60 protein-coding genes (1 of these 60 only partly in view) are annotated in these 54369 nt (G+C 58.9%); 33 read left to right on the forward strand and 27 right to left on the reverse strand.

All coding sequences use genetic code 11. The features are described 5' to 3' along the window. Positions 1–83: 83 nt before the first annotated feature. The 3 genes from ACR0CA_RS00005 to ACR0CA_RS00015 are packed head-to-tail and all read left to right on the forward strand — an operon-like array spanning position 84 to position 3437. Positions 84–1466: an aldehyde dehydrogenase family protein gene (locus tag ACR0CA_RS00005; RefSeq protein ID WP_170770283.1), complete on the forward strand. Its 1383-nt coding sequence runs from the start codon at positions 84–86 to the stop codon at positions 1464–1466. Next, entirely contained in the window at positions 1463–2608 is a 1146-nt protein-coding gene (locus ACR0CA_RS00010) for an iron-containing alcohol dehydrogenase (RefSeq protein WP_480897102.1), read from the forward strand. Before ACR0CA_RS00005 ends, ACR0CA_RS00010 begins: the two co-directional genes overlap by 4 nt. A gap of 58 nt (positions 2609–2666) precedes the next feature. Further along, entirely contained in the window at positions 2667–3437 is a 771-nt protein-coding gene (locus ACR0CA_RS00015) for an alpha/beta hydrolase (RefSeq protein ID WP_480897103.1), read from the forward strand. Between the two features lie 18 nt (positions 3438–3455). Here the strand turns inward: ACR0CA_RS00015 and ACR0CA_RS00020 are convergent, their stop codons facing one another. After that, positions 3456–3737, reverse strand: coding sequence for a DUF1496 domain-containing protein (locus ACR0CA_RS00020; protein WP_170770289.1), 282 nt, complete (start codon positions 3735–3737; stop codon positions 3456–3458). 251 nt (positions 3738–3988) lie between these two features. Between ACR0CA_RS00020 and ACR0CA_RS00025 the strand changes: the two genes are divergently transcribed. Beyond that, positions 3989–4951 (forward strand): BRCT domain-containing protein, encoded by a 963-nt coding sequence (locus ACR0CA_RS00025; RefSeq protein WP_480897105.1) that lies wholly within the window; start codon positions 3989–3991, stop codon positions 4949–4951. Between the two features lie 7 nt (positions 4952–4958). Here ACR0CA_RS00025 and parE read toward each other — a convergent pair whose 3' ends face one another. Further along, the gene (gene parE / locus ACR0CA_RS00030; RefSeq protein ID WP_480502643.1) at positions 4959–6917 is read right to left on the reverse strand and encodes a DNA topoisomerase IV subunit B; all 1959 of its coding nucleotides are present in this window, start codon (positions 6915–6917) and stop codon (positions 4959–4961) included. Between the two features lie 109 nt (positions 6918–7026). Further along, positions 7027–7581, reverse strand: coding sequence for an NYN domain-containing protein (locus ACR0CA_RS00035; RefSeq protein WP_480897106.1), 555 nt, complete (start codon positions 7579–7581; stop codon positions 7027–7029). 154 nt (positions 7582–7735) lie between these two features. Here ACR0CA_RS00035 and ACR0CA_RS00040 point away from each other — a divergent pair, with 154 nt between their 5' ends. Next, positions 7736–8344: a carboxymuconolactone decarboxylase family protein gene (locus ACR0CA_RS00040; protein ID WP_480857560.1), complete on the forward strand. Its 609-nt coding sequence runs from the start codon at positions 7736–7738 to the stop codon at positions 8342–8344. Here the strand turns inward: ACR0CA_RS00040 and ACR0CA_RS00045 are convergent. Beyond that, positions 8324–9217 carry an alpha/beta fold hydrolase gene (locus tag ACR0CA_RS00045; RefSeq protein WP_480897107.1) on the reverse strand — a complete coding sequence of 298 codons (894 nt, stop codon included), beginning with the start codon at positions 9215–9217 and terminating at the stop codon, positions 8324–8326. The genes ACR0CA_RS00040 and ACR0CA_RS00045 overlap by 21 nt on opposite strands. A 181-nt stretch (positions 9218–9398) precedes the next feature. Between ACR0CA_RS00045 and ppk2 the strand changes: the two genes are divergently transcribed. Continuing rightward, entirely contained in the window at positions 9399–10268 is an 870-nt protein-coding gene (gene ppk2 / locus ACR0CA_RS00050) for a polyphosphate kinase 2 (protein WP_480897361.1), read from the forward strand. A gap of 102 nt (positions 10269–10370) precedes the next feature. Beyond that, entirely contained in the window at positions 10371–11732 is a 1362-nt protein-coding gene (locus ACR0CA_RS00055; protein ID WP_480897108.1) for an MATE family efflux transporter, read from the forward strand. On the opposite strand, the gene ACR0CA_RS00060 is transcribed toward ACR0CA_RS00055, so the two are convergent. Continuing rightward, positions 11729–12124, reverse strand: a complete 396-nt coding sequence (locus tag ACR0CA_RS00060) for a hypothetical protein (RefSeq protein ID WP_170788901.1) — start codon at positions 12122–12124, stop codon at positions 11729–11731. The genes ACR0CA_RS00055 and ACR0CA_RS00060 overlap by 4 nt on opposite strands. Before the next feature lie 16 nt (positions 12125–12140). Further along, positions 12141–13343 carry a pyridoxal phosphate-dependent aminotransferase gene (locus ACR0CA_RS00065; RefSeq protein WP_480897109.1) on the reverse strand — a complete coding sequence of 401 codons (1203 nt, stop codon included), beginning with the start codon at positions 13341–13343 and terminating at the stop codon, positions 12141–12143. 91 nt (positions 13344–13434) lie between these two features. On the opposite strand from ACR0CA_RS00065, the gene ACR0CA_RS00070 reads away from it, so the two are divergent. The 3 genes from ACR0CA_RS00070 (at position 13435) to ACR0CA_RS00080 (ending at position 14657) form a co-directional block, all read left to right on the forward strand. Beyond that, on the forward strand, positions 13435–13827 hold the full coding sequence (locus ACR0CA_RS00070) for a helix-turn-helix domain-containing protein (protein WP_170770305.1): 393 nt from the start codon (positions 13435–13437) through the stop codon (positions 13825–13827). Further along, positions 13824–14081, forward strand: a complete 258-nt coding sequence (locus ACR0CA_RS00075; protein ID WP_331252364.1) for a succinate dehydrogenase assembly factor 2 — start codon at positions 13824–13826, stop codon at positions 14079–14081. Before ACR0CA_RS00070 ends, ACR0CA_RS00075 begins: the two co-directional genes overlap by 4 nt. Before the next feature lie 78 nt (positions 14082–14159). Continuing rightward, positions 14160–14657: a MarR family winged helix-turn-helix transcriptional regulator gene (locus ACR0CA_RS00080; RefSeq protein ID WP_170782692.1), complete on the forward strand. Its 498-nt coding sequence runs from the start codon at positions 14160–14162 to the stop codon at positions 14655–14657. Here ACR0CA_RS00080 and ACR0CA_RS00085 read toward each other — a convergent pair whose 3' ends face one another. From ACR0CA_RS00085 to ACR0CA_RS00095, 3 genes are read right to left on the reverse strand one after another with little or no spacing between them, the layout of a single operon-like run. After that, positions 14658–15380, reverse strand: a complete 723-nt coding sequence (locus ACR0CA_RS00085) for a DUF1194 domain-containing protein (protein ID WP_480897110.1) — start codon at positions 15378–15380, stop codon at positions 14658–14660. Continuing rightward, a complete protein-coding gene (locus tag ACR0CA_RS00090; protein WP_480897111.1) occupies positions 15377–16081 on the reverse strand; it encodes a DUF1194 domain-containing protein in 705 nt (234 codons plus the stop codon). The genes ACR0CA_RS00085 and ACR0CA_RS00090 overlap by 4 nt, the downstream gene beginning before the upstream one ends. Further along, complete coding sequence (locus ACR0CA_RS00095) at positions 16078–16506, reverse strand: VOC family protein (RefSeq protein WP_480897112.1); 429 nt, start codon at positions 16504–16506, stop codon at positions 16078–16080. Before ACR0CA_RS00095 ends, ACR0CA_RS00090 begins: the two co-directional genes overlap by 4 nt. 178 nt (positions 16507–16684) lie before the next feature. Between ACR0CA_RS00095 and thyX the strand changes: the two genes are divergently transcribed. After that, entirely contained in the window at positions 16685–17596 is a 912-nt protein-coding gene (gene thyX / locus ACR0CA_RS00100) for an FAD-dependent thymidylate synthase (RefSeq protein WP_480857548.1), read from the forward strand. An 87-nt stretch (positions 17597–17683) separates the two neighbouring features. Continuing rightward, positions 17684–17956, forward strand: a complete 273-nt coding sequence (locus ACR0CA_RS00105; RefSeq protein WP_170770319.1) for a hypothetical protein — start codon at positions 17684–17686, stop codon at positions 17954–17956. A 76-nt stretch (positions 17957–18032) separates the two neighbouring features. Here ACR0CA_RS00105 and ACR0CA_RS00110 read toward each other — a convergent pair whose 3' ends face one another. Beyond that, positions 18033–18239: a cold-shock protein gene (locus ACR0CA_RS00110; RefSeq protein ID WP_008758035.1), complete on the reverse strand. Its 207-nt coding sequence runs from the start codon at positions 18237–18239 to the stop codon at positions 18033–18035. 50 nt (positions 18240–18289) lie between these two features. On the opposite strand from ACR0CA_RS00110, the gene ACR0CA_RS00115 reads away from it, so the two are divergent. Genes ACR0CA_RS00115 through ACR0CA_RS00125 form a run of 3 tightly spaced genes read left to right on the forward strand, consistent with a single transcriptional unit; the run spans position 18290 to position 19182 of the window. Next, positions 18290–18424: a hypothetical protein gene (locus tag ACR0CA_RS00115; RefSeq protein ID WP_269149773.1), complete on the forward strand. Its 135-nt coding sequence runs from the start codon at positions 18290–18292 to the stop codon at positions 18422–18424. A gap of 30 nt (positions 18425–18454) precedes the next feature. Further along, complete coding sequence (locus tag ACR0CA_RS00120) at positions 18455–18772, forward strand: ArsC/Spx/MgsR family protein (RefSeq protein ID WP_170770321.1); 318 nt, start codon at positions 18455–18457, stop codon at positions 18770–18772. A gap of 41 nt (positions 18773–18813) precedes the next feature. Then, a complete protein-coding gene (locus ACR0CA_RS00125) occupies positions 18814–19182 on the forward strand; it encodes a hypothetical protein (protein WP_170770323.1) in 369 nt (122 codons plus the stop codon). A gap of 1 nt (position 19183) precedes the next feature. Here ACR0CA_RS00125 and ACR0CA_RS00130 read toward each other — a convergent pair whose 3' ends face one another. From ACR0CA_RS00130 to thrS, 5 genes are all read right to left on the reverse strand, one after another. Continuing rightward, entirely contained in the window at positions 19184–19702 is a 519-nt protein-coding gene (locus ACR0CA_RS00130; RefSeq protein WP_170770325.1) for a DoxX family membrane protein, read from the reverse strand. Then, positions 19702–20460, reverse strand: a complete 759-nt coding sequence (locus ACR0CA_RS00135) for an HvfC/BufC family peptide modification chaperone (protein ID WP_480897113.1) — start codon at positions 20458–20460, stop codon at positions 19702–19704. The genes ACR0CA_RS00130 and ACR0CA_RS00135 overlap by 1 nt, the downstream gene beginning before the upstream one ends. Beyond that, entirely contained in the window at positions 20457–21314 is an 858-nt protein-coding gene (bufB, locus tag ACR0CA_RS00140; protein ID WP_480897114.1) for an MNIO family bufferin maturase, read from the reverse strand. The genes ACR0CA_RS00135 and bufB overlap by 4 nt, the downstream gene beginning before the upstream one ends. 72 nt (positions 21315–21386) lie before the next feature. Further along, a complete protein-coding gene (locus ACR0CA_RS00145; RefSeq protein ID WP_170770331.1) occupies positions 21387–21689 on the reverse strand; it encodes a BufA1 family periplasmic bufferin-type metallophore in 303 nt (100 codons plus the stop codon). 220 nt (positions 21690–21909) lie between these two features. Then, on the reverse strand, positions 21910–23868 hold the full coding sequence (gene thrS / locus ACR0CA_RS00150) for a threonine--tRNA ligase (protein WP_480897115.1): 1959 nt from the start codon (positions 23866–23868) through the stop codon (positions 21910–21912). 217 nt (positions 23869–24085) lie between these two features. Here thrS and ACR0CA_RS00155 point away from each other — a divergent pair, with 217 nt between their 5' ends. The 4 genes from ACR0CA_RS00155 (at position 24086) to ACR0CA_RS00170 (ending at position 27236) form a co-directional block, all read left to right on the forward strand. Further along, complete coding sequence (locus tag ACR0CA_RS00155; protein ID WP_480502626.1) at positions 24086–24835, forward strand: alpha/beta fold hydrolase; 750 nt, start codon at positions 24086–24088, stop codon at positions 24833–24835. After that, positions 24832–25815: an alpha/beta hydrolase gene (locus ACR0CA_RS00160; RefSeq protein ID WP_480897116.1), complete on the forward strand. Its 984-nt coding sequence runs from the start codon at positions 24832–24834 to the stop codon at positions 25813–25815. Before ACR0CA_RS00155 ends, ACR0CA_RS00160 begins: the two co-directional genes overlap by 4 nt. Positions 25816–25835: 20 nt before the next feature. Beyond that, entirely contained in the window at positions 25836–26450 is a 615-nt protein-coding gene (locus ACR0CA_RS00165) for a hypothetical protein (RefSeq protein WP_480897362.1), read from the forward strand. A 69-nt stretch (positions 26451–26519) separates the two neighbouring features. Next, a complete protein-coding gene (locus ACR0CA_RS00170; protein ID WP_170770339.1) occupies positions 26520–27236 on the forward strand; it encodes an alpha/beta fold hydrolase in 717 nt (238 codons plus the stop codon). Here the strand turns inward: ACR0CA_RS00170 and ACR0CA_RS00175 are convergent. Beyond that, positions 27227–27811: a DUF6151 family protein gene (locus tag ACR0CA_RS00175; RefSeq protein ID WP_170782682.1), complete on the reverse strand. Its 585-nt coding sequence runs from the start codon at positions 27809–27811 to the stop codon at positions 27227–27229. The genes ACR0CA_RS00170 and ACR0CA_RS00175 overlap by 10 nt on opposite strands. A 5-nt stretch (positions 27812–27816) precedes the next feature. Beyond that, on the reverse strand, positions 27817–29088 hold the full coding sequence (gene phaZ / locus ACR0CA_RS00180; protein ID WP_170770343.1) for a polyhydroxyalkanoate depolymerase: 1272 nt from the start codon (positions 29086–29088) through the stop codon (positions 27817–27819). A 111-nt stretch (positions 29089–29199) separates the two neighbouring features. Here phaZ and ACR0CA_RS00185 point away from each other — a divergent pair, with 111 nt between their 5' ends. The 4 genes from ACR0CA_RS00185 (at position 29200) to ACR0CA_RS00200 (ending at position 33032) form a co-directional block, all read left to right on the forward strand. Next, positions 29200–31002, forward strand: a complete 1803-nt coding sequence (locus ACR0CA_RS00185; protein ID WP_170770345.1) for a PHA/PHB synthase family protein — start codon at positions 29200–29202, stop codon at positions 31000–31002. Positions 31003–31133: 131 nt separating this feature from the next. Continuing rightward, positions 31134–31580 (forward strand): phasin family protein, encoded by a 447-nt coding sequence (locus tag ACR0CA_RS00190; protein ID WP_170770646.1) that lies wholly within the window; start codon positions 31134–31136, stop codon positions 31578–31580. Positions 31581–31714: 134 nt separating this feature from the next. Beyond that, entirely contained in the window at positions 31715–32269 is a 555-nt protein-coding gene (gene phaR, locus ACR0CA_RS00195) for a polyhydroxyalkanoate synthesis repressor PhaR (RefSeq protein ID WP_170770347.1), read from the forward strand. A 7-nt stretch (positions 32270–32276) separates the two neighbouring features. After that, a complete protein-coding gene (locus ACR0CA_RS00200) occupies positions 32277–33032 on the forward strand; it encodes a trypsin-like serine peptidase (protein ID WP_480897117.1) in 756 nt (251 codons plus the stop codon). A 3-nt stretch (positions 33033–33035) separates the two neighbouring features. Here ACR0CA_RS00200 and ACR0CA_RS00205 read toward each other — a convergent pair whose 3' ends face one another. Continuing rightward, positions 33036–34250, reverse strand: coding sequence for a DegT/DnrJ/EryC1/StrS family aminotransferase (locus ACR0CA_RS00205; protein WP_480897118.1), 1215 nt, complete (start codon positions 34248–34250; stop codon positions 33036–33038). Between the two features lie 214 nt (positions 34251–34464). Here ACR0CA_RS00205 and ACR0CA_RS00210 point away from each other — a divergent pair, with 214 nt between their 5' ends. Beyond that, positions 34465–35433 (forward strand): formylglycine-generating enzyme family protein, encoded by a 969-nt coding sequence (locus ACR0CA_RS00210; protein WP_480897120.1) that lies wholly within the window; start codon positions 34465–34467, stop codon positions 35431–35433. A gap of 11 nt (positions 35434–35444) precedes the next feature. Here ACR0CA_RS00210 and ACR0CA_RS00215 read toward each other — a convergent pair whose 3' ends face one another. The 6 genes from ACR0CA_RS00215 to ACR0CA_RS00240 form a co-directional block, all read right to left on the reverse strand. Then, a complete protein-coding gene (locus ACR0CA_RS00215) occupies positions 35445–36749 on the reverse strand; it encodes an NAD(P)/FAD-dependent oxidoreductase (protein WP_480897121.1) in 1305 nt (434 codons plus the stop codon). Between the two features lie 6 nt (positions 36750–36755). Beyond that, positions 36756–38114, reverse strand: coding sequence for a glutamine synthetase family protein (locus ACR0CA_RS00220; RefSeq protein ID WP_480897122.1), 1359 nt, complete (start codon positions 38112–38114; stop codon positions 36756–36758). Then, entirely contained in the window at positions 38114–38794 is a 681-nt protein-coding gene (locus tag ACR0CA_RS00225) for a type 1 glutamine amidotransferase (RefSeq protein WP_480897123.1), read from the reverse strand. The genes ACR0CA_RS00220 and ACR0CA_RS00225 overlap by 1 nt, the downstream gene beginning before the upstream one ends. A gap of 59 nt (positions 38795–38853) precedes the next feature. After that, positions 38854–40173, reverse strand: coding sequence for a glutamine synthetase family protein (locus ACR0CA_RS00230; RefSeq protein ID WP_480502889.1), 1320 nt, complete (start codon positions 40171–40173; stop codon positions 38854–38856). Positions 40174–40284: 111 nt separating this feature from the next. Then, on the reverse strand, positions 40285–42471 hold the full coding sequence (locus ACR0CA_RS00235) for a xanthine dehydrogenase family protein molybdopterin-binding subunit (RefSeq protein WP_480897124.1): 2187 nt from the start codon (positions 42469–42471) through the stop codon (positions 40285–40287). Positions 42472–42474: 3 nt separating this feature from the next. Then, positions 42475–42939 (reverse strand): (2Fe-2S)-binding protein, encoded by a 465-nt coding sequence (locus ACR0CA_RS00240; protein ID WP_480502616.1) that lies wholly within the window; start codon positions 42937–42939, stop codon positions 42475–42477. Between the two features lie 141 nt (positions 42940–43080). On the opposite strand from ACR0CA_RS00240, the gene ACR0CA_RS00245 reads away from it, so the two are divergent. The 6 genes from ACR0CA_RS00245 (at position 43081) to ACR0CA_RS00270 (ending at position 49497) form a co-directional block, all read left to right on the forward strand. Then, entirely contained in the window at positions 43081–43683 is a 603-nt protein-coding gene (locus ACR0CA_RS00245; RefSeq protein ID WP_170788878.1) for a TetR/AcrR family transcriptional regulator, read from the forward strand. A gap of 188 nt (positions 43684–43871) precedes the next feature. Beyond that, entirely contained in the window at positions 43872–45929 is a 2058-nt protein-coding gene (locus tag ACR0CA_RS00250; protein ID WP_170782672.1) for an adenylate/guanylate cyclase domain-containing protein, read from the forward strand. 164 nt (positions 45930–46093) lie between these two features. Further along, complete coding sequence (gene dusA / locus ACR0CA_RS00255; protein ID WP_480548470.1) at positions 46094–47089, forward strand: tRNA dihydrouridine(20/20a) synthase DusA; 996 nt, start codon at positions 46094–46096, stop codon at positions 47087–47089. Positions 47090–47128: 39 nt separating this feature from the next. Next, positions 47129–47953 (forward strand): sulfite exporter TauE/SafE family protein, encoded by an 825-nt coding sequence (locus ACR0CA_RS00260; protein WP_480897125.1) that lies wholly within the window; start codon positions 47129–47131, stop codon positions 47951–47953. Next, complete coding sequence (locus ACR0CA_RS00265; protein WP_480897126.1) at positions 47953–48732, forward strand: hypothetical protein; 780 nt, start codon at positions 47953–47955, stop codon at positions 48730–48732. Before ACR0CA_RS00260 ends, ACR0CA_RS00265 begins: the two co-directional genes overlap by 1 nt. Positions 48733–48768: 36 nt before the next feature. Continuing rightward, positions 48769–49497, forward strand: coding sequence for a SpoIIAA family protein (locus ACR0CA_RS00270; protein WP_480897127.1), 729 nt, complete (start codon positions 48769–48771; stop codon positions 49495–49497). Between the two features lie 249 nt (positions 49498–49746). Here the strand turns inward: ACR0CA_RS00270 and ACR0CA_RS00275 are convergent, their stop codons facing one another. From ACR0CA_RS00275 to ccmI, 3 genes are read right to left on the reverse strand one after another with little or no spacing between them, the layout of a single operon-like run. Further along, positions 49747–49980 (reverse strand): DUF1289 domain-containing protein, encoded by a 234-nt coding sequence (locus tag ACR0CA_RS00275; protein WP_170770376.1) that lies wholly within the window; start codon positions 49978–49980, stop codon positions 49747–49749. 15 nt (positions 49981–49995) lie between these two features. After that, positions 49996–50460: a Holliday junction resolvase RuvX gene (gene ruvX, locus ACR0CA_RS00280; RefSeq protein WP_170788873.1), complete on the reverse strand. Its 465-nt coding sequence runs from the start codon at positions 50458–50460 to the stop codon at positions 49996–49998. After that, positions 50457–51677: a c-type cytochrome biogenesis protein CcmI gene (gene ccmI / locus ACR0CA_RS00285; protein ID WP_480897128.1), complete on the reverse strand. Its 1221-nt coding sequence runs from the start codon at positions 51675–51677 to the stop codon at positions 50457–50459. The genes ruvX and ccmI overlap by 4 nt, the downstream gene beginning before the upstream one ends. Before the next feature lie 196 nt (positions 51678–51873). Here ccmI and ACR0CA_RS00290 point away from each other — a divergent pair, with 196 nt between their 5' ends. The 3 genes from ACR0CA_RS00290 to ACR0CA_RS00300 all read left to right on the forward strand — a co-directional run. After that, a complete protein-coding gene (locus ACR0CA_RS00290; RefSeq protein WP_170788871.1) occupies positions 51874–53118 on the forward strand; it encodes a sarcosine oxidase subunit beta family protein in 1245 nt (414 codons plus the stop codon). A gap of 87 nt (positions 53119–53205) precedes the next feature. Continuing rightward, a complete protein-coding gene (locus ACR0CA_RS00295; RefSeq protein ID WP_170770384.1) occupies positions 53206–53535 on the forward strand; it encodes a sarcosine oxidase subunit delta in 330 nt (109 codons plus the stop codon). Between the two features lie 43 nt (positions 53536–53578). After that, positions 53579–54369 carry the start of a sarcosine oxidase subunit alpha family protein gene (locus tag ACR0CA_RS00300; RefSeq protein WP_480897129.1) on the forward strand. 2239 nt of this gene lie beyond the right edge of the window, so 791 of the gene's 3030 nt are visible here — the first part of the coding sequence; the start codon lies at positions 53579–53581; the stop codon falls past the right edge of the window.

Below are 54369 nucleotides of genomic sequence, written 5' to 3' on the forward strand. Positions count from 1 at the left end.
CGAGGAGCCAGCCCCTCGCGCTCCCCGGGATATTTTGGGCCAGATGAAGCAGGGATCCTGTTTCTTTCGAAAATGGAGTGAAAATGGGGCAGATGTTGCAATGTGTCTCGCCGATTGACGGATCGGTTTTTGCGGAGCGTGAAGTGTTGTCGGCTGAGGCGGCTTTAAAGTCCGCCGCGCGGGCCCGTGCGGCGCAGGTGGAGTGGGCGGCGCGGCCGTTGCAGGAGCGGATTGATCTTGTAATGGCAGGTGTGGCCGCTGTGGGGGCGATGAATGACGAGATCGTGCCAGAGCTTGCGCATATGATGGGCCGGCCGGTGCGCTATGGCGGTGAGTTTGGCGGGTTCAATGAACGTGCAAGTCATATGGCCGAAATTGCCTCAGACGCTCTGGCCGATATCGCTGTGGGTGAGGATGAGACCTTCAAACGCTATATCAAGCGTATTCCGCATGGGGTCGTTTTTGTGGTGGCGCCTTGGAATTACCCCTATATGACGGCGATCAACACGGTGGCACCTGCGCTGATTGCGGGCAATGCGGTGGTGCTGAAACACGCCACACAAACCTTGCTGGTGGGTGAGCGTATGGCGCAGGCGTTCCATGCGTCGGGAGTGCCCGCGGATGTGTTCCAGAACGTGTTCCTCAGCCATGACGTGACCAATGATCTGATCGCTGGCAAGGCGTTTGATTTCGTAAACTTTACCGGCTCGGTCGGCGGCGGACAGGCGATGGAACGCGCTGCGGCGGGCACCTTTACCGGCGTTGGTACCGAGTTGGGTGGCAAGGATCCGGGCTACGTCATGGAGGATGCCGATCTGGATGCGGCGGTCGATACGCTGATCGACGGGGCCATGTTCAACTCGGGCCAGTGCTGCTGCGGGATCGAACGGATTTATGTGCATGAAAGCCTCTATGACGCCTTCGTTGCCAAAGCGGTTGAGGTGGTGAAAGGCTATAAGCTGGGCAATCCGCTTGACGCTGAGACGACGATTGGCCCGATGGCCAACGTCCGCTTTGCTGATGAGGTGCGCGCGCAGATTGCCGAGGCTGTCGCGGATGGTGCCGTTCCCCATATCGAGACCTTCGCTGAGGATGATGGGGGAGCCTATCTGACCCCACAGATCCTGACCAATGTCACCCATGACATGCGCGTGATGCGGGATGAGAGCTTCGGCCCGGTTGTGGGCATCATGAAAGTGTCCTCGGACGAAGAAGCCATCGGGCATATGAATGATAGCGAGTTTGGCCTGACTGCCAGCCTCTGGACCCGTGACGTGGATCGCGCGGCGCGGGTGGGCGACCGGATCGAAACCGGCACCGTGTTCATGAACCGGGCGGATTATCTGGACCCGGGTCTGTGCTGGACCGGCTGCAAGAATACCGGACGCGGAGGCGGATTGTCGGTCATCGGCTATCACAACCTCACACGTCCAAAATCCTACCATCTGAAAAAGGTGACATCATGAGCCTTGTTGGAAACTGGTCCTACCCGACCGCGATCAAGTTCGGCGCTGGCCGGATCAAGGAATTGCCCGAGGCCTGCGCGGCGGCTGGGATGAAACGCCCCTTATTGGTGACGGACAAGGGGTTGGCCGATCTGCCAATCACCACGGCCACTCTGGATATCCTCGAGGTCGCAGGGCTGGGACGAGGGCTGTTCAGCGAAGTGGACCCGAACCCCAATGAAAAGAACCTCGAAGCAGGGGTTGCCGCCTATAATGCGGGCGGTCATGACGGGGTGATTGCCTTTGGCGGTGGCTCGGGGCTTGATCTTGGCAAGATGGTTGCCTTCATGTGTGGCCAGACGCGCCCCGTCTGGGATTTTGAGGATATCGGCGATTGGTGGACGCGTGCCGATGCCGATGCCATAGCGCCGATCATCGCTGTGCCGACCACTGCCGGAACCGGGTCCGAGGTGGGGCGGGCCAGCGTCATTACCAACTCGGAAACGCACGCGAAGAAGATTATCTTCCACCCCAAAGTTCTGCCAACTGTCGTGATCTGTGACCCCGAACTGACCGTCGGGATGCCCCAATTCATCACCGCGGGCACCGGCCTGGATGCGTTTGCCCATTGTGTCGAGGCGTTCTCGAGCCCGCATTATCACCCCATGAGCCAAGGCATCGCGCTGGAAGGGATGCGGCTGGTCAAGGACTACCTGCCCAGGGCTTATGCGGACGGCACCGATATCGAGGCTCGTGCTCAGATGATGAGCGCGGCGGCAATGGGCGCGACGGCGTTCCAAAAGGGCCTCGGCGCGATCCACGCGATGAGCCATCCGATTGGCGCGGTGTTCAACACCCATCACGGCACCACCAACGCGGTCTGTATGCCCGCCGTGCTGGATTTCAACGCGCCCGTTATCGCGGACCGGTTCCAGCATGCCGCCGACTATCTGGGAATCAAAGATGGCTTTGACGGCTTCCGCGCCTTTGTCCAATCCTTCAACGACATGCTGGGCATCCCCCGTACCTTGTCTGAACTGGGCGTGACCGAGGCGTCGATCCCTGAACTGGTCAAAGGCGCGATCATCGACCCGTCTTGTGGTGGCAACCCCATCGAACTGACCGAAGACAACCTGACCGCGCTGTTCAAAGCCGCGCTGTAGCAGGGTTGCGGACCTGCTCCCTCACCCCGCATACTGCGCGCAGGTGAGGGAGATTTTCATGACCAAAGAGATTGTTCTGATCCACGGGGCCTTTGCCGGGCCGTGGTGTATGGAGGATTACGCGGGCTTCTTCCGCGCGCGCGGCTGGACGGTTCACACCCCTGCGCTGCGCTACCATGACGGCGACCCCAAGGCCGAGCCCGATCCCGGCCTGACCGACACCAGCGTCATGGACTACGCCGATGACGTTGCCGCATTCGTGCAGGGGCTGGATAGCAAGCCGGTGCTGCTCGGTCATGCCATCGCCGGGGTGGTGGCACAGCAGGTGGCGTCTCGGGGCCTGGCCAGCGCCATCGTTCTGATCAACCCGAATGCGGCCTGGGGGACGCTGCCCGAAACCGACGACGAACGCGCGGTACCGCGCGCGCTGATGGAGGGCGGGGCGTTCTGGAAACAGCCCATGCGCGTCGATTTCGACCTGATGGCCCCTTTTGCGCTGAACAAACTGCCCGAGGCACAGCAGCATGAGGTATTCGACCAGCTTGGCCCGGAAAGCGGGCGGGTGATGTTCGAGATGTTCTTTTGGATGTTCGACGACCACCACGCGATGAAGGTGGATATCGACAAGGTCGACTGCCCGGTGCTGATCGTATCCGGAACCGAGGACCGGGCCGTGAACCCCAACACCTGCCGCGCGCTGGCGGAACTTTATGGCGTGCGAGCCACCTTCCTGCCAGCTGAAGACCACGCCCATTTCCTGTTCATCGAGCCCGGCTGGGAGGGGCCAGCAGGTCAGATCGCGGATTGGCTGGAGCAAATGGTGGGCTAGAACGCCCACCCAACGCGTTCAGTTGTTGGTCGAGAATGTGCTCTGCGGTTTCCACTTCAGCGAGCCATCCTCTTCACGATGACAGCGCAGCAGGCGTTCCTGAACGGTACTGACGGTGCTGGTTACAGTGTTGTCGCCGACCATCAGAACAAATGCGTCTTCGGAATAGGCCATGCCTTCATAATAGCAAAACCGCTTCTCGGCACCTTCCGGAATAGGCGATGCGGTGCTGAGCATTTGCTGCGCTGGGGCTTGTGTGGCCAGCAGGGCTAAGGCCAGTCCGAGGGGTAGTGTCTTCATGTCGTCCTCCCGTTGAGAAATCAGTGGGTCAAATGGGTCTTGGACGCTCGGGAGCCTCAAATATCGTTCTTGAATGACGGCTTGAGGGTAAGTGTGAACGAGATCAACGGGTTAGGCAAGGGGGGTGTCCATTGTTCAAGGAGGTTGTTGGTCCACCTTGAATCGCTGATGTAATTTTCAAATTAGCGAATGCGCTCTAGCGTGAAGGCAGACGGCTATCAGACGCTGAGAAAGGACTGACCACCTGACAGTTGAGTATTGCTATTTTGGCGTTGTTTGTCATAAGGAGGACTGCAAACATAGGTGGAGAAGATTTTTTCAAGATATACCAAAGGTTGACAATGAGTAACTATTCACATGGCGGCCCAGAGTTGGGCCGAATTCACAAACGTAACAACGACAAAAAGTTTTTCTGCCACTTTACTGGTTTTCTTGAGGGCGTGGCGGCAAGTGGATACCTAGAGGTTGGCGAAATTGAGCCATTGATTGCAGAATGCGAAGAGTTCGTTCGGCACGTAACGGATGGCGATGCAAATGATATTATCGAAGATTTTGGAGTCGATCTTTTGGATCATTCGTCCATCGACTCGGTTGTCGAAATACGTATGAAGGAAATCGAAGAATCCTGCGAAAAGAGCCAACTCAACCGTTTTCTAGGATTTTGCCGAGGCATTGTGTGCGATGGGAAAATCACTTTGGCCGAAGCGGAAGCAATAGTATCGTTTATTGATCGAAACCCATCATTACTAGATACGGTTGGGGTTAAGCAGATCCTTGTTTCATCCGTAGATGCAATTGCCGACGGCATTGTTTCAGAAGAAGAATCTGACGAACTTAGCGAAGTCATCGGGCATGTAGTGGGTGATTGCTACGGCGATACGGGAATCGCACAAACTACCGGAGTTGCGAATTATCAGGAAACGCGCCTTGAAAGCATCGAAGCAGATTTGGACGGGGCAGTTCTCGTTTTGACGGGAAATTTCAAGGCGAATCCCAGATCAATCTTCGAGAAGCAACTTGAGGCTTACGGCGCCCGAATGGCTCGAAGTGTTTCGGGTAAAGTTGATTTCTTGATAATCGGAGGTGAGGCTTCAAGAGATTGGATAGAGCTAAACCGAGGCACCAAGATTCGTAAAGCACAAGAATTGCGTCTAAAATCGGAGCGCCCGTTGTTTATTTCTGAAAGCCAGTTGCTGCGGTTAATGGCACAATAACCCTATCTCAAACATCCAACTCCTCCACAAACCGCGCGTTCTCCTGAATGTATTGGAACCGCAGTTCGGGCTTCTTGCCCATCAGGCGCTCGACCAGGTCGCCGGTTTCTCCGGGTTCGTCCTCGTCAATCGTGACGCGGATCAGCTTGCGCGAGGCTGGGTCCATCGTGGTCTCTTTCAGGTCCTTGGCGTCCATTTCGCCCAGACCCTTAAAGCGGGATACGTCGATCTTGCCCTTGCCACCCAGACCTTTCTCAAGCCATTCGTCGCGCTCGGCCTCGTCCAAACAATAGACGCGCTTGGCGCCTTGGGTCAGGCGGTACAGAGGCGGGCAGGCCAGATACAGGTGGCCCGCGTCGATCATGGGCCGCATCTGGGTGAAGAAGAACGTCATCAGCAAGGACGCAATATGCGCGCCGTCCACATCTGCGTCGGTCATGATGATGACCTTGTCATAACGCAGGTCGTCCACGTTGAACTTGGTGCCAAGGCCCACACCCAGCGCTTGGGTCAGATCGTTGATCTCGGCATTGGTGCCCAGCTTGGAGCTGGCCGCGCCCAGCACGTTCAGGATTTTGCCACGTAGGGGCAGCAGGGCCTGTGTCTTGCGGTCCCGCCCCATTTTGGCCGAGCCACCCGCCGAGTCGCCCTCGACGATGAATAACTCAGTCCCGTCGCGTGTTGAACTAGAGCAGTCCACCAGCTTGCCGGGGAGACGAAGTTTTTTAGTGGCGGACTTGCGTTGTGTCTCTTTCTCGGCCCGTCGGCGCAGACGTTCCTCGGCTCGGAGTATCACAAAGTCGAGTATAGCGCCGGCGGATTTCGTGTCCGCGGCCAGCCAGTTATCGAAATGGTCGCGGACCGAATTCTCGACCAGACGCTGCGCCTCGACCGTGGCCAGACGGTCTTTGGTCTGGCCGACAAATTCCGGCTCGCGGATGAAACAGCTTACCAGCGCGCAGCCGCCGGTGATCAGGTCTTCGCGGGTGATCTGCGCGGCTTTCTTGTTGTTGATCAGCTCACCATACGCCTTGATCCCCTTGAGGATCGCGGCCCAGAACCCCGCTACATGGGTTCCACCTTCGGGAGTGGGGACGGTGTTACAGTAGGATTGGATGAACCCATCGCGCGAGGGCGTCCAGTTGATCGCCCATTCGACCTTGCCAGGTGTCCCGAACTTCTCGGTGAAGTCCACGGTGCCTGCGAAGGGCTGCTCGGCATAGGTGGACGAGCCGTTCATCGTCTCTTTGAGGTAATCAGACAGGCCGCCGGGGAAATGGAACGTGGCCTCTGTCGGAGTTTCGCCATCGTCGATGGCGGACTTCCAGCGGATTTCCACGCCTGAGAACAGATAGGCCTTGGAGCGAATGGATTTGAACAACCGCGCCGGTTTGAACTTGTGGTGGCCAAAGATTTCGGCATCGGCGTGGAATGTCACGGTGGTGCCGCGCCGGTTGGGGGCCGCGCCGACTTTTTCGACCGGACCCAGCGGGATTCCGCGGGAGAACCGTTGTTCGAACAGCGTCTTGTCCCGCGCCACCTGTACGACCATCGAATCCGACAGAGCGTTCACCACCGAGGCACCAACCCCGTGCAGACCGCCCGAGGTCTGATAGGCCTTGCCCGAGAACTTACCGCCCGCATGCAGAGTACACAGAATGACTTCCAGCGCGGACTTGTCCGGGAATTTGGGGTGCGGATCAATCGGGATGCCGCGCCCGTTGTCGCGCACGGTCAGGGCGTAATCTGCGTGCAGTTCCACCTCGATCCGATTGGCATGACCTGCGACCGCCTCGTCCATCGAGTTGTCGAGGATCTCGGCCACCATGTGATGCAGCGCGCGCTCATCCGTGCCGCCGATATACATGCCGGGGCGTTTGCGAACGGGTTCCAGTCCTTCAAGCACCTCAATCGAAGAGGCGTCGTATGTGGAGGTGGCGCTGGGCGTCAACAGATCGTCTGGCATCGGTGCTGCTCTTGTTTTTGGGTTTTACCCATTATGGCAGGTGATGTGGTCCGGGGGAAGAGGGGCGCGAAGTGTTGTGGGCGGATTGCGGCGTGCAACCAAGGTCGGATCAAAGCGAAAGCCAGAGTTTTTCGTTCTTAAAACCGCCCAGTATGGTGTGTTCAGGTTGCAGAATTTGGCTGAAATCCTCAGCCCAGTCGCGGAATCTGTCATTGGATACGACGAATCCCCGATAGTCGGTAGCCGCCTGTAGAACCAGCGGGTCTGCCGGTGTGCCGCTGGGGGCAACCAGAACGCGGTCTTTGGGCAGGCTCAGACGTCGGGCGAGGGCGCGGTGATCCAGATAACGGTCAGATATTTTGTAGCCCACATTGGCATCAAAGACGACGCCGGGCGTATATCCGGCCTGCGACAGTTTCTCGACAACATCGCGCACCGTTTCGAGGCTGGGTTCGCCATCTTTCCAGTGCATGACGTTTGATCCGTCAATAACCGCCCATTTTCGCGGGGTGTGGAGGCGTTGCAGACCGCCCCAAAGGATCAATATCGCGCTGCCGAAAGCGCACGGGGCGGCCAGCAATACCCAATCCGACGCGGCTGGGTCCAGCGCTGCATAGAGGGCCGCGATGGTGGAAAGCAGAAAACAAGTAATAAGCAGGCGCATGTTAGATATCTGAGTGGCGTTCTTGCAAGACGAGAATATGGGTTTTGGAATTCAATCTATCCAAGTCTCTTATCAATACCGGTTGATTGTTGATAGGGAAATCAGCAACTCTGGCCGCAGCCCGGTGGCTGTCAGGAAAAAGGACATCGTTTCAATGAGCTGGATCAAGACCATACCGTTCGAGGACGCCTCGGGAAAGCTGAAGAAACTGTATGAGCGGGTGACGGGGCCGGGCAATAATGTGGACAACATCATGATGGTGCATTCCTTGCGCCCGCATTCGATGGAAGGCCACATGGCGATGTACAAGAATGTCTTGCACCATTCGGCCAACACCATCCCGAAATGGTTTCTTGAGGTCCTGGGCGTGTGGGTCAGCGCGCTCAACCGCTGCGACTATTGTGTCGAGCATCATTTCAGTGGCCTGCAGCGGCTTTTGGCTGACCCTGACCGAGGCAATGCAATCCGTGCCGCGATTGAAGCCCGGACACCGCAGACAGCCCCTCTAGATCCGGCGCAGATCGCGGCGATGGGCTATGCGCGCAAACTGACCGAGGCGCCTGCGGAGCTGACAGAAAGTGATATTGAGGCTCTGCACGCTGCAGGGTGGGAGGATGGAGAAATCCTCGAGATCAATCAGGTCTGCGCCTATTTTTCTTACGCCAATCGCACGGTTCTGGGGCTGGGCTGTTCCACCGATGGGGATATTCTGGGGCTGTCCCCCAACAACTCGGACGATCCGTCAGACTGGGGACACCGTTAAGGCTCGGGTCCAGTTCAGAATGGCCTGCGCCAGCGCCTTGGGGCGTTGATGATGCAGCCAGTGGTCCGTGCCGGGAATGTCAATGCGGGTCAGGTCGGGGGCGAACTCTTCCAGCCCCTCAGTGGCCTCGGGTAGCAGGGCCTTGTCCTCAGATCCCCACAGCAAAAGATGCGGGCAGCGGACCAAAAGGCGCTCGACCGGCAGCTCGGGCAGATTCGTCAGCGGTTCGCCGGGTTTCGCTACCACCAGCGGAGAGGCGCGGTACCAGTTCAGCATTGCGTCCAACCGGCCGGGCCGGGCCCATTCGGTGCGATAGGCCTGCATTTGTGCATCCGACAGCCAATCCAGCCCCATCCCGTACCGAAAGAACCTCTCGAGCCGCGCGAAATTGTCAGCAGAAAATCTTTGGGCGGCGTCTTCGGCCCTCAGATCGTTGATATATTGCGAGGCCGCTGATTGCGCTCCGCCCGACGCCATCGCGCGCTGAAACGGCACCGGGTGGACGCCATTGGCGATAATCAGTCGGCCCACCAGCTCGGGCTGGAACATGGCCAGCCCATAGGCGACTGAGGCCCCCCAATCATGGCCCAGAACCGTGACAGGTGCGCCCAGCATATCGATCAACGCCGCCATGTCCCCGACCAGTTTTGACAGGGTATAGTGCCCGACCCCCTCGGGCGCCCAGCTTTGGCCATAACCACGCTGATCCGGGGCAATACAATAGAAGTGTTCAGCTAGATGCGGGGCCAGATCAGCCCATGTGCCGCCATATTCAGGAAAGCCATGCAGCATCAGCAAGGGCGGCAGGCTGGGATCGCCCCAACTGCGTAGAAAGAACGGCTGTCCGTCTAGTTCGACAAATCTGCTGTCCACGCGTTAACCCTCTGCTGCCATAGCCAAAAACAGAACCACAAGGTTACAGCAATTTGATACCAATCAAAGCGCGAAATGGCGGTCTCTGCTAGTCACTGGGTCCGACAGCTTTTCAAGGAGAGATTGCATGGAAACAGCGGCGCGGATCGAAAAGACACAAGCCTCCGCCAACGGCGTTCCGATGCCCACGACCGGCCCGGCTGAGCCCAGCCCCGAGAAAATTCGCCACGCGTTTGAAAGCGGCAAGTACCCCTATGGCCGCAAGATGGCGCGCAAGATCTATGAGGCGCAAAAGGCCGAGTTGCAGGCTGAGCTGCTGAAGGTTCAGATATGGGCGCAAGAAACCGGCCAGCGGTTCGTGTTGCTGTTCGAAGGCCGTGACGCTGCGGGTAAGGGCGGCACAATCAAGCGGTTCATGGAGCACCTGAACCCACGCCAGGCCCGAGTGGTTGCGTTGAACAAACCCACCTGGGAAGAGAAGGGTCAGTGGTATTATCAGCGCTATGTTCAGGAATTGCCCACCGTTGGTGAAATGGTGTTCTACGACCGGTCCTGGTACAACCGCGCAGGCGTGGAACGGGTGATGGGCTTCTGCTCGCCCAACGAATATCTGGAATTCATGCGCCAGACTCCGGATCTTGAGCGGATGCTGGTCCGCTCGGGCATTCAGCTTTACAAATACTGGTTCTCGGTCACGCAGCCCGAACAGCAACGCAGGTTCAAAAGCCGCGAGACGGACCCGTTGAAACAGTGGAAACTGTCGCCGATCGACAAGGCCAGCCTTGACAAATGGGACGACTACACCGAGGCGAAAGAGGCGATGTTCTTCTATACTGACACCGCCGACGCGCCATGGACCATCATCAAGTCGAACGACAAGAAGCGTGCGCGCCTGAACACAATGCGGCATTTCCTGTCGACGCTGGACTACCCCGGCAAGAACCATGATGTGGTCCGCGAGCCTGATCCCTTGATCGTTGGACAGGCGCATCACGTCATCCATCGGTCCGAGCACATCCTTGGCAGCGCACTGCACCCTGATGCGCGTTAGGGTCATCCGGGGCTGTTGATTAGCCCCGGACCGAGAGTCTCATCCTGAAATTTCGCTGATCTGGTCTTGTCCCGGCCTCGGGCCGGGCATAAGGCTGGGGCGATGAACAAGGTGATGACATATCGCGGCCATTTCCGGGCCATTACCGTGCTGGGCCTACCGTTGGTGGGCGGGCATCTGGCGCAGTTTGCTATCGGTCTGACCGATACCATCATGCTGGGCTGGTACGGGGTCGAAGCTCTGGCGGCTGTAACCCTGGCCAGTAGTTACTACTTCGTGCTGTTTCTGTTTGGGGCCGGTTTCGGCTGGGCGGTGATGCCCATAGTCGCCACCGCCGCCGCCGAGGAGGATGAGACCAGCATCCGCCGCTCGACCCGCATGGGGCTGTGGTTGTCGCTGATCTATGCCGCGTTGATGATGCCACTGCTGTGGTGGTCCTACCCGATCCTGATTGCGTTGGATCAGGACCCCGAGGTCGCCCGGACCGCCGCGCAATATCTGCGGGTCGCGGGCTGGGGCCTGTTCCCGGCGCTGATCGTGATGGTCCTGAAATCCTATTTGGCGGCCTTGGAACGCACGCAGATCGTGCTGTGGATCACTGTGACGGCGGCTGTGGTCAACGGTTTCACCAACTATGCGCTGATCTTCGGCAATTGGGGCGCGCCCGAGTTGGGCGTGATCGGTGCGGCCATCGCTTCGGTCGTGACACAGGTTGTCTCGCTGGTTTTCGTGGTCATCTACGCCGTGCGTGTCTTGCCCGAACACAGCCTGTTTCAGCGCTTTTGGCGCCCGGATTGGGAGTTCTTCTTCAGCGTCCTGCGTCTCGGTGTGCCCATCGGTCTGACCACATTGGCCGAGGTCAGCCTGTTTGCCATGTCGGCAATCATGATGGGCTGGCTGGGACAAGTGCCGCTGGCGGCGCATGGTATCGCGCTGAATCTGGCCTCGGCTACGTTCATGGTGCATCTGGGTCTGTCCAACGCGGCCACGATCCGCGCAGGTAATGCGCTGGGCCGCAAAGACCGGGCACATCTGGAAAAAGGCGCGATTGCTGTGACGGCGATGTCGCTGGTGATGTCGGTGCTGACCGTGATCCTGTTCCTGACCTGCGCCGAGCCGCTGATTTCCCTGTTTATGGAGGCGGATGACCCGCAGCGGTCGCAAATCCTGCTGATCGGAACCGGGTTGCTGGCCATGGCGGCGCTGTTCCAACTGGTCGATGGCGCGCAGGTGATTGCGCTGGGCTTGTTGCGTGGATTGCAGGACGCCAAAGTGCCAATGGTGATGGCAGGACTCAGCTATTGGGTCGTGGGGATTCCGGCCTCGTATTACTTCGGCTTTGTCCAGGGGATGGACGGGATCGGCGTGTGGCTGGGCCTTGTGCTTGGGTTAGCCTTCGCAGCGGTGTTACTGATGGCGCGGTTCTGGATGCAGTCGGTCCGCTCGGTCCCGGTGGCAGGTTAGTCTTTGGTCAGACGATCCGCCTTTTTACGCACCAGAACACTGCGCAGATCGTGCATCGCCAGTAATAGCCGGTCGGTGACATCCTCAAGCTGCGCGTCTGTCGCTTTGGACTGCGCCCACTGAGTCGTCAGGTTTAGGTAGTCCACGGCCCGGTGAATGTCATCCATATCACGCTGTGCCAAAAGGGCTGTGCGGTCCTCGATCCAACGCGTGATAGCGGCCTGGTCGGTCTCGGTCAGGGTGCGCTGCCCCTGCGGCTTGACCTCACCGTTGCGGATGTTGATGACCGCGATCTGGTCCATCTCGATCCGGCGTTGGCGGTTTTCGGTGTCGATCCGAAAAACCGCCGCCCCATTCTCGCGCACGCGAAAGTAATATTCGGGCAAATCCACGGCTCAAAGCCTCCGATCAGGTCAGTGCGGCGCAGAACCGCTGAATGCGGGTGCAGGCCTCGGTCAGCGCAGCGTCCGAGGTTGCGTAGCTGACGCGGAAGTTTGGGGACAGACCGAAGGCGGCCCCGAAAACGACGGCCACGTCGGCTTCTTGCAACAATGCCGTGGCAAAGGCTTCATCAGATGAGATCACCGTGCCTGCCGGAGTAGTCTTGCCGATCAGCCCTGCGATCGAGGGGTAGACATAGAACGCGCCTTCGGGAGTGGGGCAGGATACACCGTCAATCTCGTTCAGCATCCGCACTACCAAGTCGCGGCGGCGTTTGAATGTCTCGGCATTGGGGGCCAGAAAGTCTTGCGTGCCCTCCAGCGCCTCGACTGCCGCCCATTGACTGACGGAGCAGGGGTTCGAGGTCGACTGAGATTGAATCTTGCGCATCGCGGCAATCAACTCGACCGGACCCGCCGCATAGCCGATCCGCCAACCGGTCATGGCATAGGCCTTGGACACGCCGTTGCAAGTCAGAGTGCGCTCAAAGAGGCCGGGTTCAACCTCGGCCGGGGTGCAGAACTCGAACCCGTCATAAGCCAGGTGCTCATACATATCATCAGACATGATCCAAACATGTGGATGGCGCATCAGCACATCGGTCAATGCCTTCAGTTCGGCCCGGCTATAGCCCGCGCCCGTTGGGTTGGACGGAGAGTTGAAGATGAACCACTTGGTGTTTGGCGTAATCGCGGCCTCAAGCTGGTCGGCGGTCAATTTAAAGCTGTTCTCGAGCGTCGTTTCCACAACAACCGGCGTGCCTCCGGCCAGTAGCACCATGTCGGGGTAGCTGACCCAATAGGGCGCAGGGATGATCACTTCGTCGCCGTCGTTCATCGTCGCCATCAGCGCGTTATAGAGCGTTTGCTTGCCGCCCGTGCCCACCGAGATCTGCGCAGGCGTATAGTCCAGCCCGTGGTCGCGCTTCATCTTCGCGCAGGCGGCCTGTTTCAGCTCGGGGATGCCATCGGGTGCGGTGTATTTGGTTTTGCCCGCCGCAATCGCGGCAACGGCGGCATCCTTGATGTTCTGCGGCGTGTCGAAATCGGGTTCTCCGGCGCTCAGGCCGATAACGTCGCGTCCCGCGGCCTTCAATTCGGCCGCTTTGGCCGTCATGGCGATTGTAGGCGACGGTTTTACGCGTGACAGTGTCGCAGACAGGAAACTCATGGGGGCCCTCGGTTTGAATGATCAACCTGTCTGTCATAGGGTGCGCCCGAACGACGATCAAGCGATATGAATTGTGGAATTGGAGACCCCGATGAACGACGAAAACGACTGGTACGGCCCGGATTCAGCGACATTCGGCGACCGTCTGGCAGGTGCGCGTGAAGCTGCGGGGATGACACAGTCACAACTGGCCCGCAGGTTGGGCGTGAAAAAAGCAACCCTCGCGGATTGGGAAAACGACCTGTCCGAGCCGCGCGCCAACCGCCTGTCGATGCTGGCCGGGATGGTCAATGTCTCGATCATGTGGCTGCTGACCGGGGAAGGCGAGGGCATGGATGCGCCCTCGGAAGCTGAAGAACCCATGCCCGAACTTGTGGATATCGTGGCCGAGCTACGCTCGATCCGGGGCGAGATGCGAGCCAGCGCGGAACGAGCCGCGAAACTGGAAAAGCGTCTGCGACAGATGGCTGAGCAAGTCCAGTGACCGAGCAGCGGGACACGCGGATCAAGCGGTTGAAAATGCGTTCGATGCGCCGGGGCATCAAAGAGATGGACCTGATCCTGTCGGCCTATGCCGATCGCAATCTTGGCAGCATGGAAGAGGCGTTGCTGGACCTGTACGACGCCCTGCTGCACGAGAATGATCAGGACCTGTATCAATGGGTGACAGGACAGGTTTCCACGCCCGATCCCTACGCAGATCTGATTTCGGATATTGCGCAAACCTTTCAAAAGTAAGGGCGAAATCTGCTTAACTGAATATTCGGTTTTTCGATTCATGCTGCCTGAAACGGCGCGATTGAATCGGAGGATCGGATGAGTATGGAAATGCAGGTCTCCGCGCACGGGGCCAAGGGCTTCATGACCAGCTATCTTGAGGCGCTTGCGCTGGTGGAACGGCTGCACCGCCTGCTGCTGGACGTCATCAAGGACGAGTTCGAGCGTGTCGGCGTGCTTGAGATCAACGCCGTGCAAGCCTTGTTGCTGTTCAATATCGGCGATCATGAGGTCACGGCGGGCGAATTGAAAAGCAGGGGCTACTATCAGGGCAGTAATGTCAGCTACAACCTGAAAAAGCTGGTTGAGATGGGCTATATGCACCACCAACGCTGCGAGATTGACCGCCGCTCGGTGCGCGTGCGTCTGACGCCGCGGGGGCGTGAGATCCGCGATATCGTATCCGAACTGTTCGCGCGCCACGCAGGTGGGTTGCAATCACGTGGCGTATTGGAGCTGGAAGGGATTGAGGACATCACCACTTCCCTCCGCCGGGTTGAACGCTACTGGACGGACCAGATCCGCTATATTTACTGATCAGGGCCGGGTGTAGGGCCCGGCATCGGACAGGACCAGGCCTTCAAGCTCGCGGATCAGCTTGCGGGCCATCGCGTCCTCATAGGCTTCGAACCCCACGGCGACCTCGACAAAGGCATCGGGGCCCAGAGTGACCCATGCATTGTAGTAGGCAGACAACTCGCTGATCTGCACGTCGCGCTTGTCCCCAACATTGGCATCATCAGGGCCGATCACCAGACCGTTGATGGTGATCCCGCTGGCTTGCAGCGCCTGTTTGGCCTCGCGGGGATGGGGTCCAATGTTGTGTTTGCCGTCGCCAGACAGGTCCAGCGTGTGCTTCCAGCACTCAGGTTGTTGCGACAGCAGACCGGCGCCAAACTGCATCGCCGATCCGACCGCCGTTCCCTGCGGCGCCGAGCTGCGCGTCACGGAGTTCAACAGGTCTGAAATACCATCCAATTGTTCCTCGGATCGGATTTCTGTCCAGTCTAGCAACATGCGCTGATGACTGGGCTCACTCCATTCGAATACCGCCAACCGCACCGCAGGGCCAAGGCCCGAAAGAAGGAGTTGCTTGACTTCGGGTCGTTGCAGGGCAGCGGCCAGACCACCAAGCTGCAACCGGTATTCGGTACTATCGACCGAACCAGAGACATCCAGCCCAAGGGCCAGCGCTTGCCTGCACTCAGACATCGCAGGCGTTGCCAAAAGGGTTGCGGCAGCGGCAAGGTAGCGGATCATTTCAACGCATCACCAGATAGCGCGCCGATTTGCAGGCCTTGCAATTCCCGCTCAAGTTTGCGGCGCATGGCGCGCTCGAAATCCTCAAACCCTTGCGCAACTTCCAAAAAAGCGCCGGGGCCATGCAGCACATTGTTCTCAAAAAACGGGATCAGGAACAGCTCACCCTCGAAATCGGCGGCGTTGATGACCAGCCCGTTCACCACGATGTCCTGAAATGGAAAGTGGCGATAGGCCGAGTCTGGTCCGTACCCGTCATTGTTCGACCCATCCCCAGACAGATCGATGGTCTGAAACAGGCAGGGCGGGGCTTGCTGCATCAATGTCGCGCCAAAGGCCAGCGCATATCCCATCGCGGTGGCTGACCCGCTGTCGGACCGCACCGACTGTTGCACCGTCGTCGCCGCTGCCAGCAAGTCTGCCCGCGTGCGGATCATCGACCAATTTAGAATAACGCGTTGCGTGCTGCGCCCGCTCCATTCATAAACGGCCAGCGCCACGGGCATGGGGGTCGAGAAAAACGCCTCGGTCACCTCGGGTGCGACGAGTGCTGCGGCCAGGCCCTGCCGTTGCAGCGTGTCTTCGGTTGCGTCTACCGAGGTCGATATGTCCATCGCCAAGGCAAGCGCCAGCCTGCAGGTCTCGGCCCGCAGGGGGCTGGCCAGAGCAGCCAGTCCCAGGATTGTCAGCCAGCGGATCACCAGTGGCCGGTGCTTTCCATACTGGCCCAGGGTTCGGCCGGATCAAGCGCGTCACCGTTTTGCAGCAGCTCGACCGAGATATTGTCGGGCGAGCGCACAAACGCCATGCGCCCGTCACGCGGCGGCCGGTTTATCACGACGCCATTGTCCTGAAGAAGTTGGCATATTTCGTAGATATTATCGACTCCGTAGGCCAAGTGACCGAAATGCCGGCTATCGCTAGGCAATCCGTCGTCGCCATCCCAGTTGTATGTCAGTTCGATCGGGCGATCTTCTTGCCCCAGAGGCGCCATGAAGATCAGCGAAAACCGTCCTTGCTCACTGTCATACCGGCGAGTTTCCTTGAGGCCCAGCAATTCATAAAACGCCATGGATTTCTCAAGATCTTTCACGCGGACCATGGTGTGGAGGTATGTCAGCCCCATTGCGGTTTCCTTTTTTTGTTCAGGTGATGACAAGCACCTTAGCGCGCTAACATAGTCTGTCGAGAGGCGCGGCGGACACAATTTGGAAAATGCACAAACAAGCGTATATATCGCGGTTCCGGTCGCTGCATTGCCGAGATATAGTGGTCGCCGACTCATCCGATGGAAAGGAAATTTCATGCCGCTGTCCTCTGACCAACTGGCCGAGATCGAAGCGCAAAGGGCGCAATCGCATCAAACGCGTCGTGTTGTGGCTCCGGGGATGGAAGATCATTTGTACACCGCTCATCAAGTCCTGGACCACGGCTTTGTGCGCGTAATCGACTATATGGGCGATGATAACGCGATCTGTCAGGCGGCGCGGGTGTCTTACGGCAAAGGCACTAAGTCGGTGCAGAATGACGAAGGCCTGATCCGCTATCTGATGCGTCACTGGCATTCGACCCCGTTCGAGATGTGCGAAATCAAGTTGCATGTGAAGCTGCCTGTCTTTGTGGCCCGTCAATGGATCCGGCACCGGACGGCGAATGTGAATGAATACTCCGCGCGCTACTCAATCCTGGATCGGGAGTTCTATATTCCCGCGCCCGACCATGTGGCGGCGCAGTCCGAGGTGAATAACCAGGGTCGGGGCGAAGCATTACAAGGTGAAGAGGCCGCGCGGGTTCTGGAGATACTAAAGGCTGACAGCGCCCGGTGCTATGACAATTACGAGGCGATGATCAGTCAGGACGGTCAGCAGGGTCTGGCGCGTGAACTGGCGCGAATGAACCTGCCGGCGAATATCTACACCCAGTGGTATTGGAAGGTGGACCTGCACAACCTGTTCCACTTCCTGCGTTTACGGGCCGACCCGCATGCGCAGTACGAAATCCGGGTATATGCCGATATGATGTGCAAGATCGTCGCCGATTGGGTGCCATTCGCTTACAAAGCCTTTGAAGATTATCGTCTGGGCGCGGTGAATCTGTCGGCACAGATGGTCGACAGCCTGCGGCGGATGCTCGCCGGAGAGGCCGTGACGCAGGAAACCTCGGGCATGACCGCCCGCGAATGGCGCGAGTTCGAAGCGGTCATTCGCGAAAACTAAATGCATATCGTTTGTCTATACGTACTGTCATGAAGCTGTTACACTGGCTTCATGGCTTTTCTTTCCTGTATCCGATACGCGTGCTTGATGTCGTTGCTTGGCGCTCCGGCTTTGGCCAAATCCCCTATTGCTGAGGTGCTGTGTGAGCCGACGTCCCGGTTGCATGACAAGCTGGAACGTCAGTTCGGCTCGCAACGCGCAGCCTCTGGGGTGCGCAGCCCTGAGCAGATCATGGAAGTCTGGACTAGCGAGAAAGGTGATTGGACGATGGTTGTCACTTATTCGACCGGCACGTCCTGCATCGTTGCGATGGGTCAAGACTGGTTCACGCACGTCGACGCAGATCCGGCGCGCGGTTAACATTGGTCGAACCATTATTGGTCAACGGCCGGAAATTGGCCGTTGCCCTGCTTTGTCTTCCCGTCGGGAGGGGGCCTTACAACGGTTTCAAATCGGCGGCCATCTGGCGACCGTCGCGTCCGTCCTGCAATTCGTATGAGACTTTCTGATTGTCTGCGAGCCCGGTCAGACCTGACCGTTCAACAGCCGAGATATGTACAAATACGTCCTTGCCACCTTCATCAGGGGCAATAAACCCATAGCCTTTAGTGGTATTAAACCATTTCACGGTGCCAGTTGGCATTTCCCGTGTCTCCTTCTACTTACACGTTGTCCCACAAATTGGTGGGGGAAGTGATTGACGCCACCGCCTTTCATCACCGCCGCGCCCACACGCTTCGGCCCGAATTGCGTATTTCGTCTTTTTCAACATTGCACGGTGAAGTAAAAAATCAAGAATTACCGGAACACGTTGGCGAAATTGCCTAAAATTCGCACAAGCACAGGAAGCCCCCGAAAATGCGTCTATATGGACTTAAGAACTGTGACACCTGCCGTAAGGCATTGAAGTCATTGCAGGATGTTGAATTCATCGACGTCCGCGCTGATGGCGTGCCTGAAACAGTGCTCTCAAAGGCTCTTACACATTTCGGCGAGGCTTTGCTCAACACCCGGTCCACGACTTGGCGGGGCCTAAGCGAAGACGAACGCGCGCGTGCACCGTTGGAGCTGTTGCGCGATCATCCGACCTTAATGAAACGCCCGCTGATCGAGCGTGACGGGGAGCTTTTTCTCGGCTGGACGGCGGCGACGAAGGCGGCTCTTGGCGTCGGCTGAGCGGATGCTTATCTGCAAGGGCGCAAGCAAGAGGGCGAAGGATGCGTAACGCAGCGATGATTTTGGGTGTGATTGCCGGGCTAATCGGCATGTTGGTCGGCTTTGTCGGCTATGGCTATGTCGAACTGATCGACCGGTTCGGTGAGATCGACGGGTTGGCCGAGCAGGTCGACAACGCGCAACTGATCCAGACGGCCTCGATCCTTGCGCCTCTGCTGGCGATTGCCGGTGGTGCCATGGCCAAGGCGCGGGCACTGGTTGGGGGGCTATTGTTGCTTGTCTCAGCAGGCGGCATGTATTACGCGTTTGGTTTCAATGCCTTTACCATGTTCCCCGTCGCATTCGCTGGGGTGGCAGGGGTCCTCGGGCTGGCCGCAGGTAAACCGGACGAGCCCAAGGCGCATTTCTAGATCATTTTAAGCGCAGGACGCGGTCGATGGAAATCGGGCCTGCGCCGTTGATCACGATGACCAGGAACAGGAAGGTCCACATCACACGCTGATCCATCAAAGTGATGGCGTTGTCGAACAATCCACCCAGTTTCACGCCGTGACCGGCGACATCAACGATGGTCTGGACCCAGACGAACCCGATCATGGCCAGGGCAGCAACGCGTGTCAGAAGACCAACCAGCAGAAGCGCAGGCAGGACGAATTCGGCCACGGTGCCGAAGAAGATCACGATGCGCTGGAAAAAGGTCATCTGGGTGACGTCGTACAAAACGGCTTCAGCCGCTTTGGGGAAGATCTGGCCAAAGGCACCGGCTGACGCCGAGAATATCGACCCGTCAATCTTCAGGGTGGCCGAGTTCCAGTAATACACAAGCAATACAGCAACAAAAACAAGCCGCGCCAGGGTCGGGGTCAGCCAATTGGCCGAACTGTCGAGCCGTCCCAGGACGTTATTGTGAAGAGAGATCAGGGCAGTCATTATGCCAGCCTTTCGATAGTCACAGAAGTAAGAGCGCCGCCTTGAAGCAGCAGCGCCAGAGTAGCCCCAAGGTCAAACTCGGGGGTGGTTGCAGAGGTGTTTTCAAACGCCTGACCGATTGTTTGGCCGGCCATCATACCTGCAATCCAATCCGCACCACCGGCAGGCAGCAGATGCGGAGCGGGATCATATTCCGGTCGGGTTACCAACACATCTTCGGCCCCAGCCTGTGGCTTGGGTGCGCCTTCCAGCGTGTTGAAACGCCAGATCGAATAAATCGGCCATTCCGAACGGATCACCAGCATCGACGGCGCAAATTCAAGCGTGGCCTGCATCACCTCATCAGGGGCAACTGCCAGCGCATCCACTGGGGCTGGGGTGATGTCGGCGGCGTGGTAAGACTGACGCAGCGCCAGTTCTAGTCGAGCGATGTCGGGCAGGTAGCCCAGATGCGAAAGCTGCTGCATCCCGGTCAGAAACTCGGGGAATGCCTCGCCATAGAACATCATCATGGGCGAGGTCGGAGGATGCTGACGTAGGAAAATACCTGACAGACCATCCATATTCTGCGTGCCCAGCAGTTTGGTAATCACCGGAAAGGCCTGATGCATTGCCTCGGTCAGCGACACGGCGACGTTGTTGCGGTAGACGCTGAAACGACGTCCTGCCGGTTGTTCAGACGCGTCCACAAGGCCGTCGGGAACCGTCAGTGACGGGTCCAAAAGCGCCGTGTGGAAGGTTGTCTGAGAAACGCTCATGCCGGAACGCGGTCCAAAGCCGCCTGAGCCCTATCGGCCTCGGCGCGCAGTACAGGCCAGTCGGGAACGTCGGTATCCCACTCGATCAGGACGGGCTTGGGGCCGGATTGGTCCAGAACGTAATCCAACAGCGTCCATACCGGGTCTACAACCTCGCGCCCGTGGCTATCAATCAGCAGGGGGTGGCCGTGGTCGTCTTCATCCTCGTCGTGACCGCCCAGATGAATCTCACCCACTTTGTCCAGCGGATAGGCGTCGATATAGCCTTGCGGTGAGAAATCCAGATTGGTGGCCGACACGAAAACATTATTCACGTCCAGCAACAGGCCACAGCCCGTGCGACGCGCGATTTCACGTAGGAAATCAGGCTCGGACCAGGTGCTCTCCTCGAACGCCAAATAGCTGGAGGGGTTTTCCAGCAGCATCTGCCGCCCGACAACCTCTTGCACCTGATCAATATGCTCACAAACCCGGTCCAAAGTTGCGTCGGTGTAGGGCAGGGGTAGCAGGTCGTTCAGGAAATGGCTGTCATGGGTCGACCAGGCCAGATGTTCCGAAAAGCTGGCAGGGTTCAGCCAGCCAACCAAATGTTTCAACCGGGCCAGGTGATCGGGGTCCAGCGGGGTTTCGCCGCCAATGGACAGGCCGACACCGTGGACAGAGATGGGGAATTGCTCGGACAAATGGCGCAGTTGCGCCAGCGGGCGTCCGCCATCGCCCATGTAATTCTCGGCATGGATTTCCAGCCATGCCACCGGGTGCGCGTGATCCAGAATTTGCTGAAAATGCTGGGGCTTATATCCGACACCCGGCGCGGCGGGCAGTCTGTTTGAACGAATAGCATTGTCCAGCATCGTTATAGTCTCCGGTTCACGACAAAGAGGCGGGCGACAAGGCCCGCCCCTTCGGTTTTCCTAAGCGCGGGCTTATGCCGGCAGATCGCGGTCCAGCGGCTCCAGCGAGCCTTTGCGGTCCGAACCGTCTGCGGTTTTAGGCAGCTCGATATCGGCGCAAGTGCCTGCGTCGACCAGAGTCCAGGCATTGCCCTGATAATCAACGGTCGAGGTACCGGCGCAGGTGGTGCCGGGGCCTGCGGCGCAATCGTTTTCGCCTGCCAGCGAAACGCCATAGCATTTCTCTTTGGCTTGTGCGGTTGCGGTGGTGGCCATGCCCGATACGGCGGCTGCAACGGCGCTTGCGATAACGAGGGACTTAGCTGTGTTCGACATCTCGGTAATCCTTTTGGTGACTGCGTATGTCTGTGTTGACAATGACAAAGGTAGTCGTTCAGAGGCGACAGTTAAATTCACGAGCCCGTGTCTCACAACCCCGTCAGGCACTGTCATGCCCTCTTGCAGGTTAACATATTGTTTTTGAAATCGAAAATGGAAAATATTTCAATCCGGCCCCTGTTTTAGGGCCGGATCGCAGGCGAATTGACGCCGAATGTTACAGCAGATCGGGGGGAGTCGCCGCCTTGGATAGCTCAATTGTTACAGCCTCAAGTGATTGAACCTGTGTTTGTTTTTCGCCAAGACGGCGCACGCTGACGGTGCGGTCTTCGACTTCGCGGTGACCGACGGCCAAAATCACGGGCACTTTACCGACAGAATGCTCGCGGACCTTGTAGTTGATCTTTTCGTTGCGGATATCCGCTTCGGCCCGAACCCCGGCGGCTTTGAGCGTTTCCACCACTTCGGCCACATAATCATCCGCCTCGGAAGTGATCGAGGCCACAACAACCTGACGCGGGGCCAGCCAGAACGGCAGCTTGCCGGCGTGCTCTTCGATCAAGATACCGATGAAACGTTCAAACGAGCCCAGCGTTGCCCTGTGCAGCATGAACGGACGGTGCTTGGCACCGTCTGCGCCGATGAAGCTGGCATCCAGACGTTCGGGCAGATTGGGGTCAACCTGCAGCGTGCCGCATTGCCAGGTCCGGCCGATGGCGTCGGTCAGGGTGAATTCCAGCTTAGGTCCATAGAACGCGCCTTCGCCTTCGAGGATCTCATAGTCGTACCCGGCCGCCTTGCAGGCATCACCAAGGGCCTTTTCCACCAGATCCCAGCTTTCATCCGACCCGATGCGCTTTTCCGGGCGGGTGGACAGTTTAATCGTCCAGTCGTGGAAGCCCAGATCGGCATAGACCTTTGACAAGAAGGCAATGAATTTTGCGGTCTCGGATTCGATCTGATCCTCGGCACAGAAGATATGGCCGTCATCTTGCGTAAAGCCGCGCACCCGCATGATCCCGTGCAGCGCGCCCGAGGGTTCATAACGTGCGCAAGACCCGAACTCGGCCATGCGTAGGGGCAGGTCGCGATAGGATTTTAGACCCTGATTGAACACCTGCACGTGGCAGGGGCAGTTCATCGGCTTCAGCGCGTTGATCGCCTTTTCGCGGGCATGCTCTTCGTCCACTTCGACGATGAACATGTTTTCCTGATATTTGTCCCAGTGACCCGAGGCCTCCCACAGTTTGCGGTCGACAACTTGCGGGGTGTTGACTTCGACATAGCCGTCGCGTTCCTGCATCCGGCGCATATAGTCCTGCAGGGTGGTGTAGATTTTCCACCCGTTGGGATGCCAGAAGATCTGGCCGGGGGCCTCTTCCTGCATGTGGAACAGGTTCATTTCGCGGCCCAGCTTGCGGTGGTCGCGTTTGGCAGCCTCTTCCAGCATATGCAGGTGGGCTTTCAGCTTTTCCTTGCCGGTGAAGGCCACACCGTAGATGCGTTGCAGCATCTGGCGCGAGCTGTCGCCGCGCCAGTAGGCACCCGCGATGGACATCAGTTTGAACGCGTCGCCGGGCAGTTGGCCGGTGTGCTGCAGGTGCGGGCCACGGCAGAGGTCCTGCCAATGGCCGTGCCAGTACATGCGCAGCGGCTCATCGCCCGGAATGGATTCGATCAGCTCGACCTTATAGGGCTCGTTATTGGCTTTGTAGAACTCAATCGCGCGGTCGCGATCCCACACCTCGGTGGTGACGGGGTCGCGCTTGTTGATGATCTCTTTCATCTTTTTCTCGATGAGGCCGAGATCTTCGGGGGTGAAGGGTTCCTCGCGGTCAAAGTCATAGTACCAGCCATTGTCGATCACGGGGCCGATGGTGACTTTGGTCGCGGGCCAGATTTCCTGCACCGCGCGGGCCATGACATGCGCCAGATCGTGGCGGATCAGCTCATTGGCCTGATCTTCATCCTTCATGGTGTGGATGGCGATTTGGGCGTCGGACTCAATAGGCCATTGCAAATCCCAGTGCTTGCCGTCGACCGTGGCCGAGATTGCTTTTTTGGCCAGCGAGGTCGAGATATCGGCAGCGACCTGCGCGGGTGTTACGCCTGCGTCATAGGAACGTGCATTGCCATCGGGGAAGGTGAGAGAGACGGATTTCGAATCCAGGGCCATGTTGGCTCTCCTCGTCGGTTTGGCGCCCACTGAACGCCCGGTTGCGGGTTATTTGCGTCTGGCTGCTTTGGCAGGTGGTGGGGATTGTGTCAAGTGCGGGAGCGAGGGACGCTGCCCCTCGCGCACCCCGGGATATTTTTAGCCAGATGAAGGTCGGATCGGGGAATTGCGGTTGGGGTTGGGAAGTGCATGATGTTGACAAAGCAAAGAGGGTTTTATGGCAGAGGCTGAATTTCTGGAGACCGCGCAGGGGCGGCGATTGGCGTATCACAAAAGTGAGGGGTCGGGGCCCACGGTCGTTTTTCTTGGCGGGCTGAAGTCGGATATGGAAGGCACCAAGGCGGTGCATCTTGAAGCATGGGCAAAGGCACGTGGGCAGGCGTTTTTGCGGTTCGACTATTCGGGGCATGGGGAGAGTTCCGGTACGTTTGAGGAAGGCTGCATTGGCGATTGGCATGAGGATACCGTTGCCGCGGTCAAGGCGCTGACCGAAGGGTCCTTGATTGTGGTCGGGTCGTCCATGGGTGGCTGGCAGGCGTTGTTGTTGGCAAAGGCAATGCCGGAACGAATTGTCGGGATGGTTGCAATCGCTGCCGCGCCGGACTTTACCGAAGATGGCTATTGGGCCTCGTTCAGCGATTCACAGAAGGCGGCTCTGGAGACGGTGGGGCATGTGGAATTGCCCTCGGATTACATGGAGCCTTACATCATTACCAAGCGCATGATCGAAGATGGGCGCACGCGATTGGTTCTGCGCGATCCGTTGGCTTTGCCATTTCCCGTGCGATTTTTGCAGGGCACGGCGGATACAGCGGTGTCAATCGAGACGGCTGTGCGGTTGCTGGACCATGCCAGTGGACCGGATATGCGGTTGCTGTTGGTCAAGGATGCGGATCACAGATTCTCGGACGGGCCTTGCCTGGAGATTATTGAACGCGCCGTGCTTGATGTGCTTGCCCCCGAATGACCCGGTTGGTTCTGCGTTTCATTGTCGTGCTGGCAGCTCTGGGCGGCCTGATCTTCTGGTTGGGGCCGCGCGAAGAGGTTGACCTTCATCCCACGTTTGAGCCGCGCAAATTTGGCGAGGGGGTGCAGGTCTATTTCGAGAGTGTCGAATCCGCCTTCGAAGACATCGTTCCCGGTGTCGAAAAGCGGGTGATCTGGCAAGAGGGATTCAAGGAACAGCGAACACCGGTGTCGATCCTTTATGTTCACGGATTCTCGGCCTCATCCGAGGAAATCCGCCCGGTGCCGGATCTGTTGGCAGAGGCGTTGGGTGCCAATCTGGTCTACACGCGTCTGCAAGGCCATGGTCGCAGCGGTACGGCCATGGCTGAGGCGACGGCCTCGGGTTGGATGTTGGACATGGTCGAAGGTCTGGCTGCGGCACGCGCGGTTGGCGACCGGGTGGTTGTGATCTCGACCTCGACTGGGGGGACGCTGGCTGCGGCTGCCGCGCTGGATGCTGAGATGGTGCAGGGTGTCGGCGCGATGATCTTTGTTTCGCCGAATTTCGGGGTCAATACGCCGGGGGCTTGGATACCCGGCCTGCCCTGGGCACAGCAGTGGTTGCCGCTGTTGATGGGGGAAACCCGCGATGTGTTTGATACCGACCCGGAGCGGAACAAATACTGGTCGCTGAGCTATCCGTGGGAGGCCGTTGTTCCCATGACCCGGCTGGTCGATGTGGTGAACGCGCAGGATTTTGCGCAAGCACAGGTTCCGGCGCTGTTCTGGTTCTCGGATGACGATCAGGTGGTACGACCGGATCGGACTCATGAAGTGGCGCAGGCGTGGGGCGGGCCTGCGACGGTTCATCTGGTTACGATGGGAGCAGATGACGATCCTGCGTCGCATGTTGTGGCCGGGCGGCTGATGTCGCCGGGGCAGACCGAAGTCACCGTGGATGGCATGCTCGCGTGGCTACGCTCGGTGGGGATCGAATAGCGATGCGTAAACCGGCCAGTATGTGGAGCCTTGAGACGCTGGGCCGGGTGCGCTTGTCGCGGCATTTCTTCATGCGGGACTTCCTGAATTCCGAAATCGGGAATTTTCATGGGATACAGAACATCCCCGAAAACCCTGATCTGGCCATCGAAACGGGGCGCGCTTTTTGCCAAACCCTGCTGGACCCTTTGGAAGAGACCTTTGGGCGCGTCGCCGTGCGCTCGGGTTATCGCGCGCCGTCGCTGAACCGGTTCGGTAACGAAAACAAACTGAACTGTGCCCGCAATGATAACCCGATGGAGTGCCATATCTGGGATCGGGGTACGGGCGAGAACCGAATAGCGGGGGCGTCGATCGTGATTCCGTGGTTCGCGGATCAATATGGAACCGGGCGCGATTGGCGCGATATTGCGTGGTGGATGCATGATCATCTGGACTATTCCGAGATCTGGTTCTTTCCCAAGCTCTGCGCGTTCAATCTGGTCTGGAGACCCAATCCGCATCGCCGGATCGATAGCTATATCGCGCCACGCGGATGCCTGTTGCGGGCTGGGGCGGAACCTGATGAACCCCGGGACAAGCGGCAGGCGCGCTATGCGGATTTCCCACCCTTTCGGGGCATCGACTATCCCTGAACTTTCCCTTGCCCGGGTGCTGGAAAACGCTCATCCTGCAGGAAAAGTTGATTGTTGTGGAGGCTCTGTGTGATTGAGCCGTTGGTTTTACTGCCCGGTTTCATGTGCGATGCGCGCCTGTTCGGGGCTCAGATTTTGTACCTGTCTCATTACCGCGCGGTGACGGTTGCGCCCCTGTCGGTCGGCGAACGGATAGAAGAGATCGCCTCAGGCTTGCTGGACCAGTTGCCGCATCGGTTTGCATTGGGCGGCTTCAGCATGGGCGGGGTTGTGGCGCTTGAGATCGCGCGCCGCGCGCCGGACCGGGTCTCTCGGTTGTGCCTGATGGCGACCGATGCGCAGGCCGATACCCCTCAGATCGCGGCGGGACGTGAAGAGTTGATCGTTGGGGCAAAATCCGGGCGGCTTGAGGATGTGATGACTCGCATGATCGGTTCGGACACGTTGGCGCCGGGGCCGGAGCGGGTGCCCGTCCTGAACGAAGTGATGGCCATGGCCATTGATCAAGGGCCGGATATGTTCGAACGGCAAATGCGAGCCATGCAGCGCCGACCGGACCAGCAAGGGGGGTTGCGGCATATCAACGTGCCAACTCTGGTTTTGTGTGGGGCCCATGACCAAATCACTCCAGTGCGCAAACATAGTTTCATGGCTGAGATGATCCCGAATGCCGAACTGCGTGTGATCGAGGAGGCGGGCCATATGGTGCCGCTCGAGGCCCCCGCCGCGGTGACCGAAGCCTTGGAGGCTTGGCTGAACATTCCGGCGCGTTTGGCCTACTTGTAGAGGGCTGCGCGCTCGGGTTTCGTTAGGACGGTCGGTTTGGCCGACGTTTCCCCGGTGTAGGCATCGAAGAAAGGCGTGTTCTTCCAACTGCCAGACAAACGGGACTTCAGCACGCGCGTCACCAGACCAATTGCCGCAGGGCCCAAGCCTTCATGCGCTTGCTTTCCGCCGGGGCGAGGAACAAAGCCGCGTGTACGTACGGGCCCTAGGTCGCTTGGGTCCGGGATGCGGTTCACGATGAACCCGGCGAAAGGAACTTTCGGTGTACGTGAAGTGGTGGCCAGCGGGGCGTTGCAGCAACTGGCGTACCAGCGCAACATCCCTTTGGGGCTGAGCTGCATCAGCGCAAGGTGTTCTGCGCCGTGTTCAAAAACGATCTCCTCGGGCAGCATTTGCAGCACGTCGACTGGGCCAGGGGCAGGGTCGGGTTGTCCAAAATAAAGCTGCGCGGCCCGGCAATCGTGGCAAAAGCATTCCACATGTGTGGACGAAGCGACCCCTGCGGCTGAAATGCGCCCACTCAAAGCACCGCAGGTGCAGGCGAAGGTAGTGTCCTTGGCCGGGCTTTGAACCATGCGCCTCAGGCGACTTTGTTCTTGTTGGCGGCCCGGCGGCGCGGTTTGCGTGTGTTGGCGTTCATGAAGTCGATCACCAGCGGGCGGATATTGTCGCGCCAGCTGCGGCCCGCAAAAATACCGTAGTGCCCCGCGCCGGGTTCCACATGGCTGGCCTTTTTCGCATCGGGCAGACCGGTGCAAAGATCAAGGGCCGCGATACATTGGCCAGGGGCCGAGATATCGTCATTCGCGCCCTCAACTGATTTTACCGCGACATCGGTGATCTTGCCTATATCCACCTTGTGCCCGGCCACCACAAATTCATTCCGCGCAATTTCGCGGTTTTTGAAGATGCGTTCGACGGTAGACAGGTAGAACTCGGCCGTCATGTCCATCACTGCCAGATACTCATCGTAGAAACGGTTGTGCGCGTCATGATCCGAGGCCTCGCCCCGCATGACACGCTGGATCTGGTCGGTGAAGGCCTTGCTGTGGCGCTCTCCGTTCATCGACATGAACGAGGCCAACTGCAACAGGCCGGGATAGACCATGCGGCCGACGCCTTTGTACTTAAAGCCCACACGCTGGATCATGGTTTCTTCCAGCTGGCCCATTGTAACGCGGCGGCCAAAATCGGTGACATCCGTCGGGGTCGCGTCTGGATCGACCGGCCCACCGATCAGTGTCAGAGTGCTGGGTTGTGCCTTGGGTTCCACCTCGGCCAGGTAAGCCGTGGCAGCCAGGGTAAGGGGCGCGGGCTGGCATACGGCAACAACATGTGTTTCCGGGCCAAGTTCTTTCATGAAATCGACAAGGTAGAGTGTATAGTCCTCGACATCGAACTTGCCTTCGGACACAGGGATATCGCGCGCATTATGCCAATCGGTGACATAAACTTCGCAATTGACCAGCAGGCTTTTGACTGTCGATCGCAGCAACGTCGCATAGTGGCCCGACATTGGGGCAACCAGCAGAACCTTGCGCGGCTGTTCTTCGCGACCGTTGACGCGGATGTGGATCAGGTCGCCAAACGCACGCTCGACCACCGGCACGATGTCGACAAGATGGTCCTTGCCATCTTCGCAGGTGAAGGTGCGAATGCCCCAGTCAGGCTTGACAATCATGCGCTGGAATGTGCGTTCCGTGACCTCGCCCCAGGCTGCCATCATGCTGAACGCAGGGTTCGGCACCATCGAAAACAACGGGTAAGAGGCCATCGCACTGGCGGTCGCACCCATCCATTGATTGGTGTTGCGCATGGTTTCCATCAGATCATAGGTCATCATGTAGCGCATCGGGCGAACCTCCTGAGTGACAGCCCTAAACTTCGGACCATTCGTCGCTTTGCGCTGCGGCTGCCGCGACGTTATTCTGCATAGCAGCAAGATTACGGGGGAATTGTTAAAATGACAACAAGTGAAGACCAGGCGCAGGAATTGTCCGCAGAACATCTTGAACGGCTTAAAGAAAATATGAACAAAGTCGAAGAGCTGTCGAAGCGGCTGGTCGAGGTCATGGCCGGGAAGAAGGCGCATTCCCCCGCGTTGGACGGCCCGAATCAAGAGCTTTTCGCAAAAGCAGCAACGGCATATATGGCCGAGGCTTGGCAAAATCCCGCCAAGCTGTTGGAACACCAGATTGCCTATTGGAGCAAGTCTGTCATGAACTTTGCTGAAGCGCAGCAGGCGCTGACAACGGGCGAAGTTGAGGGGGCGGCACCAGTAGCCAAAGACAAACGTTTTGCCAATCCGCTTTGGGAGACTAACCCTTATTTCCGCTTCGTCCGCCAGCAATACCAGACAAATGCCGATGCGATTTCAGAAGCAGTGGCCTCGGTCGATGACATGGATGCCAAAGACAAGCAGCGTCTTCACTTTTTTTCGCAACAGATCATCAACATGATGTCTCCGACAAATTTTCTGGCCACAAACCCCGATGCGCTGGAAAAAGCGGTCGAGACTGAAGGTCAGTCGCTGATCAAAGGGCTGGAGAACCTTGTTTCCGATCTGGAGGCCAATGATGGCGAGATGGTTGTTCGACTGGCGGATGACAGCGCCTTTGAAGTGGGCGGCAATATCGCCACGACACCGGGAGAGGTGGTCTATCGCAACCGGTTGATGGAGCTGATCCAGTACAAACCGGCAACCGAGACAGTGCATGAAACGCCGATTGTCCTGTTCCCGCCCTGGATCAACAAATTCTACATTCTGGACCTCAAAGCCCAGAACAGCCTGATCAAATGGGTAACGGAGCAGGGCTACACCCTATTTGTCGTCAGTTGGGCAAATGCGAACGCATCCCACGCCGAAATCGGCATGGGGGACTATATTGAAGAAGGTTACCTGACCGCGATCGAGCAGGTGAAGGACATTTGCAAGGTCAAGCAAGTCAATGCGGTCGGCTATTGCATCGCGGGCACCACACTAAGCCTGACGCTTTCGCTGTTGAAGCAGCGCGGGGACAAGTCGATCAAGTCGGCCACGTTCTTCACCACTCTGACCGATTTTGGCGAACAGGGAGAGTTCACCCCGTTTCTGCAAAACGACTTCGTCAACGGCATCGAAGACCAGATCGGTAAGGATGGCGTGCTAAAAGCCTGGGTCATCGGGCGAACCATGTCCTTTCTGCGCTCCAACGACCTGATCTACGGCCCCGCAATCCGCAGCTACATGATGGGCGAAACACCTCCGGCGTTTGATTTGCTGTACTGGAACGGAGATGGGGCCAACCTGCCAGGCCGCATGGCGGTCGAGTATTTGCGTGGGCTGTGTCAAAGCAATGATTTTGTCACGGACGGGTTTGAACTGTTGGGGCACAAGCTGCATATCCGGGATGTCGACGTGCCGTTAATGTCAATCACCTGCGAGACTGATCATATCGCGGCCTGGAAAGACTGTTACCGCGGCGTGCAGCAGATGGGGTCACGGTCGAAAACTTTTGTGGTATCGGAATCGGGTCATATCGCAGGCATCGTGAATCCGCCCAGCAAAAAGAAATACGGGCATTACACCAACCCGGACATGCAGCTGGACGCTGACAGCTGGATGAAGGATGCCGATTTCCATGAAGGGTCCTGGTGGCCGCTTTGGGAAGCGTGGTTGAGAAAGCGGTCCGGCAAGCAGATTCCGGCGCGTGAGCCGGGCGATTCGAACCACCCGTCTCTATGTCCCGCGCCCGGTACCTATGTTTTGGCCAAAGCAACTGATTGATTAATAAGGGAATCCGAAGTTTTTTCTGCGTTGCAGCAAAAAAATCTTGCAATGCTGCGATGCAGCAATCATATTGTCCTCAAGCTGATGAAAACCGGGGCGGGCCCGGTTCGGCAAAAAGGATTTGGACAATGGCAAAGACCCCTGACTTCACCGCGACCCTGAAAGACATCATGGGCGCATTCCCCGTTGACACTTCCGCTCTGGAAGGTGCCTTCAAGTCGACCGCAACCCTGAACGAAAAACTGTCGGGTGTTGCTCTGGAAGCTGCAGAGAAATCGGCAGAAATCTCGAACAAATGGACCAAAGACACTCTGGCCAAACTGACCGAGATGTCGAAAGCAAAGGCAGAGCCTGCCGACTACGCAAAAGCCGCAACCGACTTCGCAAGCGCGTCGGCTGAAGTTGCCGCTGAAAACCTGGCTGCTTTCGCTGAAATCGCGAAAAAAGTTCAGAGCGAAACCGTCGAGCTTCTGATGGCTGCCGGTAAAGACGCTGCAGAAGACGCAACTGCTGCTGTCAAGAAAGCCACCAACGAGGTGACTGCTGCTGCCAAGAAAGCAACAGCTGCCAAGTAAGTAAGGCCGCGAGGCGCACCCATTCCTCCCATCTGGTGCAATCGCGTTGGGCAGGTCGAAAGACCTGCCCTTTCTTTTTGTTCTGCACTCGCATAATCTCTGCTGCAACGCATCATCCTTGGGGAGGGTTAACGGTGTCAGAACAAGAAAAACCGTTGCTGATCAAACGCTATGCCAGCCGTCGGCTGTATAACACTGAGACCAGTGACTATGTCACGCTGGAAGATATCGCGGTATTTATTCGCGACGGGCGTGAAGTGCAGATCATTGATCTGAAAACCGGGGACGACCTGACCCGGCAATATCTGCTGCAAATCATTGCGGAACATGAAAGCCGGGGCGAAAACGTGCTGCCGGTGAACGTGCTGAACGATCTGGTCCGCAGTTACATGCTGCCGGGAGGTGGAATGATGCCGCAGTTCTTGCAAAGCTCGTTCGATATGCTGCGCGAAAGCCAGTCCAAGATGATGGAAAACATGAACGCCATGAACCCGATGTCCCAGATGCCCGGGTTCGAGGCGATGCAGGCGCAGCAACAGGCTTTTCTGAAGGCGATGACCGGCGGATTGTCTGGCCAGTGGTCTGGCCCCGACAAGGAAGATGAGGCCAAATCCGAACCGAAAGAAGATCTGGACGACATCAAAAAGCAGCTTGCCGAGCTTCAGCAGAAACTATCCAAACTGAACTGAACCTGCCATGCGCTGGGTGCTGACGGGCGTTGTGCTGTGTTGGGCAACGCTCGTTTATGCGCAAGGTCAGTTTTCTGAGCCGTGGTCGCCGATCTGCACGCTTGGGTCTGCTGTGGATGATGGTTGCGCAGATATCCGTGCCCGCGAAATACTGGATGCGGCTGAACCGCCATGGCGCGCAATCGGACGAGTCAATTTTGCCAGCAGGGCCCAGCGATCTCATTGCACCGGCGTTTTGGTCGCGGATGATCTGGTTCTGACCGCCGCGCATTGCCTTTACAATGCCGCGCGTCAGCGCTGGATCCCGCCATCCAGTATCCGCTTTGCTGCTGGGTATCAGCGAGGGGAGGCCTCCGCGGTCTCGACCGCCAAGCGCTATGTCCTGCCCGAAGGCCAAGGCACTGCATTCAATGACGGACCTGAACTGGATTGGGCGGTGCTTGAACTGGAGAACCCGATTGGCCGGACGTTGGGTTCTTTTCCTCTGACAGAGCAGGATATGTTGACCGGATCGGTCGCGGGTTATGCTGGGGTGCGGCCGCATGTCCTCAGCCGTGCGAACCCATGTCTGGTTGTTCGGCGGACTGATGCGCTGATGACCGCGCGTTGCCCTGTAATGATGGGGGATTCCGGCGCGCCCTTATTGATTGACACGCCATCGGGGCTGGCTGTGGCTGGTGTCTTATCGCGCGTCGCCGCAACCCCCGAAGGGATCGCGGCGCTGTTTGTGTCCAGTCGAGTTGTCTACGTACCCTCGCGCTGACGCTCAGGTGCCGAACGCCATCTCGGGGGCGGTGACCTCGCCGACCGAGGCCAGCAGGATGTCAGCAATCACGTCCAGCTCTTCCCGTGTCAGGCGGACGGGCAGGCGCACATCGCACGCTTTCATCAGCATCTCGCGTGTTTGGGGAAGATCGACCTGCTCGGGCAGAAACTGCCAGTTCCAGAAGGCGCGGGCGTTGTCTTCGCTCAGGCCAAAGACCTGAACCTTGACGCCTCGCGCCTCGGATGCTGCGGCAAAGGCGCGGATATCATCATCGCTCAGGTTCACCAGGTTGAACTGGATCGAGTCTGGTGCACGTTGTTCCGGCGCAAGCGGGGCGGGAACGTCGATATAGGGTGAGGTGTTGAGACGGTCGGCCACATAGTCGTGATTGGCGAGCCCATCCTTGACGCGGCGCGCCAGCTCGGGGATCTGTGGCCGGATCACGGCGGCGCTCAGGTTGCTCATCCGCAGGTTATACAGCGGCAATTGGTTCTGCCAGCGGGCAAAGGCCTGTTCCAATTCGGGCGAGTTGTCGCCGTGCGGGGTTTTGTGTTTCTTCCAGTTATGCTCATACGCGCCTGACATGATCACGGCCTGCGCCACCAGATCGGCGTCGTCGGTGATCAGAATGCCACCTTCGCCCGCGTTGATCATCTTGTAGGACTGGAATGAGAAACAGCCCACCTTGCCAATCGTGCCGATATTGCGCCCATGCCAGGTGGTGCCCAGCGAATGGGCCGCGTCCTCGATCACGGGAATATCGCGCGCATCGCACAGCGCCATGATTGCGTCCATGTCGGAAGTATGCCCGCGCATATGGCTGATGATGACGGCCTGAACGCTGTCCAGCTTGGCCTCGAAATCGGCCATGTCGATGCGATAATTCTCGCCCACTTCGCACAAAACCGGAATGCAATCCGCATGGACGACCGAAGACGGCACGGCCGCAAAGGTAAATCCGGGGATCAACACCCGCGCATCCCGCGGCAGGCTCAACGCCTTGAGCGACAGGAACAAGGCCGCCGAGCAGGACGATACCGCCAGCGCGTATTTCGTGCCCAAAAGGGCCGCGAATTCGCTTTCCAGCAGCGCAACAGGCGCGTCTTGCGGCGCGGTATAGCGGAACAGGTCGCCCGACTGCATCAGGGCGTCGATGGCCTCACGCGCGGCGGCAGGGATGGGTTCGGCGTCATGAACGTTAGGAGGAAGCGTCATATTTGATTTTCCCAAATTCTATCTTTGGAAAAGATAAAGCTAAAAGAATTTCAATCCAAGCCCCTACGTGAACATGCTGCGAAATTTCACCGAACTGTTGTATTTGATGGCAATTGCATCCCGACCGCCGGATTGCGTCTTGTATCCGTAGGGGAATCCGGGTGGCAATGGGACAATCTACATATTGCATTTCACGGTCCGGATTGTTGCCATCATGCTTGCTAGGCTTGCTTTTTCACTGTCCATTCTCGCTCTGCCAGCTCATGCGCAATACGTCCTGTCCGACGGAACCGAAGTCGCGCCGCTTGAGATGTTTCAGGAATGCGACGTCTGCCCCGAGATGATCGTGTTGCCGTTGGGAGAGTTCCTGATGGGTGCGCCACCGGGAGAATCCAAGCGTAACTTCCATTGGGACAAAAAAGGGTTTCGCCTCGCGACACCGGAAGAGCCATATATTGCCCATCACGAAGGGTCAGTTCATCCGGTAATGATCGATATGCCCATCGCAATGGGCCGCAACGAGGTGACACATGACCAGTGGATGGCCTGTGTAAACGACGGAGGTTGCGGGGGATATATCCCGCGTGCGTGCATACCGCGCATTGATGGGCCGTGCATAGACGTTCGTGGTAATTACCCGGTCGTCGATGTGTCATATCTGGACGGGCTTGCATATACAAAATGGCTCAACCAGAAAGTGAGGGCCGAAGTTTATCGCCTGCCAACCGAGGCAGAGTGGGAATACGCGGCCCGCGCTGTGACGCAGACCGCCTTTGCTCAGGGTGAGGAAGTAACTACCGATCAGGTCAACTTCCACGGCAAGCCGACCGAAGAGATGCTGGGTGTGAAGCGCCCTGATCTGGCGCGGCGAGGCCATCCGGTTCCGGTCGACGAACTTGACGCCGCCAATGCTTGGGGATTTCGACATATGTCCGGGAATGTGTCAGAGGCCACGATGTCTTGTTGGAGCAAAAGGCACGAACCGTGGAGTTTATCCAGTATCTATTTTCGAGAAGCCACGACGAGAGACTGCGCCAGAAGGGTAGGTCGAGGTGGGGCCTTCTGGACAGCGATGGATTTTTCGCGTGCGGCAGTTCGAGGCAAGATTCATCTGGACGGAGGCACAATGTCTGCCGGATTTCGGGTGCTACGCGATTTCGGTAGCTTACTGAAACTCAATTAATCGATCCGCAATCACAGCCCCAGCTGGTCCCTTAGCGCAAACCACGTCATCGCCAGCACCAGCAGGGGGCTGCGCAGGGCTGGGCCTCCGGGGAAGGGAAGGGCCGGGACGCGCGCCATGGTGTCGAAGCCCTCGGCCTGTCCCTGAATGGCCAGTGCCATCAACTGCCCCGCATGGGTTGCGGTGCCGACCCCGTGGCCGGAATAGCCCGAGGCGGACAGGATATTGGGCGCAACCCGCGCCAGATACGGCATCCGCCGCATGGTAATCGCCAGTGTACCGCCCCAGGCGTAGTCGATTTTGACGTCGCGAAGATGTGGGAAAATCTCGACCATCGGTTTGCGGACCTTGGCAGCGATGTCTGCAGGAAAGCGGTAGCTATAGCTTTCACCACCGCCGAACAGCAGCCGATTGTCGGCGCTGAGGCGGAAATAGTTCACCACGAATTTCGTATCGGCCACCGCTACGTCTCGGGTCAGAACACGGGCAGCATCTGTGCCCAAAGGTTCGGTCGCAGCGATGAAATTGTTGATCGGCATGACCCGCGCGGCGACCTTGCTGTTCAGGCCTCCCAGATATCCGTTACAGGCCAGAACGACGTGATCGGCCGTGACCTTGCCTTGCGCGGTGTGGACTATGGCGGGTGCGGTTTCCTCGACCCCCGTCACCTCGGTGCCCTCATAAATCCGCACGCCTGCCTTGGCCGCTACCTGCGCCAGACCCAAAGCGTAGTTAAGCGGATGTAGATGCGCGGCACCCATGTCCAGATAGCCTCCGCGATAGGCGGGCGAGGGGCACAGACCGTGGCCCGCGCCTTCGTCCAGCAGTTCCATCTGGTCATAGCCATAGCGGTCGGACAGATGCGCCGCGTGGTCGTGCAATTCCTGCTGTTCTCCAGCGGACAGGCCCAGAACGGCGACGCCCGGTTTCAGATCGCAGTCAATCTGGTACTTGGCAATCAGCGATTTGACCAGCGCCTTCGCGTCCTCTGCCAGATCCCACAGCTTGGCGGCGTCGTCATCGCCAACCAACCGCTCAAGGTCTTCCTGATCCATCCGCTGCGCGCTGCCCAATTGCCCGCCATTGCGGCCTGATGCGCCAAAGCCCACGCGATGCGCCTCAAGCAGCACCACGCTGAACCCGGCCTCGGCCAGATGCAGCGCGGCGGACAGGCCGGTATAGCCGCCGCCGACCACACAGACGTCGGCTTTTTCATCGCCTGCAAGAACAGGAAAGCGGTCAATCGAATTGGCCGTAGCCGCGTACCAGCTGGCCGGGTATTCAGCCTTACGGTCGTTGGAATAAAGCAGGTTCATCGCAGTTCAGACATTCATCAGCAGATGCTCACGCTCCCACGGAGAGATGACCTGCAGGAACTCTTCATACTCGGCGCGTTTGACGATGCCGTAGACGCGGGCAAATTCGGGGCCCAGAACCTCGTGCAGGGCGGTCGCCTCATCAAACAGGTCCAGAGCATTGCCCATGACCTGAGGGATATCGCCTTCGCCTTCGTAAGCGTCGCCATAAAACTGACGGCGTGGGCGTTCCTGTTGGACCAAGCCCAGATAGCCACAGGCCAGTGACAGCGCGATGCCCAGATAGGGGTTGCAGTCCATCCCGGCGATGCGGTTTTCGACCCGGCGCGCCTCGGGCCCCGACAGCGGTACGCGGATGCCGGTGGTGCGGTTGTCGCGCGCCCATTCCAGATTGATCGGCGCGGCGTGATCTTTCACATAGCGGCGATACGAATTCACATAGGGCGCCATCACCGCCAGACCCGAGGGCAGGTGGTTCTGCAAACCGGCGATGAAGTGATAGAATGCGTCCGTTTCACCCCCTTGCGGGCCCGAGAAAATGTTCTGCCCGGTCTCCATGTCGATGATCGAATGGTGGATATGCATGGCCGAGCCCGGCTCATCCACGATCGGTTTCGCCATGAAGGTGGCAAAGCAGTTGTGGCGCAGGGCGGCTTCGCGGATCAGGCGTTTGAAATAAAAGACCTCATCTGCCAGCTTGACCGGATTGCCGTGGCGCAGGTTGATCTCCAGCTGGCCCGCTCCGCCTTCTTGGGTGATGCCGTCAATCTCGAACCCTTGGTGTTCGGCGAAATCGTAGATGTCGTCTATCACCGGGCCGAATTCGTCCACGGCCGTCATCGAGTAAGCCTGCCGCGCGGCCGCCGGACGGCCCGAGCGGCCCATCATCGGCTTGATACTTTGCGCAGGGTCCACATTGGGCGCGACCAGAAAGAACTCCATCTCGGGCGCGACGACCGGTTTCCAGCCCTTGTCGTGATACATCTGGACCACGCGTTTCAGCACGTTGCGCGGGCTGAACGGGATCGGATTGTCGTCACGGTCATAGGCGTCGTGGATCACCTGCAGTGTCCAGTCACCGGTCCAGGGTGCAGCAGAAGCGGTCGTGAAGTCAGGCTTCAGGATCATGTCCCGTTCGATGAACCCGTCCTCGCCTGCGGCCTCACCCCAATCACCGGTGATGGTCTGGTAAAAGATGCTGTCTGGCAGGTGGAAGTAGGATTGCTTGGCAAATTTCGAGGCAGGTACCGCCTTGCCGCGCGCGATGCCGGGCAGGTCCGAGATGATGCATTCGACCTCGTCCAGTCGGTGGCCTTCGAAATAGGTGCGGGCTGCCTGCGGCAGTTGGTCTGTCCAGTCGGCCATCAGGCCCTCTCTTTCTTCAAAAACTCCGCCATGAATTGCCCGATCTTTGGGTTGTCGTCATTGGCAGGCAGGCGGTTTGTGGCCGCTTGCATCAATTCGTCAGGCACAAGGCCCTTGCCGCGTGTCTCAATCAGGCCCTGGATAAAGCTGTCACCATATTCGGGGTGGGCCTGTACGGTCCAGATCGTGTCGCCATAAGCCACCATGGCGTTGCGACAGAAATCGTTGGTACCGGTGACGCGCGCGCCGTCGGGTAGGGCGACGACCTGATCCTGATGCCACGCATTCAAGGTAACTGTCTGGCCATCAAGGTCATAGTCGGTGCGCCCAACGGCCCAGCCGCCCTGAAACTTCTCGACCTTGCCGCCCAGTGCCTGAGCGATAATCTGATGCCCGAAACACACCCCTATCAACGGCTGGCCACGGTCCCGGATGGCCCGGATCAGGTCTTCAAGCGAGGGTATCCAGGGATGGTCCTCGTAGGCGCCATGGCGCGAGCCGGTGATGACCCAGCCCTCAGCCGCATCCGTGCTGGCGGGAAACTCTCCATCAACGACGTTGTAGGTTTCGAACGTGAACCCGTTCCCACCAAGCAAGGCACGGAACATGCCGTCATAGGTGCCGAACTCACCGTGCAGTTCGTCCGGGGGGTGGCCGGTTACAAGGATGCCGATTTTCATGAGTCACCAAATTTGATCAAATTCATTCTAACGAACCCAAAGGGGCCGGGCAAGGGGGGTCAGACGGCCTCGACGTAGCTTAGCCAGTGCTCTTCGGGGGGACGCTCGGCGAAGCGTCGGACTTCCTGCCGTTTGGTCATCGCCAGAAAGCGGATCAAATCAGCAGGGAAGATGCGCGCCACTTTGGGGTCGGATTCGAAGGTAGTGATCGCGGCCTCCCAATCGCCCGCCAGTTGGGGCAGGCCACCGATTTCATAGGCGTTGCCGGTGATCGGGGCGGGCGGCTGAGCTGCGTCCTCGATCCCGTTCATCGCGGCACCCAGAACGGCGGCCAGCATCAGGTAGGGGTTGATGTCGCCACCGGCCACGCGATGTTCAATCCGGCGGGCGGCAGGGGCACCGCCGGGAATGCGCAGGGCAGCGGTGCGGTTCTCGTAAGCCCAACTTGCACCGGTGGGCGCGTGGGCACCGGGCACGAGCCGGGTGTAGGAATTGCCGTGCGGCGCAAAGATCAGCGTGCTACCGGGCATCGCCGCCAGACACCCTGCAACTGCGTGGCGCAGCGTGTCCGTCCCCTCGGGGCCGCCATTGTCAAAGACGTTCCGACCGGCCTGATCCACGACCGAGAAATGCACATGCATCCCGTTGCCCGCATCATCAGCATAGGGTTTGGACATGAACGTTGCGGTAAACCCGTGCTTGCGGGCAAGTCCGCGCGTCAATACCTTGAAAAGCAATGTATCGTCGGCGCAACGCATCGCATCCTGATGGTTCAGGTTAATTTCGAACTGGCCGATGCCGCTTTCGGAAATGGCGGTCTGGGCGGGGATGCCCATCGCGGCGCAGCCATCGTAAAGCTCGGTGAAAAAGGCATCGAACGCGTCCATCTCGGCCATGGACAGAACAGCCTCATCCACCAGCCTGCGCCCGGTAATGGGGTTCATCGGCGGTTGTGGCTGCGCGCCCGAGGAATCGAGCAGAGTGAATTCCAGCTCGGTCGCCGCGATTACCGACCAGCCGCGCTGGGTATAACGGTCCAGCACAGCGCCAAGCGCGTGGCGGGGGTCTCCGGCGAAGGGGGTGCCGTGGTCGTCGTACAGACACATCGGCACCAGTGCGGTGTCCACCTCAAGCCAAGGCATTGGAACCGCGCCGCGATCGGTAGGCAGCAGCACACCATCGGCATCACCGGATTCAAACACCAGCGGACTGCCGTCAATATCTGCGCCCCACAGATCCACATTCAGTGCCGAGAACGGCATCCGTACGGACCCTTTGTCCAGCTTGTCGGAATACGAGGGCGGCACGCGTTTGCCCCGCAACTGACCGTTCAGGTCACAGGCTGCAACGCGAAAACTGTGCAAGGCGCTCAGGTCCATCGGGGGCTCCATCATTGTGGTTCTCCCGAGGTTTAGTCGACACGGCGCGCCTTGTCACGAAATTTGATCAAATTAAGCCCGCGCCGGGTTCAGGCGGCGCGGGGCAGGGGGTCAGGCGAAGCTGACACCGTTTTCAGCCATCGGATGCTCGGCCACCAGAACGCCTGACATCGCGTGGATCGCATTTGCCAGCGCCGGTGCGGACGGGGGCGTTCCGGGTTCGCCCACGCCAGTCGGCGCCTCGGCGGACGGCACGATATGCACGTCGATGGCGGCGATATCACTGATGCGCAGCGGCTCGTAATCCGGGAAGTTGGACTGATCGACCGCCCCGCTTGTCAGCGTGATCTGGTCGCGCATCACATGGCCGATGCCATAGCCTATGCCGCCTTCCATCTGCGCTTTGACCACGTCGGGGTTCACCGCGATGCCGCAATCCACGGCACAGGTGACCTTTTCGATCTTGATGCCGTTTTCCGGATCGCCCGAGATTTCAACGACTTCAGCCGCATAAGACCCAAAGGATTTATGCACCGCTATCCCCTGAGAGCGCCCCGCGGGTACGTTGCCCCAACCCGCCTTTTCGACCGCCAGTTTCAGAACGGCGGCCTTACGTTGTTGATCGGGGTTTGTGCTGTCGGAGAGGTGGGCCAGACGGAATTCAACCGGGTCACGACCTGCGGCTTCGGCCACTAGGTCCATCATGGTTTCCATCGCATAGGCTGTATGGGTATGACCCACCGAGCGCCACCACAAAACCGTTGTCGCCTTGGGTGTGTCGGTCAGGCCAACGGCCATTCCAGGGATGGCATATGGGCTGTCAGCCACACCTTCGACAGAGCTGTGATCGACGCCGTCATGCACCAGAACGGCCTCGAACGCGGTGCCTTTTATCACCGATTGCCCGGCGATCTGATGTTGCCAGCCAACGATATTACCGTCCGTATCCAGACCCACACGGACTTTATGGCCAAAGGCGGGGCGATAGTAACCGCTGCGAATGTCATCCTCCCGCGTCCAGACCAGTTTCACTGGGCGCGAGCGATCGGTGACCACAAAGGCCAGCGCGGCTTCGACCTGATAGTCCGCATCGGGCGTGGCGCGACGGCCAAAGGAACCACCAGCCAGCATGGTCTTGATGTGGATCTTCTCGGGTGGCAGCTGGAATATCTGCTGATAGGCCATATGAGGGCCCGTCGGCATCTGTGCGCCGTCATGCAGGACGATGTCACCCTCAGCAGTTTGTTCGATGGTGCAGTTCAACGGCTCCATCGGTGCGTGGGCCAGCAGTGGGAAGTAGAAGGTCTTTTCGACCACCTTATCCGCGCCGTCGATGGCTGCCGAAACCGCTCCAACATCCGCCTTGTTCACGTTGTAGGTGGGTTCAGCATCCAGCGCGGCCATGATCTCGGACCTGATTTGATCCGAGTCGCGGGTCTCGGCCCCCGACATGTCCCAGTCGACCTCAAGCGCGTCGCGCGCCTGGATCGCGGCCCAAGTGTTTTCGGCATAGACCGCAACACCCGCCTGATTGGGCAGAACAGCGGCGCTGATATAGCCTTTGACCTCTTTCGATGCGCTGTCATCAAAGCCAAGTGCGATGCCGCCCTTGGATTCCGGACGCTTGATCATCGCGACCATCTGGTTCGGCAGATGCACATCCATCGCATACATCGCCTGACCGTTGCCTTTGATGGCCGAGTCCTTGCGACGCACGGCTGCGTTGCCGATCAGGCGGAATTCGGACGGGTCTTTCAGGCGTGGCTCGGCCGGCGCTTCTAGCTGAGCAGCGGCTGCCACGAACTCCGCAATCGGAGCGGACTTGTCACCGGCCTTGACGATGCCTTCTTCGATGGTAATGCCCGACGCATCCACGCCCCAGCTTTGGGCGGCGGCGTTGATCAGCATCTCGCGTGCGGCAGCGCCTGCTTGACGATATTGCAGCCAGGAATTCGCCATCGCGGTAGATCCGCCCGTGCCCTGGAAGGGACCGAACAGAAGGTTGTTATAGACATTCGGGTCCGACGGCGCGAATTCATATTCGATCTGATCCATGGTCAGGCCGATTTCCTCGGCGATCAGCGTCGGCAGGCCGGTGGCCGGGCCCTGACCCTTTTCAAAATGCTTTACGATGGCGGTCACGGTGCCATCCGCGTCAATTTTCACGAAGGGATTGAACTGCGCGGACTCGGACGAAGCCGCCGCCAATACGCCATCGGGGCGGGCACCGACCAGCAGCACGGCACCGGCAGCAGCGGCACCTTTCAGAAATCCACGGCGAGAGGTGTTGATGGTCATAGATCAGGCCTCCAGAATCTCGGATGCGCGCTGGACGCCGGCGCGGATGCGTTGATAGGTGGCACAGCGACAGGCGTTGCCATACATGTACTCGTCGATTTCCTCGACCGAGGGTTTGGGGTTCTCGGACAACAGCCCGACGGCCGACATCACCTGACCGGACTGGCAATAGCCGCACTGAACCACGTCCAGTTCGACCCAGGCCTGCTGGACTGCGGCACCGATCTTGTCGTCGCCGACGGCCTCAATCGTCGTGACCTCAGCATCTTCGACGTCTTCGATGTAGGTCTGGCACGAGCGCACGGGCTCGCCATTCAGATGCACGGTGCACGCACCGCAGGACGCGACGCCGCAGCCGAATTTGGTTCCGGTCAGCTTCAATTCATCCCGGATCACCCACAGAAGGGGCGTGCCGGGTTCGGCATCGACCGTGTGGGTCTGGCCGTTCAGTTTCAAGGTCAGTGACATGAGGGGGATACTCCATGTTGGGCTGGTTACCTGAATCGGTAAACTTGCGGGTTTACAATAAGTGACGCTCCCATCAGTGTAAACCCATGCGTTTACCTAGTGTTTGACCTTGCTCTGTCAATGGGCTTATAGCTTGCAGATATGAACGACATCAGCGCGCCGAATGCGGCCAAACACGCTCAGATCATCGAAGCTGCCGTCGCCGAGTTCCAGGAAAAGGGGTTCGCGGCGGCCAGTATGGACCGTGTGTCTGCTCGCGCCGAAGTGTCCAAGCGCACATTGTACAAGTATTTCGAAAGCAAAGAAAATTTGTTCCGGTCCATCGTGGTGGAGCTGTCGAACCGGTTCGCCGGTGTGCTGGATATCCGCTATGAAAAGGGCCGCGATATCCGCGAGCAACTGACTGAACTGGCTTGGGCCGAAGGGCGTATTCTGATGCTGCCCGAGGTGATGGCAATGTCGCGTATGGTGATCAGCGAAGTTTTGCGCAGCCCCGAACTTGCGGCGGCAGCGCAGGGCAAACTGGACAAGACCTCGGTGTTCATTCGGATGTTGCGGGACGCGGCAGAGGACGGCCAGTTGCAAATCGACGACCCCGACGCCGCAGGTCAGGAGTTCATCGGATTGATCAAGGCGCGGGCGTTCTGGCCGATGGTGTTCACCGGCAGTGTCCTGAGCGAGGCCGAAATGACCGACACGATCAACAGCAGCGTTGAGATGATCCTGAGCCGCTATGGCCAGTGATCCACAGCGCGGTTGCGGCGTGGCAATCCTGCGCGGGTGTTTCTACCTCTGCTTGCAGGTTTGCCGATGACGCGTGATGACGCATCTTTAACACTTGCGTGAGATTTTCGCGCAAAATCAAAGTAAGCTTTGCTTCTTTTCCGTTCTGAACGGAATACTGTGTCAAACGTTACTTTTTCGGAGCGTTCATGCGACTTAGCGTCGGCATCGCTGTCTCAATCCTGGTTGCCTTCTCGATCGGCGTCTCGACGTTTGTGGTCCATTCCTTGTGGTGGACGACGGCGCGCGATAACAGCCGCATGCTGGCTGCAGAAATCAACACGCAGATCGCCAATACCGTGCGTACCGAGGTGGGCGCGACGCTGGGCTCGGCCGAGGCCGCCTGGGCCGCGGTACGTACGATCTTTGTGCAAAACGTTATTGAGACCCGTCAGGCCGATAAGCGCGAATTCGTGTTTCTGTCGCAATTGCAGGCACAGCCCAACATCTCGTGGATTTTCTTTGGCTGGCCGGACGGCAATTTCTTTGCCTCGCATCGTCTGGGTGATGGTGGGCTTGAGATGGTCGAAATTGACGACCAAATCCACGACCGCATGTTGCGTAAGGACCAGTATATTTTCATCCCCGGCGACATTCAGTTTGAGGCGCGCACCTTTTCGGAGACCACTTATGACCCCCGTGACCACGCGTGGTTTGGGAATTTCATGGGGCTGAACTCTCAGGGGTGGATCGAAGCACGTGATTTGCCGGGCAGCAACAAAACCGTTTACGCGTTTGCTGGACCTGTCGATGTTAACCGCAGACGCGAAGGTGTCTTGGCCGTCGCGATCGAAACGGACCGGCTTTCGCGCTTTCTGGCCACTTTGAACCCCGGTGAGTTCGGGGCGGCCTTTATTCTGGACGCGGATGGCAAGGTCATCGCTGTTCCTGATCAAGAAGCGGATGAGGTGACGCCTGCGCGGATGGGCGAAGGCGAACTTTACGAAGTTGCCATGATCTCGGGCGAACAGCTTTTAGGCGGCTCCAAGGCCAAAGCGGCGGGCAGCCAGAACCAGAGGGTGGTGATCGACGGGGTTCCCTACGCGGTCGCACTGACCCCGCTGGGGTTTTATGGCTGGCGGGTGGCCACGGTGATCCCGGAATCTGCGTTCTTGTCGGGGATCGACAAGACGCTGATCAACCTGCTGTATATTCTTATCGTCGTGGTGACTTTGGCCATCGGGTCGACGATCTGGCTGGCGCGCAGCATTGTGGCCAAACCGCTGGCGCGCATCGCCGAAGACCTAAACAAAATCGAACGATTTGACGTCGAAGAAATCTCGCGCAGGCCCTCGAAGCTGTCCGAACTGGCCAATCTGTCTGCTGCAACTGCGAGCATGGCGGCCGGTTTGTCGGCTTTTCGCAAATATGTCCCGACCGATCTGGTGCGCATGCTGGTTGCCGAGGGCATCAAATCGCAACCGGGTGGGGACATCAAACGGATATCGGTCCTGTTTTGCGATGTGACCGGGTTCACTGGGCTGTCCGAAAAGCTGGGTCCGCGCATCGTACAATTGATGGAGCCGTTTTTCAGCGCGGCATCTACCGCGATTACTCGCCATGACGGCACCATCGACAAGTTCATGGGGGATGCGGTAATGGCGTTCTGGGGCGCTCCGCGTACCGATGCCGATCACGCCGAAAATGCTTGCCGCGCCGCGTTGGACCTGATCGCCGCTGTCGATGAGGCCGGTATCGTGGACGACGCTGGGCACCCCCTGCGTGTGCGCATCGGTTTGAACAGCGGTGAAGCTCTGGTGGGCAATATCGGTTCGGAACAGCGGCTCAACTATACGGCCATCGGTGATGTGGTGAATGTGGCCAGCCGGTTGGAAGGGGCGAACCGGTCTTTTGGCACTTTGATCCTGATCGGCCCGGAAACGCGGCGCGAGGCGGGCGATGCGATTGTCGTGCGGGAACTGGACACACTGACCCTCTTTGGGCGGGATCAGGAGCTGGTGGTTTATGAGCTGATCGGCATGAGAGATGGGTTCGACGCCCCTGACGACTGGATTTTGGCCTACGAACAAGGGCTGGCACATTACCGGGCCAAACGGTTCGAGCAGGCGATTGCAGCGTTTGAGGCGGCAGATCAACTGCGTGGCGGCGACCCCGCGTCGGTTGTCATGAAAACCCGCGCGCATGAGTTGCTGAGCGCCCCTTTGCCCAAGGGGTGGCGCGCTGTGACCCATACGGAAAAGTACTGACGCGCTTTTCGCCTGTTGACCGGCCTTGATCGAATGCGGCCGCGTTTCGTCGCCTGCTGCTGTTCGTTTCGAGCGTATGTGATAAAGGGTGCCGCACTCGAATCGGCAATTCGGCACCAAATGCTTTGTAAAGGTGCCTTTCTTGAGCGTGTAAGGCGAACCTGGTGACGAACGAAATACGAAATGCAGCGCGCCTGAGCGTGGCCCCCATGATGGATTGGACAGACCGCCATTGCCGGTATCTGCACCGTCTGCTGAGCGCCGAGACCCTGCTTTACACCGAGATGGTCACGGCCCCCGCTCTGGTACGCGGCGGGGCGCTGCATCTGTTGGACTATAGCCCGCAGGAACATCCCGTAGCGCTGCAACTGGGTGGGTCGGACCCCGCCGAACTGGCGAAAGCCGCGCGTCTGGGAGGCGAGGTCGGGTACGATGAGATCAATCTGAACTGCGGCTGCCCGTCGGACCGCGTGCAATCGGGCACATTCGGCGCGGTGCTGATGAAAGACCCGGCCCGCGTGGCCGAATGCGTGGCCGCGATGCGCGATGCGGTCGATGTCGAGGTCACGGTCAAATGCCGGATCGGCGTTGATGATCAAGACCCGGAGCAGGTTCTGCCCGCCTTTCTTCAGGCCATACGCGCGGCAGGGTGCGAACGCGTCACCATTCATGCGCGCAAGGCGTGGCTGCAGGGGCTCAGCCCCAAGGAAAACCGCGATATCCCGCCGCTCGATTATGATTTGGTGCACCGGATGAAGACGCAGTTCAGCGATATGCATGTGTCGATCAATGGCGGCATCATCTCGCTGAAACAGGCGCAAGAGCATCTGGATCAAGGGCTGGATGGTGTCATGATCGGCCGAGCTGCCTATCACCAGCCCGCCGATATTCTGGCAGAGGCGGACCCGCTGATCTACGGAGTCGGGCAGGCCGCCGATCCGATCGATGTGGTCAAAAAAATCGTGCCATATGTCGAGCAGCACCTTGCCGCGGGGGGGCGTTTGCATCAGATCACCCGCCATATGCTGGGTCTGTTCGCTGGGCGTCCCGGCGCGCGTGCCTGGCGACGGGCCTTGTCCGAAGGGGCCGTGCAGGACGGGGCAGGGCCTGAGGTCATGTTGCAGGCGCTCGACCGCGTTGCGCCTTTGACTGACGCGTGAGAATTCAAAACGCGGCCTTTGGGTCGGGATGGGGGAAAGATGCCAGAGACGATGTTGCTGGTTCAGATGCTGGCACTTTTGCTTGTGATCGGAGCGTTCGCGGGCGTGTTGGCCGGATTGCTGGGTGTTGGCGGTGGGATCGTTCTGGTTCCGGCCTTTTTCTATGCGTTTCAAACGCTTGGTTATGGCGGTCCGCAACTGATGCAGCTGTGTCTTGCAACTTCGCTGGCCACAATCATTGTCACGTCAATCCGCTCGGTTCTGGCCCATAACAAGAAAGGTGCGGTGGATTGGTCGATCCTGCAAGGCTGGGGGCCGGGCATCGCGCTGGGCGCAATCCTCGGCGTGATGGTGGCGTCGGCCCTGCGAACCGAGGCATTGCAGGCGCTGTTCGGCGTACTTGGGATGGTAATAGGGGCCTATATGGGGTTGGGCAAGTCGGAATGGCGGCTAGGTGACGCGATGCCCAAGGGCGTGCGGCGTGCGGTCCTATCTCCGGGCGTTGGGTTCCTGTCGGTCCTGATGGGCATCGGAGGGGGCAGTTTCGGCGTGCCGCTTATGAGCCTGTTCAACACGCCAATTCACCGTGCCGTCGCGACGGCTGCCGGGTTTGGTGTAATCATCGCCGTGCCGTCGGTCATCGGCTTTCTGTTTCTGGGCATCGCGCCCGAACACCGCCCGCCGCTGACCATCGGCGCGGTCAATCTGGTTGCTTTCGCCATCGTGGTCGCAATGACCATGATTACGGCGCCTTGGGGCGTAAAACTGGCCCATGCGATGGACCCGAAGCCACTCAAAAGGGTCTTTGCGGTCTTTCTGACATTGGTCGCGCTGAACATGCTGCGCAAGGCGGTGGGGCTGTGATGGATTTCCACGAGAGGGGCTGGGTGAAGTTTCCCTATGATCCGGTTTTGGCTGATTGGGTGCGGCACGCTTTGCCACAGGCACGCGCCTCGGTGGCGGATCCGGCCCATGCACAATGGGTGGATTGCGAGGGCACTTGGTTCATCGGCGTAGATGCACTGGACAATGATGCGCAGGGACGGGTCGGGCAGTCGGATGTCCTGTCCGGGCAGGCCATGGGGTTTATTGTCGAACAGTACGGAACACTGCCCTTGCACAAAGGTCAGGTCTCGATCATCTATCCCGGCTACCCCAAACCGCGCCGGGGCGAGAATGAGGCGGCAGCGCGGTATCGACGCAATCGGGATGCGGCGCATGTGGATGGTCTGCGCCCGACGGGACCGGACCGCCGCCGCCGCGTGGATGAGCCGCACGCGTGGATATTGGGAATACCGCTGACCGATGCCAGTGCTGATGCCTCACCCATGGTTCTGTGGGAGGGCAGCCACAAAATCCTGCGCACCGCTTTTGCAGAAGCGCTGAAGGATCACCCTCGCGACAGGCTGCACGAGGTGGATATCACCGACATCTACCAAACCTCCCGACGCGAGGTGTTCGACACCTGCCCGCGTATCGAACTGACCGCCAAACCTGGCGAGGCGTATTTGCTGCATCGCCATTGCCTGCACGGGGTCGCGCCGTGGCCGGATGGTGCAAATGCTGGGCCGGACGGTCGGATGATTGCCTATTTCCGCCCCGAATGCGCAGGGGGTGTGGCCGAGTGGATCGAATCTCCGTAACCTGCCGCCATTGTTTTGGTTTGGAGGTTTAGGGGTATGATTACGGTTCACACGAGTTCGGACGGCGCGCAGATTGAGGTCGAGCTGTCCGGCGAAGTCACCAGCACCGATTACAGCGAAACGCTTGTTCCAGCGATCGAATCGGCGCTGGCAGAGCTTGAGACCGTGCGCCTGATGGCTGTCGTTCAGCCCGAGTTCAAGGGCTATGACCTGGGGGCGGCGTGGTCGGATACCAAGCTGGGTCTCAGCCATTGGCGCGGCTTTGATCGGATCGCCGTGGTGGCTGATCAGGGGTGGGTGCAGACCAGCACTCGTCTGGCCGCGCCGATCATGCCCTGTCCAATGCAGGTTTTCGAACTGGCCGATATCGAAGAGGCGCGGCGGTGGTTGCGCGAATCCTTGGGCTCGATCCATGTGACCGATTTGGGCGGACCCTGTGTTCAGATCAGCCTGTTGGGCAAGCTGGACCCCGACGAATACCAAAAGGCCGGGGCGCATCTGGACGATCTGCTGCGCGACAAGACCGGGTTTCGTCTGCTGATCGACCTCAGCGCGTTTGACGGCTGGCAGGGCCTTACGGCTTTGGCTTCGCATTTCCGACTGGCAAGCGGCCATATCGGACAGCTGGATCGCGCGGCTATCGTGGGCGACAAGGCGTGGCAACATCTGGCGCAACGCGTCGCAAGCCATGTGCTGGGTGCGCGTACCCAGTTTTTTCCGGCAGAAGAGATAGATAACGCAAAGACCTGGCTTGCCGCTGGCTAGTGTCAGGATCGGCGGATTGACGCCAAGTCAGCCCATTTGGCGACATGTTGTTCTTGATTGACCAGTCAGATTAAATCTAGTGTCCCAATGTTTGCCCCGTCGACCACGCGGGGCAACAAAAATGCCGAAACGCGCCGTTGTGGGTTGCCACTCACTCACAAAATGTCTTCGAACTTGACCCCCTCGGAGTTCAGACCAACCTGCAACGGCGCTGGCGCGGCACAGGGGTCGGGAACCGGGGAGGTAGGGTCAGGATTTGTTCAGACGCGCCGACCGTCCGCCCCGCCGTTTTGCAAGCTGCGGCTTGCGGTCGGGCAGGGACTCCATGATCTCGGCACGTTCGGAACTGTCCATCTTGGACCAGCGCGAGATCTCGTCGATGGTGCGATAGCAGCCGGTGCAGATCCGCTCTGTCGGGTGCACGACGCAAATCTGGACACAAGGGCTTTCGACCTCATTCCGTTTCCAGACCATGTTTGTCATAGGCGTCATCCGTCCTTACAGAAAGCGCAGCCTGTCCAGCGCTCCTTGCAAGATATAACCGGCGGCGACGTGATCAATAACCTGTCCGCGACGTTTTCGTGTCGTATCCGCCTCAAGCAGTGCTTTTTCTGCCGCAACAGTGCTGAGGCGTTCGTCCCAGAACCCGATGGGGACATCGGTCAGACGCATCATATTGCGGGCAAAAGCGCGGGTCGACTGGCACCGGGGGCCTTCGGATCCGTCCATGTTTTTTGGCAGGCCCAGAATAACTCCGCCAATTTCACGTTCTGCAATCAGCTCTAGCAGGCGTGCGGAATCGAGCGTGAATTTCTTGCGTCGAACAGTCTCCAGAGGGCTGGCCACGCCGCGCATCCGGTCCGAGACCGCGACCCCAATGGTCTTTTCCCCCAGATCCAGCCCCATCAGCGCCGTCATTGGTGCAAGAGCCGATGCGAAATCTTCAAACGCGTCGTGGATCATTGCGCGATCCCGGCCTGAAACGCGGCTGCGTCAAGCAGTTCCAGCGCCTCGGTATCGCCTGCAAAGATGTCCACGGCTTCTTTCATGATATCAATCGCGCGCTGGCCTTCACCCAGAACCCCCAAAGCGGCAATAAGCTGCGCCCAATCCTCGACCGGACCGCCTTCGGTGGCCAGACGATCTGACAGCTGGTTGACCATGCCTTGGATCATTTCTTGCCGTTCCTCTGGCGTCAAAGCCGCGGCGGCGTCGATGTCTTCACGGCTAGGGCCGGACGGTGCCGCGATATTTGGCGGGTTAAACACGCCTGCCCGGAAAGCCAGATCGTCAAGCTGGGCGTAGATGGCCTCGACCCAAGGCGCGCCGGGTGGGGCGACGCGCAGGGCGTCGATCCAGATGCGATAGCCGATGTCAGGACGTCCGACCTGAACCATCATTTGCCCCAGATAGTAGTTTGCAGGGCCATGACGCGGATCACGCTGCAATGCCTGCTTCAACGCCTCTTCCGCCTCAGGCGAGACATAGCCATTGGCCGACAGGATCATCATCTCGGCCAGATGCGAATAGGCATCCGCCGGAGCGGCGTCACCGGAAAGTTCGATCACCCGCTGCTGCGCGACGTAGGCAGCCCGGAAATTCCCTGCGTTTGCCTCATGTTGCGCCAGCAGGATATGGCCTTGCAGGTCGTCGGGGCGTGCCGAGACTGTTTCACGCAATTGCTCCAGTAGGGCAGCGTAGCTTTCGTCCAGTTGCGGCTGTGGAGCGGCGGGTAGGTCGGCCTCGACCTGAGCCTGGCTGGGGCGGTCGGCCCGTAAGGCTTCGGCCATCTCCTTGCGCAGCTCCAGTGGCTGATCCGGTAGTCCGGCCGCGCCCATCTGACGATACATCCAGAATCCGCCGCCTACTAAAACGGCAGCAACGACCGAGATTGCGACGACATTGGCCCAGAGCGGCGGTCCATCCTGATCCGTTTGCGCCTGCATCTGCGCGTCAGCGGCCAGAATGCGGCGCGAGATTTCGGTTCGCACACGTTCTGCGTCCGCTTCGCTGACGACGCCCCGCGCCAGATCGCGATCAACACCTGCCAGTTGCTCGCGATACACACGCAGGTCGTAGGCTGCGGCGGGTTCACGGTTTTTACGCCCCCTGAACATCGCATAGCCAAGGAACGCGGCAATCAGCAGCGCGGTGAGGATCAAGAGGGCCCAGAAAGTCATGACAGCTCCAGTATAGCTGCCCTGACTTAGACCTGCAGGCGCGTAGAAAAAAGGGACAAATGGCCGCGAGACGATTACAACACGCAATATTGGGCGCTATGTCGCAATAGTGCGATATTACGGCGTTGAACGGCAGGGGTATAGTGTCGTTACGCGGCATACCTTCGCACAATCACCGAACCGGATGGATTCGCTTATGAAACACTATTCAGCCTTTGCTGTGGCGCGTGAAGCGCTGCGCTATCACACTGGGTGGGAACGCGCTTGGCGTTCGCCCGAGCCTAAGAGGAAATACGACGTGATCATCGTCGGTGCCGGTGGTCATGGTTTGGCTACGGCGTATTACTTAGGTAAAAACTACGGCATTCAGAATGTCGCCGTGATCGAAAAAGGCTGGCTGGGTGGCGGCAATACCGGCCGGAACACGACCATCATCCGGTCGAACTATTTGCAGGATCCGTCGGCGGCGTTGTACGAAAAGGCACGCAGCCTCTACGAGGATCTGAGCCAGGATCTGAACTACAATATCATGTTCAGCCCGCGCGGCGTAATCATGTTGGCGCAGACACAGCACGAGATCCGCGGTTATCAACGCACGGCCCATGCCAACGCGTTGCAAGGAGTGAAGACCGAGTGGATCACGCCCGAGCGCGTCAAAGAGCTGGTGCCGATCATCAATCTGGACGGGCCGCGCTATCCGGTTTTGGGCGGTCTTTGGCAGGAACGCGGTGGTACCGCGCGTCACGATGCGGTGGCCTGGGGTTACGCCCGTGCCTGTTCGGCCATGGGAATGGACATCATCCAGCAATGCGAAGTCACCGGCGTGCGTCAGGAAAATGGCCGCGTTGTGGGCGTCGACACCACCAAAGGCGCGATCGACTGTGACAAGCTGGGCATTGTGGTCGCGGGCCATTCCGGTCAGCTGGCCGAGATGGCGGGCTTCCGTTTGCCGCTTGAGGCCGTGGCGCTGCAGGCGCTGGTGTCCGAGCCGATCAAACCCTGCATGGACGTGGTTGTGATGGCCAACACTGTGCACGGCTACATGTCGCAATCCGATAAGGGTGAGATGGTCATCGGTGGCGGCACTGACGCTTACAACAACTTCACCCAGCGCGGTTCGTTCCATCATATCGAGGAAACGGTGCGGGCGCTGGTCGAGACCTTCCCGATGATCTCGCGCCTGAAGATGTTGCGCCAGTGGGGCGGTATTGTGGACATGACCGGCGACCGCTCACCCATCCTGTCGAAAACGCCTCTGGGTGGATGCTTTATCAACGCTGGTTGGGGCACGGGCGGCTTCAAGGCCATTCCGGGCTCAGGCTGGGGTATGGCGCAGCTGATGGCTACGGGTCATTCGCCGCTGACCGAAGCCTTCACGATGGACCGTTTTAAAGAGGGCCGCTTCATCGACGAAAGCGTCGCCGCCGGGGTGGCGCACTGATGAGATTTTTCGTCGAAAAATCTTACGTGCCCGACACGCTGATTTCGCAGAACACTGCCGTGTACCTGCTGCTGAAAGGATGACCAGATGCTGATCCTGAATTGCCCATATTGCGGCGTCGATGCCGAAGAAACCGAACTGGCCGCTGGCGGCGAGGCGCATCTCAAGCGCTATGGCCCCGGCTCGTCGGATGATGAGTTCCACGACTACCTGTTCATGCGTGAAAACCCCAAAGGCGTTCACTTTGAACGCTGGCGCCACGCCAATGGTTGCGGCAAGTGGTTCCACGCGGCGCGTGCGACCGACACGCTCGAAGTCTTCGGTACCTATTCCGCTCAGACCACCGAGCCACCGCAAGAAATCCGCGAGGCGATCACCGCCAAGCGCCCCGGCTGGACCTGGAGAGAGTTCGAATGATCCAACCAGCCACCCGTAATTCCGCCTGCGAAAGGTCCGCAACATGAGCACCCGTCTCGCAAATCAAGGCCGGCTGATCGACCGGTCGAAACAGGTTACATTCAGTTTCAACGGCACCTCGATGCAGGGCTATGTGGGCGACACGCTGGCCTCGGCCCTGCTGGCCAATGATCAAATGATGATGGGCCGATCGTTCAAATATCACCGTCCGCGCGGCGTTGTCGCCAGCGGCGCGGAAGAGCCGAACGCTCTGGTCGGTCTGGGGCAGGGCAACCGGTTCGAGCCGAACCAGCGCGCAACCACGACCGAGCTGTTCAATGGCTTGACCTCGATCTCGCAGAACCACTGGCCGAACCTCGAGTTTGACATCGGGTCGATCAACACCCACCTGTCGCGCTTCTTGCCGGCGGGCTTCTACTACAAGATGTTCATTCATCCCAAGCCGTTCTGGAAACACGTCTACGAGCCGTTCATCCGTCAGTCCGCGGGTCTTGGCAAAGCGCCTGACAAGGACAACCGCGATGCGGACACGTACGAGCACTTCTACCACTTCACCGATGTTCTGGTAATCGGCGGCGGTGTAGCGGGTCTTCAGGCTGCGAAAGTGGCAGCCGCGTCCGGTGCCAAAGTCATGCTGATCGAGCAGACTGCCCATTGGGGTGGCCGGGCTCCGGTTGACGGTGGTACGATCAATGATGAGCCTGTGGATAAGTTCGTGGAACAATTGGTTTCCGAACTCGAAGCAATGGACAACGTCACGATGCGCAATCGTTGCATGGGGGCCGGGGTTTATGACCACGGTTACGTGCTGGGATATGAGCGTTTGACCGACCA

The organism is Ruegeria sp. F12 (assembly GCF_056533885.1).

What these genes read in the sequence shown, in the direction of transcription:
- ACR0CA_RS00110 (WP_008758035.1), bottom strand. Translation starts at nt 18,239, where the DNA reads ATGCCAACTGGCACCGTGAAATGGTTTAATACCACTAAAGGCTATGGG.
- ccmI (WP_480897128.1), bottom strand. Translation starts at nt 51,677, where the DNA reads ATGACTTTCTGGGCCCTCTTGATCCTCACCGCGCTGCTGATTGCCGCG.
- ACR0CA_RS00295 (WP_170770384.1), top strand. Translation starts at nt 53,206, where the DNA reads ATGCTGATCCTGAATTGCCCATATTGCGGCGTCGATGCCGAAGAAACC.
- ppk2 (WP_480897361.1), top strand. Translation starts at nt 9,399, where the DNA reads ATGCCCACGACCGGCCCGGCTGAGCCCAGCCCCGAGAAAATTCGCCAC.
- ACR0CA_RS00265 (WP_480897126.1), top strand. Translation starts at nt 47,953, where the DNA reads ATGGATTTCCACGAGAGGGGCTGGGTGAAGTTTCCCTATGATCCGGTT.
- ACR0CA_RS00055 (WP_480897108.1), top strand. Translation starts at nt 10,371, where the DNA reads ATGAACAAGGTGATGACATATCGCGGCCATTTCCGGGCCATTACCGTG.
- ACR0CA_RS00210 (WP_480897120.1), top strand. Translation starts at nt 34,465, where the DNA reads ATGCTTGCTAGGCTTGCTTTTTCACTGTCCATTCTCGCTCTGCCAGCT.
- ACR0CA_RS00270 (WP_480897127.1), top strand. Translation starts at nt 48,769, where the DNA reads ATGATTACGGTTCACACGAGTTCGGACGGCGCGCAGATTGAGGTCGAG.
- ACR0CA_RS00070 (WP_170770305.1), top strand. Translation starts at nt 13,435, where the DNA reads ATGAACGACGAAAACGACTGGTACGGCCCGGATTCAGCGACATTCGGC.
- ACR0CA_RS00080 (WP_170782692.1), top strand. Translation starts at nt 14,160, where the DNA reads ATGAGTATGGAAATGCAGGTCTCCGCGCACGGGGCCAAGGGCTTCATG.
- ACR0CA_RS00010 (WP_480897102.1), top strand. Translation starts at nt 1,463, where the DNA reads ATGAGCCTTGTTGGAAACTGGTCCTACCCGACCGCGATCAAGTTCGGC.
- ACR0CA_RS00290 (WP_170788871.1), top strand. Translation starts at nt 51,874, where the DNA reads ATGAAACACTATTCAGCCTTTGCTGTGGCGCGTGAAGCGCTGCGCTAT.
- ACR0CA_RS00065 (WP_480897109.1), bottom strand. Translation starts at nt 13,343, where the DNA reads ATGAGTTTCCTGTCTGCGACACTGTCACGCGTAAAACCGTCGCCTACA.
- parE (WP_480502643.1), bottom strand. Translation starts at nt 6,917, where the DNA reads ATGCCAGACGATCTGTTGACGCCCAGCGCCACCTCCACATACGACGCC.
- ACR0CA_RS00040 (WP_480857560.1), top strand. Translation starts at nt 7,736, where the DNA reads ATGAGCTGGATCAAGACCATACCGTTCGAGGACGCCTCGGGAAAGCTG.
- ACR0CA_RS00190 (WP_170770646.1), top strand. Translation starts at nt 31,134, where the DNA reads ATGGCAAAGACCCCTGACTTCACCGCGACCCTGAAAGACATCATGGGC.
- ACR0CA_RS00135 (WP_480897113.1), bottom strand. Translation starts at nt 20,460, where the DNA reads ATGAGCGTTTCTCAGACAACCTTCCACACGGCGCTTTTGGACCCGTCA.
- ACR0CA_RS00260 (WP_480897125.1), top strand. Translation starts at nt 47,129, where the DNA reads ATGCCAGAGACGATGTTGCTGGTTCAGATGCTGGCACTTTTGCTTGTG.
- ACR0CA_RS00120 (WP_170770321.1), top strand. Translation starts at nt 18,455, where the DNA reads ATGCGTCTATATGGACTTAAGAACTGTGACACCTGCCGTAAGGCATTG.
- ACR0CA_RS00160 (WP_480897116.1), top strand. Translation starts at nt 24,832, where the DNA reads ATGACCCGGTTGGTTCTGCGTTTCATTGTCGTGCTGGCAGCTCTGGGC.
- ACR0CA_RS00185 (WP_170770345.1), top strand. Translation starts at nt 29,200, where the DNA reads ATGACAACAAGTGAAGACCAGGCGCAGGAATTGTCCGCAGAACATCTT.
- ACR0CA_RS00175 (WP_170782682.1), bottom strand. Translation starts at nt 27,811, where the DNA reads ATGGTTCAAAGCCCGGCCAAGGACACTACCTTCGCCTGCACCTGCGGT.
- ACR0CA_RS00225 (WP_480897123.1), bottom strand. Translation starts at nt 38,794, where the DNA reads ATGAAAATCGGCATCCTTGTAACCGGCCACCCCCCGGACGAACTGCAC.
- ACR0CA_RS00230 (WP_480502889.1), bottom strand. Translation starts at nt 40,173, where the DNA reads ATGGACCTGAGCGCCTTGCACAGTTTTCGCGTTGCAGCCTGTGACCTG.
- ACR0CA_RS00105 (WP_170770319.1), top strand. Translation starts at nt 17,684, where the DNA reads ATGTCGTTGCTTGGCGCTCCGGCTTTGGCCAAATCCCCTATTGCTGAG.
- ACR0CA_RS00205 (WP_480897118.1), bottom strand. Translation starts at nt 34,250, where the DNA reads ATGACGCTTCCTCCTAACGTTCATGACGCCGAACCCATCCCTGCCGCC.
- ACR0CA_RS00165 (WP_480897362.1), top strand. Translation starts at nt 25,836, where the DNA reads ATGTGGAGCCTTGAGACGCTGGGCCGGGTGCGCTTGTCGCGGCATTTC.
- ACR0CA_RS00220 (WP_480897122.1), bottom strand. Translation starts at nt 38,114, where the DNA reads ATGGCCGACTGGACAGACCAACTGCCGCAGGCAGCCCGCACCTATTTC.
- ACR0CA_RS00020 (WP_170770289.1), bottom strand. Translation starts at nt 3,737, where the DNA reads ATGAAGACACTACCCCTCGGACTGGCCTTAGCCCTGCTGGCCACACAA.
- ruvX (WP_170788873.1), bottom strand. Translation starts at nt 50,460, where the DNA reads ATGATCCACGACGCGTTTGAAGATTTCGCATCGGCTCTTGCACCAATG.
- ACR0CA_RS00240 (WP_480502616.1), bottom strand. Translation starts at nt 42,939, where the DNA reads ATGTCACTGACCTTGAAACTGAACGGCCAGACCCACACGGTCGATGCC.
- ACR0CA_RS00130 (WP_170770325.1), bottom strand. Translation starts at nt 19,702, where the DNA reads ATGACTGCCCTGATCTCTCTTCACAATAACGTCCTGGGACGGCTCGAC.
- thrS (WP_480897115.1), bottom strand. Translation starts at nt 23,868, where the DNA reads ATGGCCCTGGATTCGAAATCCGTCTCTCTCACCTTCCCCGATGGCAAT.
- ACR0CA_RS00015 (WP_480897103.1), top strand. Translation starts at nt 2,667, where the DNA reads ATGACCAAAGAGATTGTTCTGATCCACGGGGCCTTTGCCGGGCCGTGG.
- ACR0CA_RS00005 (WP_170770283.1), top strand. Translation starts at nt 84, where the DNA reads ATGGGGCAGATGTTGCAATGTGTCTCGCCGATTGACGGATCGGTTTTT.
- ACR0CA_RS00095 (WP_480897112.1), bottom strand. Translation starts at nt 16,506, where the DNA reads ATGGGGCTGACATACCTCCACACCATGGTCCGCGTGAAAGATCTTGAG.
- ACR0CA_RS00155 (WP_480502626.1), top strand. Translation starts at nt 24,086, where the DNA reads ATGGCAGAGGCTGAATTTCTGGAGACCGCGCAGGGGCGGCGATTGGCG.
- ACR0CA_RS00200 (WP_480897117.1), top strand. Translation starts at nt 32,277, where the DNA reads ATGCGCTGGGTGCTGACGGGCGTTGTGCTGTGTTGGGCAACGCTCGTT.
- ACR0CA_RS00235 (WP_480897124.1), bottom strand. Translation starts at nt 42,471, where the DNA reads ATGACCATCAACACCTCTCGCCGTGGATTTCTGAAAGGTGCCGCTGCT.
- ACR0CA_RS00250 (WP_170782672.1), top strand. Translation starts at nt 43,872, where the DNA reads ATGCGACTTAGCGTCGGCATCGCTGTCTCAATCCTGGTTGCCTTCTCG.
- ACR0CA_RS00145 (WP_170770331.1), bottom strand. Translation starts at nt 21,689, where the DNA reads ATGTCGAACACAGCTAAGTCCCTCGTTATCGCAAGCGCCGTTGCAGCC.
- ACR0CA_RS00215 (WP_480897121.1), bottom strand. Translation starts at nt 36,749, where the DNA reads ATGAACCTGCTTTATTCCAACGACCGTAAGGCTGAATACCCGGCCAGC.
- thyX (WP_480857548.1), top strand. Translation starts at nt 16,685, where the DNA reads ATGCCGCTGTCCTCTGACCAACTGGCCGAGATCGAAGCGCAAAGGGCG.
- ACR0CA_RS00035 (WP_480897106.1), bottom strand. Translation starts at nt 7,581, where the DNA reads ATGCGCCTGCTTATTACTTGTTTTCTGCTTTCCACCATCGCGGCCCTC.
- bufB (WP_480897114.1), bottom strand. Translation starts at nt 21,314, where the DNA reads ATGCTGGACAATGCTATTCGTTCAAACAGACTGCCCGCCGCGCCGGGT.
- ACR0CA_RS00085 (WP_480897110.1), bottom strand. Translation starts at nt 15,380, where the DNA reads ATGATCCGCTACCTTGCCGCTGCCGCAACCCTTTTGGCAACGCCTGCG.
- ACR0CA_RS00245 (WP_170788878.1), top strand. Translation starts at nt 43,081, where the DNA reads ATGAACGACATCAGCGCGCCGAATGCGGCCAAACACGCTCAGATCATC.
- phaZ (WP_170770343.1), bottom strand. Translation starts at nt 29,088, where the DNA reads ATGCGCTACATGATGACCTATGATCTGATGGAAACCATGCGCAACACC.
- ACR0CA_RS00125 (WP_170770323.1), top strand. Translation starts at nt 18,814, where the DNA reads ATGCGTAACGCAGCGATGATTTTGGGTGTGATTGCCGGGCTAATCGGC.
- ACR0CA_RS00275 (WP_170770376.1), bottom strand. Translation starts at nt 49,980, where the DNA reads ATGACAAACATGGTCTGGAAACGGAATGAGGTCGAAAGCCCTTGTGTC.